Annotated in this window: 42 protein-coding genes, 1 tRNA gene and 1 pseudogene; 22 read left to right on the top strand and 22 right to left on the bottom strand. The window is 58.0% G+C overall.

Features of this window, described 5'->3' with window-relative positions; genetic code table 11:
- The first annotated feature begins 159 nt into the window (after positions 1-159).
- The gene (locus tag GSQ91_RS09885) at positions 160-1,428 is read left to right on the top strand and encodes a serine hydrolase (RefSeq protein WP_158821391.1); all 1,269 of its coding nucleotides are present in this window, start codon (positions 160-162) and stop codon (positions 1,426-1,428) included.
- Positions 1,429-1,488: 60 nt separating this feature from the next.
- On the opposite strand, the gene GSQ91_RS09880 is transcribed toward GSQ91_RS09885, so the two are convergent.
- Positions 1,489-2,421 (bottom strand): LysR family transcriptional regulator, encoded by a 933-nt coding sequence (locus GSQ91_RS09880; protein ID WP_158821390.1) that lies wholly within the window; start codon positions 2,419-2,421, stop codon positions 1,489-1,491.
- Positions 2,422-2,539: 118 nt separating this feature from the next.
- Here GSQ91_RS09880 and GSQ91_RS09875 point away from each other — a divergent pair, with 118 nt between their 5' ends.
- Positions 2,540-2,917: a DoxX family protein gene (locus tag GSQ91_RS09875; protein ID WP_158821389.1), complete on the top strand. Its 378-nt coding sequence runs from the start codon at positions 2,540-2,542 to the stop codon at positions 2,915-2,917.
- Between the two features lie 57 nt (positions 2,918-2,974).
- Here the strand turns inward: GSQ91_RS09875 and arsB are convergent, their stop codons facing one another.
- Both arsB and GSQ91_RS09865 read right to left on the bottom strand, forming a co-directional pair.
- Entirely contained in the window at positions 2,975-4,057 is a 1,083-nt protein-coding gene (gene arsB, locus GSQ91_RS09870; protein ID WP_158821388.1) for an ACR3 family arsenite efflux transporter, read from the bottom strand.
- Complete coding sequence (locus GSQ91_RS09865; protein ID WP_158821387.1) at positions 4,057-4,467, bottom strand: metalloregulator ArsR/SmtB family transcription factor; 411 nt, start codon at positions 4,465-4,467, stop codon at positions 4,057-4,059. Before GSQ91_RS09865 ends, arsB begins: the two co-directional genes overlap by 1 nt.
- 77 nt (positions 4,468-4,544) lie before the next feature.
- On the opposite strand from GSQ91_RS09865, the gene arsM reads away from it, so the two are divergent.
- The 3 genes from arsM (at position 4,545) to GSQ91_RS09850 (ending at position 6,827) form a co-directional block, all read left to right on the top strand.
- Positions 4,545-5,426 (top strand): arsenite methyltransferase, encoded by an 882-nt coding sequence (arsM, locus tag GSQ91_RS09860; RefSeq protein WP_158821386.1) that lies wholly within the window; start codon positions 4,545-4,547, stop codon positions 5,424-5,426.
- A gap of 10 nt (positions 5,427-5,436) precedes the next feature.
- Positions 5,437-5,835, top strand: a complete 399-nt coding sequence (locus GSQ91_RS09855; protein WP_158821385.1) for an arsenate reductase ArsC — start codon at positions 5,437-5,439, stop codon at positions 5,833-5,835.
- A 143-nt stretch (positions 5,836-5,978) separates the two neighbouring features.
- Positions 5,979-6,827: an NAD(P)H-binding protein gene (locus GSQ91_RS09850; RefSeq protein WP_158821384.1), complete on the top strand. Its 849-nt coding sequence runs from the start codon at positions 5,979-5,981 to the stop codon at positions 6,825-6,827.
- Between the two features lie 72 nt (positions 6,828-6,899).
- On the opposite strand, the gene GSQ91_RS09845 is transcribed toward GSQ91_RS09850, so the two are convergent.
- A complete protein-coding gene (locus GSQ91_RS09845; RefSeq protein WP_158821383.1) occupies positions 6,900-7,049 on the bottom strand; it encodes a hypothetical protein in 150 nt (49 codons plus the stop codon).
- A 96-nt stretch (positions 7,050-7,145) separates the two neighbouring features.
- Between GSQ91_RS09845 and GSQ91_RS09840 the strand changes: the two genes are divergently transcribed.
- Positions 7,146-9,965 carry a carbohydrate-binding protein gene (locus tag GSQ91_RS09840; RefSeq protein ID WP_158821382.1) on the top strand — a complete coding sequence of 940 codons (2,820 nt, stop codon included), beginning with the start codon at positions 7,146-7,148 and terminating at the stop codon, positions 9,963-9,965.
- Between the two features lie 56 nt (positions 9,966-10,021).
- Here the strand turns inward: GSQ91_RS09840 and GSQ91_RS09835 are convergent, their stop codons facing one another.
- Together GSQ91_RS09835 and GSQ91_RS09830 are read right to left on the bottom strand one after the other, a co-directional pair.
- Complete coding sequence (locus tag GSQ91_RS09835; RefSeq protein WP_174240672.1) at positions 10,022-10,720, bottom strand: ABC transporter ATP-binding protein; 699 nt, start codon at positions 10,718-10,720, stop codon at positions 10,022-10,024.
- Between the two features lie 51 nt (positions 10,721-10,771).
- Positions 10,772-11,380 carry a TetR/AcrR family transcriptional regulator gene (locus tag GSQ91_RS09830; RefSeq protein ID WP_158821381.1) on the bottom strand — a complete coding sequence of 203 codons (609 nt, stop codon included), beginning with the start codon at positions 11,378-11,380 and terminating at the stop codon, positions 10,772-10,774.
- 79 nt (positions 11,381-11,459) lie between these two features.
- On the opposite strand from GSQ91_RS09830, the gene GSQ91_RS09825 reads away from it, so the two are divergent.
- A complete protein-coding gene (locus tag GSQ91_RS09825; RefSeq protein WP_158821380.1) occupies positions 11,460-12,707 on the top strand; it encodes an FAD-dependent monooxygenase in 1,248 nt (415 codons plus the stop codon).
- 54 nt (positions 12,708-12,761) lie between these two features.
- Here GSQ91_RS09825 and GSQ91_RS09820 read toward each other — a convergent pair whose 3' ends face one another.
- The gene (locus tag GSQ91_RS09820; RefSeq protein ID WP_158821379.1) at positions 12,762-14,009 is read right to left on the bottom strand and encodes an ABC transporter permease; all 1,248 of its coding nucleotides are present in this window, start codon (positions 14,007-14,009) and stop codon (positions 12,762-12,764) included.
- Positions 14,010-14,060: 51 nt separating this feature from the next.
- Here GSQ91_RS09820 and GSQ91_RS09815 point away from each other — a divergent pair, with 51 nt between their 5' ends.
- A complete protein-coding gene (locus tag GSQ91_RS09815; protein ID WP_158821378.1) occupies positions 14,061-14,564 on the top strand; it encodes a hypothetical protein in 504 nt (167 codons plus the stop codon).
- Between the two features lie 12 nt (positions 14,565-14,576).
- Here GSQ91_RS09815 and GSQ91_RS09810 read toward each other — a convergent pair whose 3' ends face one another.
- On the bottom strand, positions 14,577-15,584 hold the full coding sequence (locus GSQ91_RS09810) for an NAD(P)-dependent alcohol dehydrogenase (protein ID WP_158821377.1): 1,008 nt from the start codon (positions 15,582-15,584) through the stop codon (positions 14,577-14,579).
- A 340-nt stretch (positions 15,585-15,924) separates the two neighbouring features.
- Between GSQ91_RS09810 and GSQ91_RS09805 the strand changes: the two genes are divergently transcribed.
- Positions 15,925-17,073, top strand: coding sequence for a VWA domain-containing protein (locus GSQ91_RS09805; protein WP_174240671.1), 1,149 nt, complete (start codon positions 15,925-15,927; stop codon positions 17,071-17,073).
- Between the two features lie 157 nt (positions 17,074-17,230).
- Here GSQ91_RS09805 and GSQ91_RS09800 read toward each other — a convergent pair whose 3' ends face one another.
- The 3 genes from GSQ91_RS09800 to GSQ91_RS09790 are packed head-to-tail and all read right to left on the bottom strand — an operon-like array spanning position 17,231 to position 19,434.
- On the bottom strand, positions 17,231-17,734 hold the full coding sequence (locus GSQ91_RS09800) for a DUF4149 domain-containing protein (protein WP_158821376.1): 504 nt from the start codon (positions 17,732-17,734) through the stop codon (positions 17,231-17,233).
- 2 nt (positions 17,735-17,736) lie between these two features.
- Positions 17,737-19,113, bottom strand: coding sequence for a carboxypeptidase regulatory-like domain-containing protein (locus GSQ91_RS09795; protein ID WP_158821375.1), 1,377 nt, complete (start codon positions 19,111-19,113; stop codon positions 17,737-17,739).
- Between the two features lie 48 nt (positions 19,114-19,161).
- Entirely contained in the window at positions 19,162-19,434 is a 273-nt protein-coding gene (locus GSQ91_RS09790) for a hypothetical protein (protein WP_158821374.1), read from the bottom strand.
- A 148-nt stretch (positions 19,435-19,582) separates the two neighbouring features.
- Between GSQ91_RS09790 and GSQ91_RS09785 the strand changes: the two genes are divergently transcribed.
- The 9 genes and pseudogenes from GSQ91_RS09785 to GSQ91_RS09750 all read left to right on the top strand — a co-directional run bounded on the left by GSQ91_RS09785 (position 19,583) and on the right by GSQ91_RS09750 (position 27,324).
- Positions 19,583-20,815 (top strand): hypothetical protein, encoded by a 1,233-nt coding sequence (locus tag GSQ91_RS09785; protein ID WP_158821373.1) that lies wholly within the window; start codon positions 19,583-19,585, stop codon positions 20,813-20,815.
- Positions 20,816-21,127: 312 nt separating this feature from the next.
- Positions 21,128-21,292, top strand: a pseudogene (locus tag GSQ91_RS26230) (PspC domain-containing protein); the annotation flags it as partial.
- A gap of 5 nt (positions 21,293-21,297) precedes the next feature.
- Positions 21,298-21,441 carry a hypothetical protein gene (locus tag GSQ91_RS25865; protein WP_254064479.1) on the top strand — a complete coding sequence of 48 codons (144 nt, stop codon included), beginning with the start codon at positions 21,298-21,300 and terminating at the stop codon, positions 21,439-21,441.
- 27 nt (positions 21,442-21,468) lie between these two features.
- The gene (gene lysA / locus GSQ91_RS09775; RefSeq protein WP_158821395.1) at positions 21,469-22,743 is read left to right on the top strand and encodes a diaminopimelate decarboxylase; all 1,275 of its coding nucleotides are present in this window, start codon (positions 21,469-21,471) and stop codon (positions 22,741-22,743) included.
- Positions 22,743-23,405 (top strand): leucine-rich repeat domain-containing protein, encoded by a 663-nt coding sequence (locus tag GSQ91_RS09770; protein WP_158821372.1) that lies wholly within the window; start codon positions 22,743-22,745, stop codon positions 23,403-23,405. Before lysA ends, GSQ91_RS09770 begins: the two co-directional genes overlap by 1 nt.
- A 244-nt stretch (positions 23,406-23,649) precedes the next feature.
- Entirely contained in the window at positions 23,650-24,390 is a 741-nt protein-coding gene (locus GSQ91_RS09765; protein WP_158821371.1) for a YebC/PmpR family DNA-binding transcriptional regulator, read from the top strand.
- 73 nt (positions 24,391-24,463) lie between these two features.
- Positions 24,464-25,195, top strand: coding sequence for an acyloxyacyl hydrolase (locus GSQ91_RS09760; RefSeq protein WP_158821370.1), 732 nt, complete (start codon positions 24,464-24,466; stop codon positions 25,193-25,195).
- A 94-nt stretch (positions 25,196-25,289) separates the two neighbouring features.
- Positions 25,290-26,234, top strand: coding sequence for a glutamate formimidoyltransferase (gene ftcD, locus GSQ91_RS09755; protein ID WP_158821369.1), 945 nt, complete (start codon positions 25,290-25,292; stop codon positions 26,232-26,234).
- A gap of 97 nt (positions 26,235-26,331) precedes the next feature.
- Complete coding sequence (locus GSQ91_RS09750) at positions 26,332-27,324, top strand: hypothetical protein (protein WP_254064477.1); 993 nt, start codon at positions 26,332-26,334, stop codon at positions 27,322-27,324.
- A 130-nt stretch (positions 27,325-27,454) separates the two neighbouring features.
- Here GSQ91_RS09750 and GSQ91_RS09745 read toward each other — a convergent pair whose 3' ends face one another.
- Both GSQ91_RS09745 and GSQ91_RS09740 read right to left on the bottom strand, forming a co-directional pair.
- Positions 27,455-27,697: an anti-sigma factor gene (locus GSQ91_RS09745; protein ID WP_158821368.1), complete on the bottom strand. Its 243-nt coding sequence runs from the start codon at positions 27,695-27,697 to the stop codon at positions 27,455-27,457.
- Entirely contained in the window at positions 27,694-28,365 is a 672-nt protein-coding gene (locus GSQ91_RS09740) for a sigma-70 family RNA polymerase sigma factor (RefSeq protein ID WP_254064476.1), read from the bottom strand. Before GSQ91_RS09740 ends, GSQ91_RS09745 begins: the two co-directional genes overlap by 4 nt.
- A 237-nt stretch (positions 28,366-28,602) precedes the next feature.
- Here GSQ91_RS09740 and GSQ91_RS09735 point away from each other — a divergent pair, with 237 nt between their 5' ends.
- Positions 28,603-30,999 (top strand): transglycosylase SLT domain-containing protein, encoded by a 2,397-nt coding sequence (locus tag GSQ91_RS09735; protein ID WP_158821367.1) that lies wholly within the window; start codon positions 28,603-28,605, stop codon positions 30,997-30,999.
- 59 nt (positions 31,000-31,058) lie between these two features.
- Here GSQ91_RS09735 and GSQ91_RS09730 read toward each other — a convergent pair whose 3' ends face one another.
- Together GSQ91_RS09730 and GSQ91_RS09725 are read right to left on the bottom strand one after the other, a co-directional pair.
- Positions 31,059-32,315 carry an ABC transporter permease gene (locus tag GSQ91_RS09730; RefSeq protein ID WP_158821366.1) on the bottom strand — a complete coding sequence of 419 codons (1,257 nt, stop codon included), beginning with the start codon at positions 32,313-32,315 and terminating at the stop codon, positions 31,059-31,061.
- 4 nt (positions 32,316-32,319) lie between these two features.
- Positions 32,320-33,573: an ABC transporter permease gene (locus tag GSQ91_RS09725; protein WP_158821365.1), complete on the bottom strand. Its 1,254-nt coding sequence runs from the start codon at positions 33,571-33,573 to the stop codon at positions 32,320-32,322.
- Positions 33,574-33,694: 121 nt separating this feature from the next.
- On the opposite strand from GSQ91_RS09725, the gene GSQ91_RS09720 reads away from it, so the two are divergent.
- Positions 33,695-33,783, top strand: a tRNA-Leu gene (locus GSQ91_RS09720).
- Positions 33,784-33,971: 188 nt separating this feature from the next.
- Here the strand turns inward: GSQ91_RS09720 and GSQ91_RS09715 are convergent.
- Together GSQ91_RS09715 and GSQ91_RS09710 are read right to left on the bottom strand one after the other, a co-directional pair.
- Positions 33,972-34,772: a HugZ family protein gene (locus GSQ91_RS09715; protein ID WP_158821364.1), complete on the bottom strand. Its 801-nt coding sequence runs from the start codon at positions 34,770-34,772 to the stop codon at positions 33,972-33,974.
- A gap of 162 nt (positions 34,773-34,934) precedes the next feature.
- Positions 34,935-35,921 carry a cytochrome D1 domain-containing protein gene (locus tag GSQ91_RS09710; protein ID WP_158821363.1) on the bottom strand — a complete coding sequence of 329 codons (987 nt, stop codon included), beginning with the start codon at positions 35,919-35,921 and terminating at the stop codon, positions 34,935-34,937.
- A 179-nt stretch (positions 35,922-36,100) separates the two neighbouring features.
- On the opposite strand from GSQ91_RS09710, the gene GSQ91_RS09705 reads away from it, so the two are divergent.
- Entirely contained in the window at positions 36,101-38,002 is a 1,902-nt protein-coding gene (locus tag GSQ91_RS09705; RefSeq protein WP_158821362.1) for a PDZ domain-containing protein, read from the top strand.
- A gap of 838 nt (positions 38,003-38,840) precedes the next feature.
- The gene (locus tag GSQ91_RS09700; RefSeq protein WP_158821361.1) at positions 38,841-40,160 is read left to right on the top strand and encodes a chitinase; all 1,320 of its coding nucleotides are present in this window, start codon (positions 38,841-38,843) and stop codon (positions 40,158-40,160) included.
- Positions 40,161-40,180: 20 nt separating this feature from the next.
- Here GSQ91_RS09700 and GSQ91_RS09695 read toward each other — a convergent pair whose 3' ends face one another.
- The 5 genes from GSQ91_RS09695 to GSQ91_RS09675 form a co-directional block, all read right to left on the bottom strand.
- A complete protein-coding gene (locus GSQ91_RS09695; protein WP_158821360.1) occupies positions 40,181-41,212 on the bottom strand; it encodes a radical SAM protein in 1,032 nt (343 codons plus the stop codon).
- Positions 41,196-43,109 carry a methyltransferase domain-containing protein gene (locus tag GSQ91_RS09690; RefSeq protein ID WP_254064475.1) on the bottom strand — a complete coding sequence of 638 codons (1,914 nt, stop codon included), beginning with the start codon at positions 43,107-43,109 and terminating at the stop codon, positions 41,196-41,198. Before GSQ91_RS09690 ends, GSQ91_RS09695 begins: the two co-directional genes overlap by 17 nt.
- Entirely contained in the window at positions 43,106-44,575 is a 1,470-nt protein-coding gene (locus GSQ91_RS09685; RefSeq protein ID WP_158821359.1) for a B12-binding domain-containing radical SAM protein, read from the bottom strand. The genes GSQ91_RS09690 and GSQ91_RS09685 overlap by 4 nt, the downstream gene beginning before the upstream one ends.
- A complete protein-coding gene (locus tag GSQ91_RS09680; RefSeq protein WP_158821358.1) occupies positions 44,572-45,396 on the bottom strand; it encodes a class I SAM-dependent methyltransferase in 825 nt (274 codons plus the stop codon). The genes GSQ91_RS09685 and GSQ91_RS09680 overlap by 4 nt, the downstream gene beginning before the upstream one ends.
- Positions 45,393-46,017, bottom strand: a 625-nt coding sequence (locus GSQ91_RS09675) for a radical SAM protein (RefSeq protein ID WP_158821357.1), incomplete at its 5' end; no start/stop codon positions are given. The genes GSQ91_RS09680 and GSQ91_RS09675, both read right to left, overlap by 4 nt.

Genomic DNA, 46,017 nt, shown 5'->3' with positions numbered 1-46,017 from the left:
ACCCAGCGCGATTCCCGATAGCACGGGACTGAGAGGGATGCGACGCATGGGCATGGGGAATTGTAGCGTGGCTTGGCCATCAGGTGACGCTTGGCCGGAGTGCCCGAAAAGGCATTGCAGGCACTTGATGTGAGCCGAAAACTCGTAACATGATCCACGATGGCAAAAGACATGCGAGACATGCGCGTTCAGGGGAAGCCGGTGCGTGGTGGATCTTCACGCGCCAGGAAGATCGTGTTGTCCATTCTTTCTGTGGCCGTGTTGGGGATGGCCTTCTTGCTCGTCGGCAACCGCTTGCTCGTGCTCGTCACCGGCGGCAACCTCGGCGAGCTCCTTCGTGGAGAGAAATACGACAAGGCACTGCCTCCAGTCGCGGTTGGTGATCTCCAAGCCGTGCTCGACAAGGACATTGCGGGAGCGCTCAAGAACGGTGAGCTTGCCTCCTCGACCGGTGCGGGCGTCTCCGTCGCAGTGGTAGAACATGGAGTTTCCCGCGTCTTCAGTTACGGAACGGCAAAGCCAGATTCCATCTACGAGATTGGCTCCATCACCAAGACCTTTACCGGCCTCGTGCTGTCGCAGATGGTCGAGCAGGGTACGGTTCGCTTCGACGATCCGGTTCGCGAATTGCTGCCTTCGGGCTTAGTCCCTAAGCCTGAAGGAGGCGAAATTACTCTCCTCAGTCTAGCCACGCAGCACTCCGGCCTTCCGCGCCTGCCAGACAACTTCCACCCCGCTGATCCAACGAATCCCTATGCCGACTACCGACCTGCCGATCTCTACGCCTTCGTAGCCAAACACACCGTTGCCATGCCCGCTCAGACGGAGTATCTCTACAGCAATCTTGGCTTCGGCCTGCTTGGCCAGGCGCTGTCGAATCGCGTTGGCGTGCCGTATCCCACCCTGCTCGAACAAGAAGTTACTGGTCCCCTGGGGATGAGAGACACGGTCATATCGTTATCTCCCGAGCAACAGGCCCGATTCATTACGGGACACAAGAGCGACCATCAACCGGCTCATGCCTGGGACTGGGATGCTCTGGCGGGATGCGGAGCGATTCGGTCTACAGCATCAGACATGCTGGTGTACCTGCAAGCGAATCTGCATCCGGAGAATTTGAATCTGGCTACCGGCTCGTCCGCTGCCACTACCCTTCCGGCTGCTCTCATCCAATCTCACCAGCTGCGTGCCGACGGGGAAGGCGGAAGGATCGCTCTCGCCTGGCGCTATCAACCCGCAACGGGTGACTATTTACACCCTGGCGGAACCGGTGGATACAGTGCTTATGCCCTCTTCAATCCGAAGGGCGACTTTGCCGTCGTCGTCCTGTCAAACACAGCCGAGTCCTCTCCAACCTTCGCCGACCGTCTGAGACAACACATCAGGCAGAGATTAACCGGAGAACGGGCGACCTCGCTTGCCAACTGATAGAGTGACCATCCTGGCTCTATTTGATGGTGCGTGTTGCGCCGTCGGGCAGAAGTTTTTTCAACGTCCCGAAGCGGCCCCTTTGAGTTTGTAGGCATCGTTACAGTGTTTTCCCAAGAACTCCAACAAGACTCTCACCTTCGGTGAAGCGGCGAGCCGTGAAGGATGCAGGGCGTATAACTCAATCGGATCCGGCTCCCATTCCGGCAGTAGCCGCACCAGCCTCCGCTCTTTCAAATCAGGCCCGACTTCGGCTTGACCGAGCATCGCAATGCCCAAACCCTTCAGGGCTAGTTGGTGATGCACGGAGGGATCGGGTACGGCCACTCGTGCGACCACTTGAATCTCACGAACCTCACGTTCACGATGGAGACGCCACATGGCGTGGTCTCCTGATTCGCCCAGCGGGCCACAGCTGGACACAATGCAGGGATACTGCTGCAGATCGGAAGGGGATTGCGGCCGCCGATGTCGTTTGAGCAGTGCAGGACTTGCGTATAAGCCCAATCTCACCCGCATAAGAGGCTTGACCAGCCAGGCAGAATCTTCCAGCGGTCCAACCCGCACGACCAGATCGAAGCCCTCGTCGCTCTGCCGCTCTTTCGCGTGCAGCAGGTCGATGTGGACGCGTAGCTCCGGGTACAAGAGCAAGAACTCGTTCATCAACGGTTCAAGCACGAAGCGCGCGAACGCGACGGGTGCACCGATGCGCAGTTTTCCTTTGGGAGTGGCCATCATTGCGCCGATCGCAATATCTGCCTGTTCGGCCTCTTCGATCACTTTTTCGCAGTGGGTGAGATAAAGCCTGCCGGCTTCGGTAAGCCGGACGCTGCGCGTTGTGCGCTGGATCAGTTGAACATCCAGTCGCTTTTCCAGCCGGCTAATGGCGCGGCTGACAGATGACTTGGGAAGCTTGAGACGCTCGGCGGCCAACGTGAAACTCCTCGACTGAGCCACCAGGGCAAAGGTTTGAAGCTCGTTGAGATTCGTCATTGCTACCTCCCCGATCGTTCCACTGATGGAACAGTGTATTGCAAGCAGGTCGATTGTTGCATCGATACTCCTTCTCGTCTAGTCGAACCCAGCTGAAGTACGAGAGAGAGAAGAGGGAATGTATTTGATCGCTGGAGCAACAGGAGAGACCATTGGTTTGGTTGTAAGCGTGATTGGTGTGGCCCCGCAGTTTGTGGGCGGCATCCTGAACCTCACGAAGCACTCTGTAGCGGACAAGAATATCGATCACATAGGTTATCGTCGCGATCTTCAAACGCCTTTCGGCATCTGGGTGATTTTGATCGGGACGCTGACGCTGATCCCATCGACTGCGTTTTTGGGAGTGATTTTAGAAACAGCATGGATGGGAGGAGCCATTGCAGCTCACGTTCGAGTAAGGGATAACTATGTTCTTCAGTTGATCATTCCAATTTTGGTTTGGATTGGGTTTGGACTTCGCTATCAGGCTGAGATGCATCGTCTATTTGGTTTTTGATAGACAACGCGCTTGTAGTGAGTAATCGATCACTGGCGAGAAGATAACTTGTCGTTACTAATCAGCTCGCTGATACATTCGCCGTCTCATCCAGAACGCGACGTTCACCAGACCGATGAGTGCCGGGACTTCGATCAACGGTCCTACCACCCCGACAAACGCCTCCCCAGAGTTCAGGCCGAATACAGCGACCGCAACCGCAATTGCCAGCTCAAAGTTATTCCCGGCGGCAGTGAATGAGAGCGCGGCAGATTGTGCGTAGTCGGCCCCCAACCGTTTCCCCATCCAAAAACTAACCAGGAACATGAAGAGGAAGTAGATGACCAGCGGCACGGCGATCTTCACCACATCCAGCGGCAGACGCACGATCAAGCCGCCCTTCAGAGAAAACATCACAAGGATTGTGAACAGTAGCGCGATGAGAGTCAGCGGACTAATGCGCGGCACAAAGCTTATTCGATACCATTCCTCACCCTTGGCCCTGATGAGTGCATACCGGGTCAGAAAGCCCGCCACGAATGGCACTCCCAGATAGAGGCCTACACTCTTTGCAATCTGCTCGATCCCTATCTGCACAACGCTCCCCTGAAGCCCGAACCACTTGGGCAGCACGGTGAGGAATGCCCACGCATAGACGCTGTAGAAGAGCACCTGAAAGACGCTGTTGATGGCGACCAGGCCGGCGACGTAGTCTGTATCACCCTCCGCGAGCTCATTCCAGACCAGCACCATCGCAATGCATCGGGCGATGCCGATCAAGATCAATCCGCGCATATAGGACGGTTCTCCGCGCAGGAAGATCACGGCGAGAGCGAACATCAACGCCGGGCCGATAATCCAGTTCTGCACCAGCGACAGCCCCAGCACGCGTTTATTGCGGAAGACCTCGCCCAGCTTTTCATAGCGGACTTTTGCCAGCGGCGGGAACATCATCACGATGAGACCGATGGCTATGGGGATGTTCGTCGTGCCGGTCTGAAATCTATTCACGAAGGCAGCCGAGCCGGGAACAAAGTGCCCGATGCTCACGCCTGTCGCCATCGCAAGGAATATCCAGAGGGTGAGGAAACGGTCCAGGAAAGAGAGCTTCTTTCGTTGCGCCGGAGAGCATACACGGCCCTGTGTTGCTGTCGCGGTCATTAGCAAGCCCCGCAGCTTTGCGCAGAGACCGCAGCCGGCAACGGAGCACCATCCAGGTCGTACTTCGATGGCGCGCAGCAAGCCTTTGCGAGACGCGCCCGGTCCGTCTGCATTGCCTTGTCTTCGTTCAACCAGTCAAGCGTCTGCCGGAGAATCTGCGTTGCCCCGATGTGCGGCGGCATGACAATGCGGTAGTGCATCCACTTACCCTCGCGCCGTGCTGAAACGATGCCGGCATTTCGCAGATAGGCCAGATGCCGGGAGATCTTCGGCTGTGGGGCACCCAGAATCTCTACGAAGTAGCAGACGCAGACTTCCTGCTCGCCCATAAGGTTGAGTAGCCGGAGGCGGGTGTTATCCCCTAGTGCCTGAAAAAACTGCTGAATATCGAACTGAGCTTTGCGAGCCATGCTTTATGTATACGCCTTGACGAATATGTTTGCAATGAATATATTCACGTTGACGAATATGTCACCGAGGTGAGCACATGGCAGAAGAGATTCTTGATTCCGTTCGGTCGAAGTACGGCGCGGTCGCACAAAGTACGCTATCGAGCAACGATGACGGCGTAAAAGCTGTTGCGGAAGCCTTCGGCTATTCCGCAGAAGAACTAATATCTATTCCCGCAGAGGCAAACATGGGTTTGTCATGCGGCAATCCCACTGCCACTGCACACATAAAGCCTGGTGAGGTAGTTGTAGACCTCGGCTCAGGCGGCGGCCTCGATGTCTTTCTCGCTGCAAAGATGGTGGGACCGAAAGGCCGGGCAATCGGCATTGACATGACCCCTGCCATGATCGAACGGGCACGAGCGAACGCGGCCTCTGGTGGATACACCAACGTGGACTTTCATCAGTCCACCATCGATCGCATCCCACTACCGGATGCTTCGGTCGATTGCGTCATCTCGAATTGTGTCCTCAACCTTGCGCCGGATAAGCCTGCCGTCTTCCGGGAGATTGCCCGCGTGCTTAAGCCGGGCGGTCGCCTTGCCGTGAGTGACATCGCACTCAAGGGAGAGCTGCCGGAAGCCGTCGCTCGCAGTATGGCGGCCTATGTGGGGTGTATCGCGGGTGCTATCAGGATGGATGACTACCGCGCCGGGCTGCTCGCTGCCGGATTTGAGCACGTTGAAATCGTGGACAGCGGTGCAGACCTCAACGCTTACTCAAAGGTGGAGAATCAGTCCGGCTGCTGCTCCCCTGCAATGGTGGAGGGTTCGTGCTGCTCTCCTGCGCTAGATACAGATTCAACCTCGCTGCACGCGGAACTATCAGACCTTCTGAGCAAGTACGACGTGAACGCAGCGGCTGCGAGTGTAAAGGTATATGCCATCAAGCCAAAGGACAGCACCAACACCGCAGCATAGAGGAGGCATCATGCTCAGAGTAGTCTTCGCGTGCGTTCACAATGCAGGGCGCTCTCAGATGGCAGCGGCGTTCTTCAACAAGCTCGCAGATCCGAACAAGGCGCATGCCTTATCCGCAGGCACAGAACCGGGCGAGCGTGTCCATCCTGAAGTACAGGCGGTGATGCAGGAGATAGGCATTGACCTCAGCCACGCTAAACCCCAGAAGCTTACCGAGGAGTTAGCCAGGGAAGCCCAGCTTCTCATCACAATGGGATGCGGTGACAAGTGCCCCTATATCCCCGGCCTGCGCCGCGATGACTGGTCTCTGCGGGACCCGAAGGGACTGTCCGCAGAGGAAGTTCGGGAGATACGTGATGAGGTCAAGAGCCGCGTGCAAAACCTTCTCAGGCAAGAAGGGATCGATTAGTCCTCATTAGCGCGCTTGTGTCGACCGATCCCTCCGGATTGTTTCACTGTTGGAACAGTATGTTGCGAGCAGTTCGATTGTTGCATCAGCCCTCCTTCTCACCTAATCGAAGACAGCAGAAGTACGAGAGGGAGGAAAAGAAAATGTATTTAATCGTTGGAGCAACGGGAAATGTTGGAAGTGAAGTCGTAGGGCAGCTGCTGGCGGCGCAAAAGCAAGTGCGTGTCTTCACGCGGGATGCTTCGAAGGTCTCTCACCTGAAGGGTCCTATCGAGGTCGCAGTGGGCGACTTGATGCAGGCCGATACTTTCGCAAGAGCGGTCGCTGGAGTTGAGGGAGTCTTCCTGATGAATGGCCCCCTCGAAGGCGAAGCCTTTCGTCGCCTGATCGCTCAGGCAAAGGCATCCGGGAATCCGCGGGTTGTCTTTCTCTCGACCCTGTTTGCGGCGTATCCGGACTCACTCGTCGGCGAGCTGCACAAGGACAAGGAAGACGTTATCCGCGCATCAGGTCTCCCCCATAGCTTCGTGCGTGCTGGAAACTTTATGACGAACACGTTTCAGTGGCTTGAGACCATCAAGAGCGAAGGTGTGGTCTATAACGCCACGGGAGACGCAAAGACGGCACCCGTGGCACCTCAGGACATCGCCGCTGTGGCCGTTCAGGCGTTGACCAAACCCGATACCCCAGAGGGCTTCGAGGTTCTGGAGGTTACTGGAGGCGAACTGCTCACTGTGCCTGAACAGGCAGGCATTGTTTCGCGCGTGACGGGTCGGCCGATCCGGGTTGTGGAGATCAATAGCGAGCAGGCAGAACAGGGCCTCTTGAAAGCAGGATTACCTTCGTTTATGGCGAAAGCCGTAGCTGGCTGCTACGAGGAGATTCGTAACGGCAAGGTGGCATTCGTGCGTGATGCGGTCCAAAACGCAAAGGGGTCTTTGCCTGTGACCTATGCGGACTGGGTCGAATCGCAACGGACACAGCTCGCTTAATCCGCGTCATATTCTGGCCATGCGGGGCATCGTCATGGCCAGAATGTGGCGCCGTGTTCTCAGCAGGCAGTCTTACGTGGGCATGACTCCTGTGGTGGAGAGTGCCAGATCGCCGATTCGTTCATTGAACTGTGAACGGCAACCAGAACTCTGCCGCTCGCCAGTGAAGTCCTTTGAGAATCGAGAGAGAATCGCAGCGGAGAGTTTCGGAGGTGGTTTCATGGCACTTCTGGGGATTGACGATCATCCACTGGAACGTGCAGAATCTTTTCGACTCTCAGTCCGGCCCAAGTCTGCGGCCCAAAAGGTGCATCTCCCATGAAATTCAGGTTCCTCCGTACCCCTCTTGCGGATACACTGCGCGATTCTAAGACAAACGTTTGTCTTGTTGTCGCTATCCTGTTCATTCCATTTGTCCTTAGCGTCTGTTCTCAGGGAGTCGTCGCTCAAACCGTCGCAGTTGTTCAGACCAACCCCGATCAATCCGCACTCCTCACCCCGCAAACGCCGCTCACCTTTACCCACGGCACAGCCAGTGAGACCGCCATCAACGTTGACGACACTATTCACTACCAGCAGCTTGAGGGGGTGGGTGCCAGCTTCAATGACTCTGACGCTTATCTTGTGTGGAACAAGCTCACCCCAGCCCAGCGCACGGCGTTGATGAAGGATCTCTTCAGCCCGGACGGAATTCATCTCAGCTATCTTAGGCAGTCGATGGGGGGTAACGATCTCTCACTGAGCAGCTATACGTACGACGATATGCCCTCCGGCGAGACCGATCCGCAGATGAAGCGGTTCTCGATCGCGCACGACCAGGCCTACATTATTCCCACTATCAAGTCTGCCTTCGCAGCGAACCCTGACATTAAGGTCCAGGCTCTGCCCTGGTCGCCTCCAGCCTGGATGAAGACAACAGGAACGCTCGATGGCGGTTCCTTGAACACCGAGAACTTTCCCGCGCTGGCGCTGTACTTCTCCAAATTCATCCAGGCGTACGAGGCGCAAGGGATTCCGATCAACTATGTTTCGGTGCAGAACGAGCCTTTGAATGAAACCAGCGGATATCCGTCGATGTTCATGAATCCGCATGACGAAGGCCAGTTCATCGCGCAATATCTTGGCCCGCAGCTCCGAAACCTGCACCTTCGCAACCAAGGCTGGAACTTCGCCCGACAGGCGCACGATCCCACAGACGCCACACCCGGCATCTTCGGCTACGAGCACAACTGGGATAACCCGAAGTACCCCGAGACCCTCGCCGAGGATCCCACGGTCCGTCAGTATCTCGCGGGCGTTTCGTTCCACTGCTATGCCGGTAACGTCGCCGACGCGCAGAATGCGTTGCATGACCTGGCTGGTGATGTTCCCATCTACTTCACCGAATGCACTGGTGGAACCTACGCGCCCTATTTTGGGCAGAACCTTGCGAATGACACCGAAGGCCAGGTCATTGATGTCCTGCGCAACTGGGGCAAGACGGTCGTCTTCTGGAACCTTGCGCTGGACCAAAACAGCGGACCCACCGATCAGAATGGATGTAACGATTGCCGGGGCGTCGTCACCATCGATGACTCCACTACGCCCGCCGTCGTTTCCAGGAACGTGGAATATTACGTTCTCGGTCATCTCTCCAAGTATGTTCAGGCGGGTGCCTATCGGATTGACTCCAACACTTTCGGCAGTGGCAATGTTGAAGATGTTGCGTTCAAAAATCCTGACGGTTCTATCGCTGTGCTCGTCTTCAATGGAGCGCAAACACCCAGCCAGTTCTCGTTGAACTGGAAGGGCGAGACCGTCAGCTACACGCTTCCCGCTCAAGCCGTCGCGACCTTTTCCTGGCAGGGCTACAAGGGTAATACCTTCGACGTCACCGCAGGTCCCGGCTCCCAGACTGTCGCGCCGGGTGGCCACAGCTTCTACAGCATCGACGTCAACCACTACGGCAACGATCATGGCAATGTTGAGCTGAAGGTCGAGGGCCTACCCGGCGGAGCGTTCGGCGAGCCTGTGCCCATTCCTTTTACAAACCAGTACCTGCTTCCAGTGTTTACCGAAGCGAGCGCCACGAGCGGCTCCTATCCGATCACCTTTCTCGGACGCCAAGGCAATGCCACCGCTTCGTCAACCGTCAACTTCACCGTTGGAGGCGAGGAGACGCCTTTCCCTGCGGGCCCTGCTGCGATCCCGGGCCTCATCCAGGCGGAGAACTTCGACAAGGGCGGCAACTACGTCGGCTACTTCAATCTCGACACTACCGACCAGGGCAGCGCTCCCGGCTACCGGCCGGGGACAACCGTCGGCATTGAGAACACGGGTGATGTAGGCGGCGGCTACGATGTCGGCTATACGGGCGAAGGCGAGTACCTGCGCTACACGGTCAATGTTGCGACTCCGGGTATTTATAACTTGCAGTCCCGTGTTGCATCCCTTGGACAAGGTGGTTACTTCCACGTCTCGTTCGACGATGAGAACAAGACAGGGACCCTGTTTGTTCCGGTGACGAATGGGTTTCAAACCTTCACCACGCAGGTCTCTCCCGCCTTTCAACTCGCCGCTGGCCGTCATGTGATGCAGGTCACGCTCGACAGCAACGGGCCAACGGGTGGCATGGGCAACTTCAACTGGTTCGCTGTACAGGCCCCGACCCCCAGCAGTTCCTTTACCGGAAGCCCGCAGTCCATTCCTGGCTTGATACAAGTTGAGAACTTCGATACCGGTGGCAAGGGCGTCGCGTACTGGAATGGAGCTACCGCAAACGGCGGTGGAGCGAACTACCGTCCCGGTGAGACGGTCTACATCGAGAACTCATCTGACACCGGCGGCGGCTACGACGTGGGTAACCCTCAGCCGGGCGATTGGCTCAACTACACCGTCGACATCGCCTCGGCACGCACTTATACCCTTCAGGTGCGCGTGGCCAATGGAGTCGGTGGCGGGGTCTTCCATCTCAATGTCGACGGCCAGCAGGTCACGCAGCATATCTCAGTTCCCGAGACAGGCGGATACCAGACCTGGCAGACCCTTACGATCCCCGACGTACCTCTTCCCGAAGGGATCCACACCGTGCAACTTGTCATGGACAGCGGGGGCTTCTACAACGCGGTGGGTAACTTCAACTGGTTTTCACTCAACTGAAGAAACCGCATCCGAGGAACCTGCGATGGCCCCCACGGCGGTTGCCGTGGGGGCCATCAGGCTGGTATCAGCCGGCCTTCGCGGAGCCGCAGCACGCGGTCGCAGCGGGCGGCGAAGTCGAGGTTGTGGGTGACGAGAACGCTGGCCAGAGAGTGCTCGCGGTGCAGCCCGAGCAGTAGATCGAAGACTCGCTGGGCGGTAGTGTTGTCGAGATCGCCTGTGGGCTCGTCGGCCAGCAGCAGCTTGGGCTGCGTAATCAGCGCGCGAGCAATAGATACACGCTGTTGCTCGCCGCCCGAGAGCTCTCCCGAGCGGTGATGGCCCCGGTCGCCCAGGCCTACGCGGTCGAGCCAGAGAGCGGCCTGTGTGAGCGCCTGCTTGCGAGGCACACCGCGAGCCAGCAGCGGCATGGCGACGTTCTCCAGAGCGGTGAACTCCGGCAGCAGGTAGTGAAACTGCCAGACGTAGCCGATGTCGCGGTTGCGGAACTCGGCGGCCTGTTTGGCTGTGAGGAGCGTGACATCGAGATCGCCGCATAGAACCTGGCCTGAGGTGGGCTTGTCGAGGGCGGCGAGGAGGTGCAACAGCGAGCTTTTGCCCGCGCCGCTCTCGCCGACGACGGCCACCATCTCTCCGGCAGCGACTTCCAGGGAGAGGTCGCGGAAAAGTTGCAGGCCCTGCGCGCCCGATGCGAGCGGGGCGTAGGTTTTTTCGAGCGCGAGCGCGCGGAGGACGGGGGTGGTCACAATAGCCATTCTAAGGGAGCTGCATAGCGGGAGGGTTTGAAATGCGATTGAGGTAGGACCTCACTGATGATTGCGATGACTCACACGGGACACCTTCTTCGTGGCTACAAGAGGGAGAAAGATCGTGTCGAGTATCTCGTCTATGAAAGCTCTTGGAACTGGTTTATGCGTCATGAACCCTTCGTGACGCAAAAGGTCAAGTGGTAGTGAAGAGATTCGCTTCGTTAGCTTGCCGGGGTCGAGCTCTCCCCGCCGGACACCGCGCTGAAGTATCTCATAGACTATTCGGCTACCTCCGAGCTTATTTCTCAGGTCAGCCAGGCTGGAGTTTGTCTCTACAAAGTAGTCGCGCATACTGAACAACACCTTGACGATGGCAATCATGCCCCTGTCCGAGAGCTTCTGCAAAAGCATCGCGAGTTCATCGCGTACGTTTCCCAGGTCAGGGACAGCGATGGGGTTTTTGAGGATGTAAGAGCCGATAGCGGCAACGGCGAGATCGGCACGGGTTGGCCACCGGCGAGACAACACGGGCCGGCTGGTGCCAGCTCGTTTCGCGACTGCCTCCATCGTGAAGTCGGCATAGCCGTGGTCGAGCAACTCGGCCCAGGCGGCTCCAAGGATTGCGTCGTCAAGCGTGTTTCCACGTCGTCTTACAGCTTTTTTCACGGCCCTCCGCGGTGTCCCTAATAAGATGCAGATATGGATCTTATGGACTATTATTGCATTCAATCTATAAGATACGCGAATGTATCTTATGGGTGAGGTCAACGATATGCCGATGAACAAGAAGGTACTTATCTCAGGGGCGAGTATTGCCGGTCCGACGCTGGCTTATTGGCTCTACCGCTACGGTTTCGATGTCACCGTGGTGGAACGCGCCGATGCCGTACGCAGTGGTGGCTATCCTATCGATGTGCGTGGCACAGCGATCGATGTGGTCGAGCGCATGGGGCTACTTACACAGCTGCAGGCGGCTCATATCGATACGCGCAAGCTCACCTTTGTCGACGCCGACGGTGCGCCGATCGCCGTCCTCAGTCCGGAAGCTCTGAGCGGCGGTGTTTCCGGCCGCGACATCGAGTTGCCGCGTGGCGCATTGACCTCGCTGCTGTATAAGCAGACGCAGAACGGGGCGATCCATTATCGATTCAGCGATTCCATAGACGCTTTGGAGGACGATGGCGCAGGAGTGGGCGTTTGCTTCAAGAGTGGTGAACATGCGCGGTTCGACATCGTTGTGGGCGCGGACGGCCTGCATTCGAACACTCGCGCCCTGGTGTTTGGGCCGGAGGAGCCGTTCAACCGATATCTTGGCCGTTGCTTCAACCTCTTCTCTGTGTCTAAGCCCAGTTCCGTCAGCCTTTCGCATGAGGGCATCATCTATGCCGAACCGGGCCGCGCTGCGGGGATATACGCTGTTGGGGACAGCGACACGCTGTTTGCCTTCCTGATCTTCGCCGCCGACGAGGCGCCGTTTCTCTCTCACCCGGACATCGAAGAACAGCGGTTGCGGACGTCCGAGATATTTGCCGGAAGCGGCTGGAAGGTTCCCCGTCTCGTCGAAGCGATGCAGAAAGCTGACGATCTTTTCTTTGACACCGTCAGCCAGATCCACATGCCGCGCTGGTCCTCGGGCCGCGTAGTGCTGGTCGGCGATGCCGCCTATGCACCCTCGTTTCTGTCGGGACAAGGTACCAGCCTCGCGCTGGTCGGGGCCTATGTATTGGCTGGGGAACTGGCGACTCACTCGAACCCGGCTGAAGCCTTTGCGGCCTATGAACGAATCGTCCGGCCCTTTGTAGAAGCGAACCAGGCTCTGGCATCCTCAGGCGGATCGATGCTTCTGCCTCGATCACAGGAGGAGTTGGACCGTCGCAACCAGGCCCTGGCTGCCGCAGCATCCTCCGCAGATAACGGCGATCACGCCGCCAAAAACAGGCATGTCCATAATTCGCTCAAGCTTCCGAACTATGACCACGTATTTAAACGGTAGGGGTGGGTTGGGAAAAGAGCGAGGTGTATTGAACGATTTGCGAGGTTGCGCTTTCTACTCGTAGCGCAGCGCTTCCGCGGGAAGGATTCGGGCGGCGGAGGAGGAGGGGTAGAGCGTTGCCAGCAGGCTCATGCTGAGCGATACCGCTGCGACGATGAGGGCATCGATGAGGCGCGGGGCGAAGGGCAGGTGGTCGATCGAGTAGACGCTGGCATCCAGTTGGATGAAGCGGTAGTGCGAACCCGCAAGGCTGGCGGCAAAGCCCAGAACCAGGCCGAGCACTGTTCCCAGTGAGGAGATCAACAGGCCCTGGAACAGGAAGATGCGCCGCACCTGGTCGGCGCTTACGCCGAAGCTCATCATTACGGCGATGTCGCGGGTCTTCTCCATCACCATCATGGTGAGGGCTATGAGGATATTGAGTGCGGCGACGACGACGATCAAGGCCAGCACGATGAAGGTGACGACCTGCTCCAGCTTGAGAGCGCGGAAGAGTTCGCGGTTCTGCTCCATCCAGTTGGTGGCTTGGAAGCCCGGGCCTGCAGCCTGTTCGAGCGCGTGGCCGACCTGCTGGGCGCGGTAGAGGTCGTCGATGCGGAAGCTCATGACGCTGATGAGATCTGGCTCGGAGAAGAGGCGCTGCGAGTCCGCCAGTCGCATGAAGGCATAGCTGGAATCGTATTGATAGAAGCCCGAGGCGAAGATTCCTACGACCCGGAATCGCTGGTAGCGGGGAAGAAGGCCCAGAGGGGTTAGTTCGCCCTGCGGACTGGTGACGAGCAGGGTGTCGCCCACGATTGCGCCCAGCGTCAGCGCCAACTCGTTGCCGATGACGATAGGGGGCGCTTCGTTGCCCGCCTGGTTCGACTCCTGAGTTGGAGTAAGCTCGGCAGCCGAGCCTTGCGTGATGGATTGCAGCAGATCGCCAACCTTGAGTTCATCGGCGGGAACGATGCCCTTGATGAGAGCTCCGCCGGAGTGGGAGCCACGTGAGATGAGTACCTGGCCGAAGAGTCCGGGGGCCACAGCCTGTACGTGGGGCGTCTGGGCCAATTCATCCATCAGAGGCCGCCAGTTGTGGATACCATCGCCGGCGGCGCGCATCAGCATGACGTGCGCCGTGGAGCCGACGAGCCGCTCCTGCAGGTCGCGGCGCATGCCGTTGGTGATGGCCAGCGCGACGATCAGGGAAGCCACACCGGCGGCGACGCCGATGATGGAGATGACCGTGATGAAGCCCACGACAGCCTGTCGGCGGCGGGCACGGAGGTAGCGGGCGGCGATGAATAGTTCGAAACGCACTCAGAAGCTATCCTATCTCCGATAAGCGATCTGGATTTGTGCGTGTGATTTATGAGCGTTGAACAGGGACGAGAGGTTGATGCGATCGTGGGCTTTCTCCAGCGCATTGGCCTAGGTGTGGCCAGGGAAGAGGTTGGGCCCGACAGCTTTTTGCCCGGCCTCGCCGTTCGCGCTGGCGTGCTGCTGATCGACGAGGCTCGGCTGAAGTATCCAGGAGATCTGCTGCATGAGGCGGGGCATCTGGCGGTGATGACCTCTGCGGAGCGCGAGGCTTGCAATGGCGATGCCGGTCCGGATGGAGGCGCGGAGATGGCGGCGATTGCGTGGTCGTATGCCGCAGCGTTGGAGATCGGCCTCGATCCGCAGGTGGTGTTTCATGCGGGCGGATATAAATCGGGAGGAGCGGCGATTGTTGAGAACTTCGCGCAGGGCCGGTATATCGGCGTTCCCTTGCTGCAGTGGTTTGGGTTGACGACGGATTTGACGAGGCGTGGAGAGATGCGTGGGGAAGAGACCGTCTGTTATCCGAAGATGATGAGGTGGATTAGGGAGTAGAAGAGCGCAGCCTTAGTTGGCCAGCACGGCGCGGTAACGGACCTGGTTCTTTTTCAGGCGGGCGATGGCTTCGTTGGCCTTCTTCATCGGGAAGCTCTCGGTGATTGCCTTGATTTTGTGCCGGGCGGCGATGTCCAGCATCTCGGTCAGATCGCGCGGGCTTCCTGTGGAACTGCCGGCGATGGCTTTGTCTGCGCCGATCAGGCTGGATCCCGCAATTTGGATGGGTGACGGGGATGCACCGAGGAGGGCCAGTGTTCCTTTGGGCCGTAGCGCTCCGATAAAAGTCTGGAAGTCCTGGTCGGCGGATATCGTCGAAAGAATCAGATCGAAGCTGCCGGCGAGCTTCTTGACCGCACTCATGTCACGTGTGTTGACGAAGTGATGAGCGCCCAGTTCGAGAGCTTCTGCTTCTTTGTCGATCGAGGTGGAGAAGGCCGTAACCTCGCAGCCGAAGGCACGCGCAAACTGCAGGCCCAGATGGCCAAGGCCTCCGATACCGATCACTCCGACGCGCGAGGAGGGGCGAGCCAGGTAGTTGCGCAGCGGGCTGTACACGGTGACGCCGCCGCAGAGCAGGGGAGCGACGTTCTCGCTCTCCAGGATGTCAGGAACGGGGACGGCAAAGCGCGAGTTCACGCGGATGGCGTCGGCGTAGCCGCCGTTGCGGCCGACACAGGTGGGCTGAGACTTAGCGCAGAGCTGTTCGTCGCCCTGGCGGCACCACTCGCAGATGCCGCAGGAATCCGCCTGCCAGCCGATACCGACGCGCTCGCCATGCTTGCGGTCGAGAACGGCAGAGCCGACACCGGTAATGGTCCCGACGATCTCGTGCCCAGGGATGAACGGGTACTTGCTGATGCCCCAGTCGTTATCGATGAGATGGACGTCGGAGTAGCAGACTCCGCAGTGGGAGATCTTGACTTCGACTTCATGGGGAGCGAGTTCTGAGACCTTGTATCTGAACGACAGCAGTTCTGCACCGGCTGCATGAGCAGCCAAACCTTTGATCTCAGTCATGGGGCCTACGTTCCTTGTCCCGCGTCGTTCGTGCTGACGCCGCGTTCCCTCAAGAGCTTACATCACCGGTTTTTTCTTTTTCCAAACACCCAGGGTGAACGGGCGTATGAGATAATAATTGGGCGCCTCTGGTCGGGACGACCCCCCACCGGTCGCATCTCTTGATAGGAGGCGCCATTTGAAAGCAATGGGTCCGCTGGCACCCCCCAGCGGCCCATTGTGTTTAACGCTGCCTTCCGCCTTTGAAAAGACCATTGGGACAACAGCCCTGTGTGCGTCTAAACTCTGTTTTATACATTTAAGTAGTTTCAGAGAAACAAACCCGGCAGGACAGGTATTCATGATGCGAAAGCAACTCATTGTTGGCTTGGCGATGATGGCTGTGGTGCTGTCTGCACGTGGACAGTCGACAAACCCTGCTCCGCAAACTCCGGTACCCCCAGTTCCTCAGACCGACGATAGTGGCCCGGTGCCAGATAACGGCTCTATCGTATTGCCGAAGAAAAAAGAAGAAGTTGCTCCTCCGCCGGCGCCTGCCGAAGAGAAGGTCAAAAACCCCGACAGCGAGGTCTTCTCGATGCGGGTGGACGTGCCCATCGTGAATCTCGATGTGAGCGTGCTGCTGGACAAGACGAACGCGTTTGTCCCAAACCTGAAGGCGGGCAACTTTCTGGTGGTGGAGGATGGCGTTGAGCAGGAGGTGCAGACCGTTCGGATGACCAAGACGCCGATCACCGCGGTCATGCTGCTGGAATTTGCGGCGAACTCCTATGCGTTCATTCAGGATATGCAGAACGCCTCAGCGAGCTTCTTCCGCACGCTGCAGCCGGACGACTACGTCGCGGTCGAGACCTATGACATGCGCACGCACATCCTGACAGATTTCACGAACAACAAGGATACGATTCGCGAGGCGCTGCAGAGCCTGACGATTCCGGGCTTCCGTGAGACGAACGAGTTCGACGCGCTGTACGAGACGCTCGACCGGTTGAGCCGCGTGGAGGGCCGCAAGTACATCATTCTCATCTCCAATGGCCGCGATACGATGTCGCGCATTACGCTCGACCAGATGATGGCGAAGATCAAAGCGACGCCGAACGTGACGATCTTTACGATCAGTACCGGTGGCCTGGCGCGGGAGTTGTCCGACGCTCGCGGGCAGATGGGCGGGATAAGCCGCATGAACTATCTGCAGGCCGACAACCAGATGCATACCTTCGCGCAGATGACCGGTGGCCTGAGTTATCAACCGCTGTTCCAGGGGGCGCTGCCGGATATCTTCTCGGATATCAATGAGTCGATTCGCAGCCAGTATGTGCTGACCTATAAGCCGACGAACACCAATAACGACGGTTCGTATCGCAAGGTGAAGGTCTATCTTGTCGACAACGAGGGCAGGCCCCTGAAGATGCAGGACGAAAAAGGCAGGCCGCTGAAGTACTCGATCATCGCGCGGGATGGATATCGGGCGAAACTGCCGGTGGAGTAGGTGGTTTTTCGCCGTCATCCTGAGTCGTAGGCGAAGGCCCCCGCATTTGGTGGTGGCACAGATGCACCAGTGGCAGCACAAATGCGGGGGCCTTCAGCTTCGCTTCAGGATGACGGCGAAAACGAGCAACGGCCAACGCAGATTTATCGGACGCAATTTAGTCGGCGAAGCGGTCGAAGTCTTCGCGACCGTGGATGGGGGCGAGGACGAGCAGTAGGAGGCCTTCGATGAGGATTGTGCCTTCCAGCTTGACGGAAAGCCCATGGAGCCGCTCGAAGTGCTGCCGTGCAGGAGAGTCGGCGGGGGCTGTAGCGACGTCTCCACCGAGGGAGAGGCGGTCGTTCTCCATGCGCGGGATGACGGAGAACTGGGAGTAGAGGGTTAGGCTGAGCATGGCGATGACCAGCGCCAGTTCGCCGGCTCGAGCTGGATGGCTGTCACGTTGCGACGCCAGCAGCGTCAAGGTCACCAGTAGATAGATCAGGCCCGCGATCAAACCGATATGGTGCAGCTCCGCCAGCGCGCCGCGGACGACGGCACCGGCCTGGTGGGCGTCTGGCAATGCCGTAAACGCCACCTTGGCGACGAAACCGAAGAAGATCAGGCCGCCGATCCAGGTTGCAAGGGCGATCAGGCGAATAGCGCGAAGCAGAGTGGTCATAGCTAGATTGAGGTCCCGGTCGAGGCAGCCTGTGTGCGATTGAGCGCGCGGCGCAGAATCAGTTCCATCGCAGCCTTGTATTCCTGGTACTCGCTCTCTGAGATGCGGTTTTGAAGATGCTCGGTTTCCAGCGTGAAGAGCTCTTCTTTGAGCACATTCATCACCGTCTTTTCCCAGGTCAGGACGTTCTCTCTGGGGTCCGGGGACAGGGCGGTTTGAAGCTGGTCTTCGCTCAGAACCCGTGTGATCGACTCCGGTCCCTGGGCAACCGCGGTGTTTGAGTTTCCTGAGGGCTTGCGCAGCAGAACGCCAGCGGCGGCGGCCAGAAGCACCGCGATGCCGCCAAGGATCCACCACTTGTACTTGGCCCACGGATCGCGGGTCCCTTCGGGATCGAGCGGGTTCTGCAGACCGCGGCCCGGCATCTTGTTTTCGGTCTCGGGTATGGCCTGGCCGGAGTCGGCGCCCTGGGTCTGGGGTTGACCCTGGGCCTGCTGCGAGCCACCCTGATCGGGAGCGGCCTGATCGCGCGGAAGCTGTCCGCTGCCGGAGATCGTAAAGCCCATGGGCTGCTCCGGCGAAACATTACGCGCGACGAAGGTCTGCGCGTTCACTTCGTCCGTGACCGAGCTGTAGGGGGTGTTTGGGGCCTGGGTAAAAGTCATGCTCTTCGGCAGCATGATCGCGACCGCGTCGGTGGTCGAGGAAGGATGCGGCGCAAAGCTGAACTTGCCGGAGTACGGAAGCCGGTAGGTGATCTGGAATTGCGTCTCACCGGGACGAATGGGGAAGAGGAACGTGTAGTGGTTCTTCTCTGTAAGGGGCACGGGCGCTGCCTGTACAGGCATGCCCCCAGGCGCGAGCGCAGCCGAGCCTTCGACGATGGCGCCGTCCGGCAGCCAGAAGTCGAACGGACGGTCGGAAAACTGGGTCATCGGTGGGGTCGAATCGTTCTTGATGAAGAAGTGTTCGACGACATGCAGGCCATTGCCGCTGCCGTCGGTTTGGATGCGCATGACGTCGGCTTCGCTGGACACGCCCTTTACCTTGACGGCGGCGTTGTAGACGTCGATATCGACGGACTGCGTTCCCGGAGGCGCGGGCCGGAAATAGTTGGCCTTGTCGTGCGTGACGCGGACGAGGTGGATGCCTTCGTCGGGGACCTCGAGCGTGAAGTGGCCATGCGCGTCGGTCTTGGTGCGCGTGGACTCCTGCATGCCCTGCTGCAGGCGGATGAGCACAACGTCGTCGCCGGCGGAGGGCCGGTTATTGGTGCGGTTCGTGACGACGCCGGTGATGGAGTCGGCTGCGAAGGCGGCGACAGGCAGGGTGAGTGCGAGGACGGTCAGGCTGCGGAGAAGAGTTCTGATTGCGGGCACATCACAAGGATACTTCAGGGAGAGCCAGCAAACAGGAAACAGAAGTGCTCAGCCGCCCAGGGAATCCATTTCGGCCAGCACGGATGCGGCTTCGGCTTCCAGGGAGGTGCGCTGCTTCGCGTAGTCATCTTCCGGATATTTGCCTGCGCGGTATTCGAAATTTAGGTCGCGGAGGTTGTCGTAGATGACGTCCTTGCGCTCGCGCAGATAGTCGAGACGGGTCTTTTCGACGACAGCCGCGAGTTTCGGCTGGGGCCAGAAGATGTAGGCGAAGCAACCGATGAGTAGGAGCAGGGGCGCGAGGATGATCTGAAGGGTCATGGCAACGGTCTCGATTCAGCGCAAACGTTAGCGCAAGAACGGACCGGCGGCAGGAATGCCGGCGGCGGCTTTCGCGCGTCGAAAGGTATAGTGTATCTGCGGTTGCCCTTTGCCCGAAACCGGGCCAGGCGGCAGGAGGTTTCTACAGGTGAATCGAAGTCGGCGCGTCGTGCTGGCGGCAGTGGTGGCGGTCATTGCTGCGGTCATTGTTCTGTGGGGTGCTGCCGGGAGCTGCAGGGCGCAAACTGCGGGGCATACTGACCCTCTGAACCTCGATCCCATTGTGCGGCAGGGATATGAGCGCTTTTATAACCTGGATTACGACGCTGCGCTGCGCTTCTTCAATCAGGTGACGCAACAGCACCCGCAGGAGCCGATGGCGTGGAACTACGTGCTGATGGCGACGGTCTTCCGCGAACTCTACCATCAGGACCTGCTCGACACTACGTATTACGCGCACGACAGCTTTCTTTCCACCAAGCGCACGGTGGATGTCCCGCAGGCGACGCGAGACCAGATCAACTCGCTGACCGAGAAGGTCATCGGTATGTGCGATGCCCGGATAAATAGCAATCCGAACGACAAGAATGCTTTCTTTGCCAGAGGTTATGCGCGTGGCATGCACTCGGCGTTCATCACGCTGGTAGACCACTCGTTTGCTGCTGCTGCCAGGCAGGGTTACCAGGCGCGCAACGACAGCGAAGCCGCGGTGAAGATCGATCCTCAGTATGCAGACGCGAAGATGGCGATCGGTATCCAGCAGTTTGCGGTCGCGAGTCTGCCGCGCTTTGTCCGGCTCATGGTGGGGATTATGGGCGTGGGGGGATCGAAGGAGAAGGGGCTCGACATGCTGCGCGAGTCTGCCGCGCATGGTGTGATCACGGGTATCGAGTCGCGCACGACGTTGTCGCTGTTCCTGCGGCATGACGGGCGCTATGCGGAAGCGTTGCAGGTGCAGCGCGGGCTCGCCGACCAGTATCCGCACGACTATCTTTTTCAGTTGGAAGTCGCAAATCTGCTGAAGGACTCCGGGCAGGGGAATCAGGCCATTGAGGCCTACAAGCATGTGCTGGATCTGGCGCAGAAGCCAGGTTACTTCGTCGATCCGCGATTGCAGATGGCGTGGTTTGGACTGGCCGATACACAACGGGGGTACAACGACATTCACAGCTCGGCTGCGAGTTATATGCAGGCCGCCATGCAGCCCAACTGCAGCGACTGGCTGCGCAAGCGTGCGCAGTTGAATGCGGGCGAGATGTTCGACCTCTTGAACGATCGCACCCAGGCGGTGCGCATGTACCAGATGGCTGCTGCGACGGGTGGGGATCAGTCGCAGGCCGAGGCCGCGAAGAAGTATCTGAAGACGCCTTATACGCGGTAGTTTCGGGACCGGATAAAAAGTGCTTTTGCCTTTGTATTTGCTTTTCTAGTTGTCATTCCGAGCAGAGCGAGCGAACCTGCTTCCTCCCGCTTTTCGTTTATGCTGTCGCAAATTCTATGCGCCAGCGCAAACCATGCTCTTTCGGTTCTTGCCAACACTTTTCTGGGTGAGGCAGACAAAGAACGGGAGAAAGCAGGTTCCTCACTGCGCTCGGAATGACAACTAGAAAAGCAGAACAGAGTTGTAGGTGCACGTATGGAACCGACAGGCTCAGATACACGTATGTCTGAGTGTGAGTCTTAGGAGGTTCCAATGATTTGTGAGTCGTGCAGCAAGCAGATGAATGAAGGTATTAAGTTTTGCAGCGGCTGTGGCCGCCCTTTTGTAGGCGAGGCCTCTGTGCCGGTGCAGGGAAAACTGGTCCGGCCGCGTTATGGGCGGGTAATTGCCGGGGTGTGCGCAGGGTTCGCGCAGCAGTATGGGTGGGACCCGATTCTGGTGCGGCTGGTGCTTTGCTTCGTCGTCCTGGCAGGGTGTGGATCCTGGCGTACCTGATTGCGTGGATCGTTATGCCGAATGAGCCGCATGCGTATGTGGTGCAGGCGGGGACTCAGGCTGCGGCTTGAAGCAGTTAGGATGAGAGGGTGGAACCCATCGCCTCGCTTTCTTTGTCTCCCCGTCCTTTTGTCTACGCCGGGTCGCGCCTGGAGTGTTCAGGTGTCGACCTGAGCGGACTGGCTGCCCAGTTCGGCACACCGCTCTATGTCTACTCGGGCGACGCTATTGAAGCGCGCGCCTGGATGTTGCAGCGCGAGTTCGCCGGCGTTCCTCACACGATCTGCTATGCGGTGAAGGCGAACTCTTCGCTGGCGATCATGCGCCTGCTCGGCGAACTGGGTTGCGGCTTCGATATCGTGTCCGGCGGAGAGCTGGAGCGGGTTCGACGTGCCAGGCCGGATGCCCTGGCACGAGTTGTGTTCTCGGGCGTCGGCAAGCAGGCCTGGGAGATGGATGCCGCGCTGAACGCGGGCATTCTGCTGTTCAACGTCGAGAGTGAGGCCGAGCTGGAGCTTCTGGCCGCGCGTGCTCAGGCTTTGGGTAAAACGGCTCGGATTGCGTTGCGCGTGAACCCCGATGTCTTTGCGGAGACGCATCCGTACATCTCTACCGGCCTGCGTGAGCACAAGTTCGGTATTGCGATTGAGCGGGCTCGCGAGGTCTACCAGCGGGCTGTAACGATGCAGGGAATTGAGCCTGCGGGCGTGAGCGTGCACATCGGCTCGCAGATTCGCAGTGTCGAGCCCTTTGCCGAGGCGTTGCGGCGGGTGCGTTCGCTCGTCGAAGAGCTACGTGGCGATGGCATGAATATTCGCTATGTCGATGCGGGCGGTGGATTCGGCATTGAGTACGGCAACGCCGACTTCGATCCGGCGGCGAGTGTGGCGGAGTATGCGAAGGCCATTCGCGAGGTGCTCGAGGGATTGAATGCGCATCTGCTGCTGGAGCCGGGGCGGTTTCTGGTGGCGCAGGCGGGAGCGCTGCTGACACGCGTGCTCTACACCAAACAGAATGGCAGCAAGCACTTCGTGATTACCGATGCCGCGATGAACGATCTTATTCGTCCGGCGCTGTATCAGGCACACCATGAGATCGTGCCGGTGGTGAAGGAGACGCGCGCAGCACAGGTGGCGGATATCGTTGGGCCAGTATGTGAGAGCGGCGATTTCTTTGCCCGCGACCGCGAGACACAGGAGCTTCGCCAGGGCGAGTTGGTTGTGCTGCTGGATGCGGGGGCTTATGGGATGTCGCTGGCCTCGCAGTACAACACGCGCGTTCGACCGGCCGAGGTTTTGGTGGAACGCGGTGAGGCGCGGCTCGTTCGGCGCCGCGAGACGTTGGACGACCTGCTGGCGGCAGAGATTGTCTGATGCCCAAATCGTCCGATGTTGTGCTCAATCTGTGGAAGAAGCATCTTGGCAGTGTTCCGGATTCTGTTTGGGAGAGAACAGAGCTGGAGTCCTTGATTCTGGCGGATAACAAACTGGCGGAGATATCCGAGCGGATCGGTGATTTGAGCAGGCTGCGTATGCTCGATCTCGGCCACAACGATCTCACGCAACTGCCGGAAAGCCTGGGCAAGATTGTTGGCCTGAGCGATTTCCTCTATCTCCACGACAATCGGCTGACATCGCTGCCATCTTCTTTGGCGGGGCTGAAGGCGCTGCGATATTTGAATGTCAGTGAAAACGCTTTGGCGATCTTCCCCGAATCCATCTGTGGCTTGACGGGCCTGATCGAGCTTCGAGCGACAGACAATCAGATTTCTGCGCTTCCGGATGGCCTTGCGAATCTCTCTCGTTTACGCGAACTCCACCTTCGAAATAACCAGCTAACGACTCTACCGGCCTCGATTGGCAGGCTCACGGAGCTGCGCCAATTGGATCTTCGAGGGAACCCGTTGACCTCTTTGCCTGAGATTATCGCCGAACTGCCAAAGTTGGAGAAGCTGGATTTGCGTTGGGTGAGTTCTTTGGATTCGCTCTCCTGGGTTGAGGACCTGGAATCGCGGGGATGTGTGGTCTATCGGTGATCGGTAAGCGGCTTCGGCCATCTGTGCGATAATCGCCCAAGATGGCGTAGCAACTCCAAAATGCTGCACTCTCCTGAAGTTTCCAACATCCTGCCCCACTTAGCGACGGCGACTGGAGAGGGTTTCCAGGCGAAGAATATGCCCTCTGCGTGCTACAATTTCCAACGACGAAGGTGCACGAAAGGCTATGATTTACGGCCTGTTTCGATGCAGCGGCGATTTCAAGGCAGCAGAGGTTTGAAGCATGTCCGGCCACTCAAAATGGGCGACAATCAAGCATAAAAAGGGCGCGCTGGATGCTAAGCGCGGCAAGATCTTCACGCGTCTGATCAAGGAAATTACCATCGCGGCCAAGGGCGGCGGTGGCGATCCGGACGGCAATCCGCGGTTGCGAGGCGCTATTGCCGCAGCCAAGGCTGAGAACATGCCGGCCGACAACATCAAGCGCGCCATCCAGAAGGGTACCGGCGAGCTCGAAGGCGCGGCCTATGAAGAGATCACCTACGAGGGCTATGGCCCTGGCGGCGTTGCAGTCATCGTTGAAGTGTTGACCGACAATCGCAATCGCGCTGCGAGCGAAATCCGCCACGCGTTCTCGAAGAATGGTGGCAACCTTGGCGAAACCGGCTCGGTTGGTTACATGTTCTCGAAGAAGGGTGTCATCGTGGTTGCGAAGTCGGCGGCGGACGAGGACAAGATCACCGAGATCGTCCTTGAAGCGGGCGCCGACGACCTGAGCGATGAGGGCGAGAACTGGGAGATCATCACCTCGCCCAAGGACTACGAGGCGGTGGTTGACGCTCTCAAGGCCGCCAAGATCACGCCGGAACACGCTGAGGTGACGATGATCGCTTCGACGTATACCAAGCTCGAAGGAGCTCCCGCTGCCGCGATGTTGCGACTGCTGGACGTGATCGAAGATCTCGACGACACGCAGAATGTCTACTCGAACTTTGACATGGACGAAGCGACAGTCTCGGCTTAAGCATGCGAACCTAATTTAGGAAGACGCGAAAGCCGCCATCCGATGGCGGCTTTCGATTGTGGGGGAAGAGTTGATGAAGTTTGAGCAGATGATAGGTCGAGTGGTGTGCGCGGTGGCATTGGCAATGGGCGTGTCCGCCGGGGCGCAGGACCATATAGCCATCTCGCCCGTTGCGGATGTAGCTTCGAGCACTCCATGGGAGTACGGCGCGCTGCTGCAGGGCGGCGTTGGATTGCAGGAGCGAACGGATTTCAGTTTCCTGATGATTGGTGGGCATCTGGGAAAGGTGATTACTCCGGAGATTGGCAAGGGGCTATTCAAGGGCAATCTGGAGTACGCGGTCGAGGTCTTTCCATTCTGGCAGTCGTACACGCCCAAGTTTCAGCGCATCAACTGCCCGTCTGGTGCGACGGTCGCAACGCAGTGCAGCAATCCTTACACCGTCGGCGGGACCTATACGGGTGCCAGCATTACGCCGATCCAGTTGCGCTGGAATTTTACGCATGGAAAGCGCTTCATGCCGTGGGTGCAGGCGGCAGGCGGAGTGGTTTGGACGAATCATAAGTATCCGGCGGTAGGGGATCTGAATGTGGGGGATCCGACGCAGACAGGACCTGGGGCTAACACCAGCGTGTGGAACTTTACGCCACAGGGAGGCGTGGGTGCGCATTACTTTGTTAAGCCGCGCCGCTCGATCGACTTCAGCGCCAATGCGGTACATATCTCAAGCGCCAGCCTGGGTGATAAGAATCCCGGCGTCAATGTAAGCCTGCAGATGTCGGTCGGCTACACCTGGTGGAAGTAATAGGTGACGGGCAGGAAGAGGCAGGTTCCCCATTCGATTGGGCTCAGGGGAATGAGAGACGACAGATAAGCAACGACGAAGAGGCGATGGGCTAGTGGCAGACGAGAAGCACGGCAACGGCGAAACATCGGGGACTCAGATCATCGAGTGCGTTCCAAACTTTTCGGAGGGGCTGGACGCTGCGAAGCTGGAGACTATCATCCGGGCGATGCGTGTGGATGGCGTCCATCTGCTGGACTGGTCACGGGATGCCGACCACAACCGTTCCGTGGTGACGATTGCCGGTTCTCCAGAGGCTGTTGTGGAGGCGGCGGTGCGTGGCGCAGGCAAAGCGGCGCAACTGATCGACCTGACGCAGCAGACCGGGGTGCACCCGCGTATTGGGGCGGCGGACGTGATCCCGTTTGTTCCAGTGAGCGGCGTCTCGCTGGTGCAGTGCGTCATGCTGGCACGGCAGGCGGGGATGGCGATCTGGCGGCGCTTCGGCGTGCCGGTGTACTTCTACGAGGCTGCCGCGGCCAGGCCTGACCGTGTGAACCTTGAGGACGTACGGCGCGGCCAGTTCGAGGGGTTGCTGCGCGACTCGGTCAAGGACACGACGAGGCGGCCAGACATCGGGGGGCCGGAGTTGCACGCAACCGCGGGAGCCAGCGCTGTGGGAGCCCGTAAGTTCTTGATTGCCTATAACATCTACCTGCAACAGGCGGATGTGAGCCTGGCGCGGGCGATTGCCCGGGAGATTCGCGCGTCGAGCGGCGGATTGCTCGGTGTGAAGGCGATGGGAGTGATGGCCAATGGCCGCGCTCAGGTGAGCATGAATATCACCGATTTCCATCGGACACCGATGACCCGGGTTCATGCGGCGGTGGACGAGTTGGCGAAGCGGCATGGCGCCGAGATCGGGGAAGGCGAGGTTATTGGGTTAATACCTGAAGAAGCCTATGAGCCAAACGCCGAATGGGTGCGTCAAACAATTGACTTCGATCCTGAGCGAAAGGTGCTCGAGCGGCGGTTGAAGCAGCCGCTGGATTGGCCATAGAGCGGTATTACACCTGGAAATTTCGCTTGCGGCAGGGATTGATTCAAGAAAGAATGAAACGAGTGCGCGAAATCGCGCGCTTTCTGGAGAGCGCAAAGTGACGATCTTGAAAAACTGGAAGTACGGAACGGCAGTTGCCGCAATGGCGGTTATGGCAATAGGACCGATAACGGTCCAGGCCGCACAACTCGGTGGGGATGCGCGGTCTTCGATCCCGAAGGATGTACAGCAGATTATTGTGGTCGATTACAGGGCCATGCAGAACTCGCCGGCGGCGATGCAGTTGAAGGACCGCGTTCTGCCTCCCGAGTTGAAGCGGCTGGAGACGGCTCTGAAGACCTCGGGTCTGAAGGTCGACCAGGATGCCGAGACGCTGGCGTTTGCGGCTTTCAATGCGCCGGGTGGGAGCAATGGTGCAACGGCTGCAAGCGGCGGTGGCACGCGGATCATCGGCGTAGCTCAGGGGCAGTTCCAGACCCAGGCGATCATGGCCAACTTCGCCAAGCAGAAGACCAAACCGATCATGTGGCGCAATAACAGCATCTACCCCATGGGTTCGGCCGGTATGAGCGTTGCCTTCCTGAACCAGACGACTATGGTTTTTGGCGACCGCGATGCCGTGAAAGCAGCCCTGGACGCCCGCGATGGTATTACGGCTAACTTCCTGCAGAACAGCGACATGATGAACGAGATGGCGATTGTGGACAATCGCGCCGTCTGGAGCCTGTTGGACCAGAAGGGCACGCAGACCATGATGAAGAGCGTGCTGGGTGAGGCCTCGCAGCTGGCTGACTACGATACGGTCAAGAACCGTATGAAGAGCGCCCGCTACACGATGGATTTTTCCAATGGTGTTCGTTTCAACATGTCTGTGGTGATGTCGGACACGATCACGGCAGCAACCGCGGCGACCCTGATGAAGGGTATCTCCCTGATGAAGAAGACCTCGGGTTCGCCGATTGAGAAGTCTGCGATGGACGAGACGACGATCGATTCGAGCGGCGGTACGCTGACGGTGGACTTTTCTTCGTCGGATGGCCAGTTCGCCAGCCTCTTGACCTCGCCCCTGTTCCAGTCGGTGGTCAAGTAGTCGTAATCTTTCTGAAGCACAAAAGAGGCGGCCTTCGGGCCGCCTCTTTGTTTAGAAGGGTTTGCGAGCATTATGCTGCTTGCAGAAAAAGATGCAAGATCATTAGAATCTAGACTTTGGTGGTGAAATTCTACTTGCTGACCGACGCTTTACAGCGATTCATGACGGCTGTGCGCAGCCGTTCGGAGAGTTCTTCAGGGAACTCATAGGGCTGGTGACCTCGATAGATATCGATGGTCTTGCGGGTCGTGTCGACGACGACTTCGCAGTGATGGCACGAGCCGAGATGCTCTTTGACCTCGATAAGCAGTTCGGGGTCGATCTGCCCGTCGAAGTAATCGGTTAGTTTGGCTAGAAAATCCGTGCAATTCACTTAGAGCCTTCTTTCGTCTTCCGAAAGTAACGACTGAGACGCTCACGAAGTTGCAGCCGCGCGCGTAATAGTCGGGACTTGACAGCCGGGACACTCAATCCGAGTGCCTCCGCTGTCTCCTCGGTCGACAAGTTTTCGATGTCGCGAAGTGTGAAAACGGTGCGAAATCCTGGGGGTAGACCTGCGATTGTTTTGCGCAGGATCTCCGCGAGCTCCGATTGGGAGTAATTTTGCTCTGGATTGGGGCGCCATTCGGCGAAATCCCGGGGGATTGAGCCCTCGTCGGTCTGGACATCCTGGTCCATGGAGACCGTTTTGGAGGTTTTCCGCTTCCGGAGGCGCATCAGGCTCTCATTGACCGCGATCCGCACCAGCCATGTGGAAAACTTGGAGTTTCCCTGGAACTGGTCGAGCTTCTGGAAGGCTTTGAAGAAGACGTCCTGGGTAATGTCCTCAGCGTCTTCGCGATTCTGGGTGATGTGCTGGGCTGTGCGGAAGATCTGTCGTTCGTACTGGCGCACCAACTGCTCAAAGGCGCTAGTGTCCCCTGCCTTGGCCCGTTCGACGAGTTCAAGGTCCGGATGGGGAGGCTCTGCCTGCAACGTCGCAACAATTTCTGGCGGCAGGTCGGTGAGGTCTTCCGTAGTGGATTGGGTTTCAACTGCCATAGTGCGCTGTCTGTAAGTGTACAGGAGGCGAGGGCGATAGTGCTTTCCCCTGGTTTTGAGGTGAAAAAGACGCGGCGTGGGTTTTATCGAAAAACCACCGAGCGCGATTTTTGCAGGATCACAATTGAGCTGAAACCACTCGAGTTACCTCACATGGTTCGCGCGGCTTCGAGACGCAGAGGCACGATAGGCTTTTGCGCCTTAAAGTCTAAAGAGACGAAGGATGAGGCAAGCAGTATGAAGTGGGGCATTAAATTTGTGACGCTAGGACTGCTGGCCGCGCTGGCAAACATGGGCGTTGCCCAGGCGCAAACGTCTACCAAGAAGAAGACTACGGCTAAGGCCGGAGCGCATACAGCCAGCAATCGATCGGGGACCTCTTCGCACGCTTCACAGACTGGCAAGGGCAAGAGTCATAAGGGATCGACGAGTAGCTCTACAAGAAAGAATGCGCGGGGAGGTGCGACGAGGACCCGCGGTGAGGTGGTATCGAAGGGGCGCCACACACGAGCGAGGGTAGAGGTCGCGCCGACGGCGGAGAGCCGGCGGCTTACGCTGGCCTTTACCGCATCCGCGCAACTTCGGCCCATGGCACAGCAGTTGATCGCGACACGCAGCGCCGCGGCTTATAACGGCGTGCTGGCGTATGCGTCGTCGCATTCTGGAGAGGCTGCTGCCGCAGCGGAGCTGTCTGCAGGCCATGCGTATATGTTGGACCATCGCTATGCGGAGGCGGAGAATGCCTTCCGGCAGGCCGGCCAGCACGGACAGTCGCTGGATGACTATGCCGACTATCTGGGGGCGCAGGCAGCGGTGCAGGGCAATCGCTCGAGTGACGCTTATGCGCTGCTGGATCATTTTGCCGAGCGGCATCCGGGGAGTTTGTTCGTGCCCAGTGCGCCGGTATTGCTGGCGAATGCGTACCTTGGAGCTGGCGATCCAGCGAGCGCACTGCGGGTTCTGCTGCCACTCCAGTCAGGACAGGCCGGAGACCACGTAGACTTTCGCTTGACGCTGGCGAAGGCTTATCAGTCCAGCGGCAATATGCAACAGGCAGCAGTGTTCTATCGTGGGCTCTATGTCGGTTATCCACTGAGCAACGAGGCAGCCGAAGCGAAGACTCAGCTGGCTGCGATGAATGTGCCGCTGACTGTGGCAGAGCGCAAGCAGCATGCCGATGCACTGTTCAATGCGAAGCACTATGACACGGCGGAGCAGGAGTATCGCGCCCTGCAAAGGAACGATAGTGAACTTTCCGCCGCCGATCGCGATGCGTTGGAGATCTATGCGGCTGTCTGCGATCTGCGGCTGAAGAGACTGAGCAGCGGAGATGTGCAGCATCTTCCGGTGACGGGAGACGATAGCGCCGCGCTGAAGATGTATCTGCAGTCGGAGCTTGCCCGCAATGAGGGCAGGCCAGACGAACACGATGAGCTTGTGCAGCAGATGCTGACGCGGTATCCGCAGAGTCGCTGGCTGGAAGAGGCGCTGTATTCGGGCGGCAATATGTATCTGATCAAACGCGACCATGTACATGCGATTGCAGACTACACGCTTCTGGTTCAGCACTTTCCGCGCAGCACGTATGCTCCCAATGCGCATTGGCATGCAGCATGGCTGAACTACCGCCTGCGGCACTATGCCGATGCCGCGCGGCTGATGGATGAGCAGATTGCGAACTATCCCGCAGGCACGGAGATTCCCGGAGCGCTCTACTGGCGCGGGCGCATGTATGAGGATGTCGAAGGTAACTTCGGGCAGGCGATCAACTACTACAAGACGCTGAATACGTCGTATGTGAACAGTTACTATGCGATGCTCGGACGGCAGCGGATCGCTGTGCTGGGGAACCGTGCGACGCCGGAACCCGCGGCGACGCTGGCCTCTGTACGTACTATCGACGATCCCGAACTGACAGACTCGCTGCCGGAGAACGATCCGCATCTGATCAAGGCTCGCCTGCTGGCGAATGCTGCGCTGAATGAGTACATCAGGCCGGAGATCCAGCTCAGCGAGACCTCTGCGCAGTGGGGAGCTCTGGCGGAGGCGGAGATCTATCAGAGCTTCGGAGAGAACGCGCGTGCCCTTCAAGCGATGAAGGGCAGCCACCTTCCATTCTTCTCTCTGCCTGTTTCGGCGGTCCCGATGGTGTACTGGCAACTGGTCTTCCCACGGCCGTACTGGCAGGAGCTTTCGAGCAACGCGCAGATCAACGGGCTTGATCCTTATCTTGTGGCGTCGTTGATTCGCCAGGAGTCAGAGTTCAACCCTGGCGCGGTGAGCAAGGCCAATGCGTATGGTCTGATGCAACTGCTTCCTTCGGTTGGAAAATCGCTGGCGAAGAAGAATGGCGACCGGCATTTTTCGACGTCCGACTTGTTGAATCCTTCTACGAATCTCCAGCTTGGAACGATCGATCTCAAGCTGTCGATCAACCGCTACGGCGGTCAGATTGAGTATGCGCTGGCTGCGTACAACGCGGGGGACCAGCCGGTTCGGCAGTGGATTGCAACCAACGACTATAAAGACGTTCCGGAGTGGGTGGAGTCGATTCCGTATACCGAGACACGTGAGTATGTGCAGGGTATTCTGCGCAATCGCGAGCTGTATCGGGCGGTCTATATGGGGAAGTGACCGGCGAAGCCTACGGATGATGTCGACGAAGAATCGAAGCCAAAAAGCTTGCAGCGTATCTATTCGTGCCGCAGTGCGACCACGGGATCCATACGTGCGGCTCGCATCGCCGGCAGGAGGCCGGAGATGACCCCAACAACCGCGAGGATCGCAAACGACACGATCATTGTGCTGCTTGAGGCGTGCAGGATGATGTCGCCTTCGTGATTGGCGGTCTTGTACATATCGGAGTAGAGCGGCATCGGCGGAACGAGATGCGTCGCGATGATCGCAATCACCATACCGGCAATGCCTGCAAGAATGGTCAATACGAAGCTTTCGAGCAGAAACTGCCCGAGGATATCGCGCCGCCGAGCGCCGAGCGCTTTCATCAAGCCGATTTCACGGGTGCGCTCTGTCACTGACACCAGCATGATATTCATCACTCCGATGCCGCCCACAGCCAGCGTCATAGCGCCGATGATGCCCAGCAGGACCTGCAGGGCGATCGAAAACTGCATGATGCTCTTCGAGTCTTCGATGGTGTCCCATGCGTTGATGGCTTTTTCGTCACGCGGGTCAAAATGATGCCGCTGCGCAAGCACAGTGCGGACAGCCTGTATGGCCTGCAGATGAAGCTCGGGAGAAGACGGCTGAAAGACGATGGAATCCGGGTCGCGCTGCTGACGGAGCTCCCGCATGTTCTGGAAGGGCACGAAGATGTTCTCGTTATCGGGACCGTTGTTGGAGGAGTCCTGAATTTTATTACGAAGAACGCCAATGACGGTGAAGGGTTGGCCTTCTACCTGTACGACTTCGCCGACGGGCGGATATCCGTTAAAGAGTTTCTCGGCGGCATGCGATCCAAAGATGATGACCTGGCGATGCTCGGAGAAATCAGCGGCCTCGAAGAAACGTCCTTGTTCGACGTCGAGCCTGCGGGTGCGTCCATAGGGCAGATCTATAGCTTTGGACTGAATATTGACGGCCTTGGGTCCGTATTTGACGAGGAAGGCGTCGTCCGTTTCGCGTGAGACGGCGCTTAGAAAGGGTAGGGAATCGCGGATGGCTTCGGCGTCCCCATCGAGCAGTTTAACCTTCTGACCGGAGCGTTCACCGCCGGCCTGCATGGAGGTTTGCCCTCCCCAGATCATGATGACGTTGTTACCGATGCCAAGAAAGCCCTGCATCACAGCTGCGTCCAGACTGCGTCCATAACTGAGCAGCAACACGACAGTGACCAGACCCCATACGATGCCGAGCATGGTAAGGCCTGAGCGTGTGCGGTTGCGCCGCAGCGACTCAAGTGATTGCGAGATGGCTTCCCGGAGGTTCATTTGGCTAATCCGTTTTCAGGCATTCGATAGGCGTGAGGCCCGAGGCGCGAAGCGCGGGGTAGGTTCCGGCAGAAAGTGTGATGGCTGCCAGCGTCAAAAGTGAGGCGACTACGGCTGTTGTCGAAATTACCGGATGAGGTACGAAATCAGGCAGGGGCACGAGTCGCAGGAGCAGGCAGAGGCCGACACCGCTGGCGAGACCGAGTGCACCACTGACGAGCGTGATGATGGCCGACTCGGTGAGGAACTGGCGACGGATATCGGTAGCAGTCGCACCAAGCGCCTTGCGGACGCCTATTTCCCGCGTACGCTCCGATACGGCCACCAGCATGATGTTCATGACGCCGATGCCTCCCAGTGCCAGTGTCAGCAAGGCGACAGCGCCGAAGAAGAGAGTCATCACATGGAAGATACGGTCGAGGAACTTTGCGCCGTCGAGCGTGTCCCACACCCACAGTGCGTCGAGGTCGAGCGGGTCGAAGTGATGCCGGTCGCCGAGTATCTGCCGTACCTGACGAAGTGCGGCTTCGTGCAGTTCCGGTGAGACCGGCTGCACGACGATGTTATTTACGGTGCCCGGAAAAGCCCCCTTGAAGTCCGGAGGGAAGTCGCGCTCCATCGCGGAAAAGGGAACGAAGAGCTGCGAATTGTCGGGGCCGGAGCCGTAGCTGCCGTTCTGCTTCTTGTTGGAGAGCACGCCAATGACGATGTAGGGGTAGCCGGCGATCATCAGCGTCTGGCCGATAACGGGCTTACCTGGGTAGAGCTGCCGGTTCGATTCCGAACCTAGTAGCACAACGCGCGCCCCGTTAGCCTCGTCATCAGCTGTGAAAAGCCGGCCTTGCTCGACGCTCAATGAACGAAAGCGTTGATACTCAGGCCAGACGCCTCGAACGGCGCGACTGGAGGCGTTCCATTGGCTAACCTCGCTGACGGTGCGTTGGAGTTCAGGGGAGACGGTCTTGATGAGTGGGGCAAGCTGTTGGATAGCAATGGCATCACCAACATTGAGGGTTACGTCTCGGCCTGCGGCGTATCCGCCGGAGGGCATCGCAGTCTTGCCGGCAAAGCAGATGGCAATGTCGGTGCCGATGCTCTTCATGTGTTCTTTCTGATCGATACTGAAACCGATGCCGAGACCGACGAGCAGAATTACTGAGGTAATACCCCAGATGATGCCGAACATGGTGAGGAAGCTGCGGAGCTTGCTCTCCCAGAGTGCTGCCAGCGTCTGCTTCAGAATCTCGTGAAAGGGCATAGGAGTACTTCCCCGGTCTTTGGGTTGAGCAAGATACGCACAGTGTGGATGGAATGTTCCATCGTAGGTTATGGCCCGCTGCGATACGATAAGAGCGCGGGCCGTTAAATCGAGCCTCGAAGCCCGGATGGTGAAATCGGCAGACACAGCGGACTTAAAATCCGCAGACCTTAACCGGTCGTGGGGGTTCAAGTCCCCCTCCGGGCACCAAATAAAGTAATCAAAATCAATGGATTACAAAGGCAAGAGTCTCTCAGGCTTGAGAGACTTGCCGTGGCCGTAGTGTTCGAAGTGTCTCTCAAGCCTGAGAGACTGGCAAACGTGAACGTCGTCTCGGCGGGATGTCTCTCAGTCCATCCCACCGAGGGCTAAGTTGAAGTGGAGATGTCTTTCAAAGGTTATGACGGCTTGGATTCGGCCGCGCGAACCATCTCCACCAGTACCTTGCGAGTCTCGTCAGCGCTCTGAACTTCACGAAGGAAGTTGATACGTGTTCCTTTCATTCCTTCCGCTGTTTTCAGTCGAAGGTGAAACCCAAGGCGGTCGACTGCTGTCATCGCGGCTTCACTCGATTCGAGGTTCGAATGGACCCTGGCCAGCAGAATCATCGCAGGGACGTGGTCCTCATTCATGTGGCTCAGAATCCCTGGAGCCGTCTCCGCAAGAGGATCTACCTTCGCCGTTCGATAGTCGTCTGCGGTCACCCACCCCATTACGCCGAAGCCTCCGACGTAATAGATGTCGAGGGGATCCATGCGATAAAAGGCGAAGTCTTTGAAGTCGACCCAGGAGCGGCTGTTCTCATACCTCGAAAGATAGCGCTCGCGAGCCTCGGCTTTCTCTTCCTCCGGTACGGGGAGGACATCGCCGACCAGAGTCGCTCGAGCAGTGCCGAGGGGATCGCCATCGCCCGCTTGACCCACAAACAAACTGGCACGCGGATCCGCCTGAAGATTCTGGGTATGCATCGCCATGTTGCTTATCAGAAAGATCGGTCGCCCTCTTTCATCGACGGCGTAAGGCATCAGAGACCCGAATGGATATCCTGGCTGTTTCCGAGATATCGTCGACAGTGTCGCGAGGATGCCAAGAGAGGTTAGAGTGCGGACTCGCTCGGCGTAGGTGGGCTCTGGAAGCTGAGGTGCGCCCGGATCAGTGTATGCGTGTCGGCGAGTTACCGCCGACTCTGCTTTAGACATAAGTGTTCGACTCCTACCTCTAGGGTACGTCGATCTTGTGGTGTCAGGGCTTTGGCTAATTGCTAGAGCTTAGACCGAGGCAAGCCCTCGGCCTTTACCGCGGGTTGGGAACCTCATTGGGAGTCGCTCGGGGCTACGTTATCAGGCTGGTTGGCGTTTCCTTCAGGGGACCCAAATCATGCCATCCGCCAGCGGCCCCGTCGCGATCAGGTCCGTCTTCCACGTCGTGAGATCGATCGCAGCGACCTTCCCGCTGGTATTGCACGAGACGTAAGCGACCTTCTGGTCGGGACGAATCACGACCTCCTGCGGAGCCAGGGGAACCTCCACGGTGTTCTTCACCGTCATCGTTGCCAGATCGACCACCGCAACCTTGCCAGCCGCCGGAATCGCCACCAGCAGCCACTTGCCATCGGCGGTCGGCTTCGCTCCATACCCCATCCCCGGCAGTTCGATCCATTTCGCCACCTTGCGTGTCGACGTATCGATGACCGCCATGCGCGGTTGCTTCGGGTCTGAAGTAAAAACCCACTTGTCGTCGTTCGAAATCGCAATCCGCTGCACCTCCGCAGCCACTGGGATTATCGCGAGCGTCTTGCGTTCACGCATGTCCAGCACCGAAACACTGCCTGGCCCTACATTCGCGGTATATCCGGTTTTTCCGTCATGCGACAGGATCAGCATGTGGGATTGTTCGGCCCCGGTGGGAATTGTCCCCACGATGCGATGCGTCTTCGGATCGATGACGGTTACTGTCTTGTCCAACTCGGTCGTGACATACAGCATGCCACTCGCCTCATCGAGCAAAGGCATGTGCGGACGCACGCCATGACCGAAATCCACATGATCGATGATCTTGTGCGAGGGCACATCAAGAATCAGCATCTCGTGTCCATCGATTCCCGGTTTTCCCACCCCGGCGCTGCCGTAAATCGGCAGGAAAGCCGTCTTGCCGTCAGCCGACACGGCGATCTCATGCCCATGCACCCCAGGCGTGTGCTCCTCGATGGTGGCTACCTGTTTGCCTGTCTGCGGATCAATTATGCTGACCGTCGCGTCTCCCTGGTTCACCACCAGCAAAGACTGTGCCCGCGCGCCCGTCAGGCACACGACCAAACTCACGCCCACCAGAATGCAGTGTTTTCTCATGGCCAGAAGCATAGAACAGTTAGGGAACCTCTGAACAGGGCCGTGATTTTCTGCAGATTGCTGCACGTTTGAAAAGTCCTCGAATCGGATGAGGATCTACTAAGGAGCCGCATAGAATGGTGCATGAGATACCAAACGGCTAAGAACCACCAAAGTGTTAAGAGAGGGTCCGCTCATCCATGAAGGAAATCCAACTGCGATTCCAGCTTCTGTCGATTGTGTTTGCCTCGAGCCTGCTTACTGCTAACGCGCAGCATACGCCGATCCAGATTCACGCAGATCTTACGGATGCGCCGCGCAAAATCTATCACGCCGATGTTGATATTCCTGTGCATCGCGGCCCGCTCGACCTGATTACGCCGGAGTGGATTCCCGGTGCACATGGCCCTGATGGCCCGATTCACGACATCACGGGGATTCGCTTTGAAGCGGATGGCAAGACTATTCCCTGGCACCGTGATCCGGTGAACACGTACGAATATCACCTTGAGATTCCCTTAGGTGTTTCCATGCTGCACGCGCATTTGGATTGCATCTTTAACCGGGCGAGCCGCACGACGGCAACGCTGGAGTGGGAAGACCTGATGCTTTACCCCGCGCACATACCGGTGCGTGAGATCGCGATCCAGCCTACGGTCACCGTTCCTGCGCATTGGGGCATCGGCACCTCATTGAAGCCGCTGACTCCTTATGATCCGCAGCATCCCGCAGGCGGCACGTTACAGTATGCAGCTACGACCGTCGAGATGCTTGAGGATTCGCCCGTTATGACGGGACTCTACTTTCATGAGTATGCCCTCGCGCCCAGCGTGTCGCCACAGCACTATATGGATGTGATCGGACCTACAGCCGCTTCCATCGAGGCTCGTCCTGAGACGGTTGAGCAGATGTCGCGCCTGGTGCATGAGGCGTTTGCGATGTACGGGCCACCCCATTACACCAGTTATCACTTCCTCATCCTGTTGCAGGGCGATGGTGGCGGTGGTGGCCTGGAACACCACGAGTCCTCCGACAACACCATGCAGAAAGATTTCTTTACTGGCTATAAGCCGTCGGTCGGTATGGCTGGACTGCTGCCGCATGAGTTTACGCATTCCTGGAACGGTAAGTATCGCCGTCCCGATGGCCTTTCGACGCCGGATTATGCGACACCTATGCAGGACAACCTGCTGTGGGTGTACGAGGGCCTGACCAACTATCTAGGCGACGTTATGGGTGAGCGCATTGGCATGGTGAGCGCCGAGCAGTACCGGCAGGACCTGGCCCTGACCGCGGCAGAGCAAGATGCCACGAGTGGCCGCGCATGGCGCAGTATCGAGGACACTACCTTCGATTCAGCCATGCCTCGCAACGGTGGCGGCAGGGGCGGCGCCTGGAGTAGCTGGAAGCGTGGAACGGATTACTACCCCGAAGGTTCGCTCTTCTGGCTGGATGTGGACACGACCATTCGCAAGCTCACACAGGACAAAAAGAATCTGCGCGACTTTCTACAGATCTTTTTGCAGAAAGGCGGAAACGGCGTTGCCCGCGTGGAGCCCTACAGCCTCACCGAGGTAGAAGCGGATCTGAACCAGGTCGTTAAGAATGACTGGGCCGGGTTCATCAAGACGCGCCTGTATGACGTGCAACCGCATGTGAACACGGAAGGCATCGAGCAGGGTGGATATCGGCTTGAGTACACCTCGGAGCTCACGCCCGAGATGGAGCGGTCGCTGAAGGGAAACCTGTCACTTGCGACGTGGTTCTCGATCGGTTTGAGTGAGGACAAGGAGGGAACAATCCGCGATGTGCGCGTCGGCAGTGTCGCGGATAAAGCAGGTTTCGCGCCCGGGCAAAAGATCACGGCAGTCAACGGGCGAGTCTTCACGATTGAGGTCTTGACCGATGCCCTGAAGGCCGCCAAGGGCACAGACACGCCGATCCAGTTGATGGTGCAGGATGAAGACACGATCGCTCCAATGAGCCTCACCTACAACGAGGGCCTGCGCTATCCTCGTCTTTCACGCATCGACAATACGCCGGACATGCTGGCGGAGATTTTGGCTCCGACGACACCCCCCGCAACTGATTCAAGCCACTGAGAACGTACTCTTTGGTGCGTTTTTTTTTCATGATTGTCTTTCTCTACATCCATGAAGGAGCCGGGGAGGGAACGGTATTACTGCCGCTCCCTCCCCTAAGAACTGGGCCTGACGTTTTTGGTCATCCGGCTCATGCTGGAGGGTTGCCGCCGCCGGCGACTGACCATATGTGATTCGCCGGCGTGCCGATGTTCGTATGCCTTTCTTGCCAGAGAGCGACACCGGTCAGCCTTTAATCACTCATATAGAGAGGGCAGCTCCATAAATAAATGAACCGGGATAAAGGCAAACGTTAGTTTTTATAAACGTATTGACATGCTGATGTTCGACTGCTATCGTTTCCGGCAATCCGAGGAATCTGCAACATGCGGATCTAAAATCCCAAGAGCTTGTAATTCCAGGGTTTCATTGATTACTTCTTGTATGAACTTCTCGGTTTCGCTCAGTGTTACTGTCTCTTACTTATGAATGAACAAAAAGTATGTAGCCTCGCTTAGGCACCCCCAAGGCGGCCCTAAGCGAGGAATACCAAGATCTAAGGCAGATCAGGATTGCGAGCGCCAGGCGCGAAACAGGCTTCAGAATTCAATCTCTCCTGGAGATCGCCGAAATAAATACAGGTGTTATAGACAGCAACGCAGAGCCTGCGCTGCGGCCCGAAACCGCAACGTGCATTGAGTCTCGGTGTAGACATTACCGAGCGGTACTGCGCCTTCTATTGCTTGAAACGATCGGTGTACAGGGTGCGTTGAGTTTCGTCAGACATAGACACCAAGAACTAGTTAGCTGTTATCGCAACAGGTAGCCGAAATTCAGTTCACCTCAATCAGGAGAAAGCATGAAGAGGATTTCTATTTTTACCGTGGGTATCTGTGGTCTTTCTTTCCTTCTATCGGGTGTGCGCTGTGCTTCCGCACAAAGCGTGCCGGCATGCGACGCTCCCTGGACTGCAGGCATGAGCGTGACCGTTGGCGAGGTGGTTTCATACGATGATCAAAATTATCAAGCGATACAGGCCGAGGCATCTGCTATCTCAAACTGGGAGCCTCCGAACGTACCAGCGCTTTGGTCGTTGATAGGTGCGTGCAGCTCGAATACGACACCGCCACCTCCACCTCCTCCTCCCCCACCACCACCTCCGCCCCCTCCCCCAGGAAGCGGCAATGGGCGCGTCCTTATTGGCTATTGGCATGACTTCAGCAATGGTTCTATCAACCTTCCCTTAGCTCAGGTCTCTTCCAATTTCGATGTGATTGATGTTGCTTTTGCCGGCACGACCACCGACACGAGTACCATCTCGTTTGATGTGGACACTGTCGATATTGAAAGCGAGGCGCAATTTATTGCGGACGTTGCCACACTGCAGGGTAACGGTAAAAAGGTCATACTCTCCATTGGCGGCGCGAACGGCAATGTTGCACTGAACACGGCTCAAGACGTGACCAATTTCGTGAACTCCGTCTCGGGTTTAATACAGCAATACGGGTTCAACGGAGTGGATATCGACATTGAGAACAATTCATTTGCCTTAGTCTCAGGGGATAACGACTATACCAACCCGAAAACACCGAACACCGTAAATATGATTAATGCTCTACACCAGTTAGCGAGCAAATTCCCCGGATTTATGTTGTCCTTCGCCCCTCAGGTTACGGACATGCAAGAAGCGAACATCGCCTACGCCTCTGTCTATGGCGATCAATTGCCTCTGGTATGGGGATGCAGGGATATCCTGTCGTTCCTCCAGGTACAGGACTACAACACCGGCGGAACGAACGCTCTGGATGGCAAGACCTACACGGAAGGCACTCCTGATTTCCAGGTTGCGATGACCGAGATGTTGCTGTACGGCTTCACCCTGGCCAATGGGCAAAACTTTCCAGGCCTTCCTCCGGGACAGATAGCCTTCGGTGTGCCCGCCAGCACGAGCGCTGGCGCAGGATATACAGCGCCCAGCGCGGTAGAGCAGGCCTTGAATTACCTCATAACCGGTGTGCCTTTCGGCGGTCAATATGTATTGCAGAATCCCGCAGGATATCCGGGGCTACGCGGCCTGATGACCTGGTCGATTAATTGGGATGACGTCAATGGATTTGCCTTGTCAAATACGATTGCACCGTACTTGCACAACCTCCCAGCGATCTCTGCTCCGCAATAAGGCAACGACAAACCGGGGCTTCATCGGTAATTGAGCGAGCAGACGCAGCGCTGGCAGGTAGGGTTCGAGGAAACATCCAACTGGCTACGGAAGGCTTGGGCGAGCTGGCTGTTGAGGGCCTGTTCCAGAGTCGCATTGGTGGTGGATGCAAAGGGTGGATGGAAGAAACATGGGCGGAGGGTTCCATCCACTTCCATGACGGTTGAGACCCACGGAGCATTGCAACGTGGTGACTGAGGCACTGTGCCTTCGAGGTGCTCGCGGAAACGGGTGGCGATGCGGCGAAGCTTCGTTTCGTTCTCTGCGATGAAACGTGTACGGAGGTCTGACTGATGGGCCTCGATGAGGAGTTCTATCTCATTTTCGAGAGCAGTGAGCTCCGATGCGGTGAGGGCGATTTCGTTCTGGCGTGCGGTGGGCCATGGTTGCAGCTCGCGGTTGAAGGAGGAGGAGGAGACGTCGGCTGGAAGAAACGAGATGCTGTTCAGCCCGAGGCTGTGGGCGGCGGCGACGGTAGCTCGAAGGTGAGTGTGATTCTGCTTCTGGATGGTCGTACGGCAGTTGATGGGGATGTCGGGATTGAGTGCGCGTAGGGTCTCGACTCCTCGAGCGATGGTCTCGAAGGCGCGCGGTATACGTCGGATGGCGTTATGGATCTCGGGCGGGCCATCGATGGAGAGGATGACCTCGTTGATGCCTTCGGCGATGAGGGCAGCTTTACTACGCAGTAAAAGACCGGTTGATAGGAGGGTAATGCGAATTCCGAGAGTACGGAAGAATTCGATAATTGCAGGCAGGTCGCGGTTAAGGAGCGGCTCTCCGCCGGTGAGAACAACCCATTGAACACCCAGGGATATGAGTGAATCACGGTGGTGCTCGAGTGAGGCTGCGCGGAGTTCGCTGCTATCCTCACGCTGCCAGATATCACACATGACGCAGCGGCAGTTGCACTGTGTATGGATGTTGAGCAGGAGAATGGGAAGCTTGGTGATCGGTGCAGGCGGGTGAATGGATAGAGGCGGCTGGATGCTGATGCTATAGAGCTGTGCCATAACGCACCTCCTTGTTGCCGAGATGGAGATTATCCTTGCCGAGGAACCGTTCTGCGGATTCGAAGAGGTCTGGCAGTGGAGCGCGGATCCAACGAGGGTGACCTCCGACTTCAAGGCGGTGCAGGCCTGTGCGGGTCTGTGAAGGTAGACGCTTGTAGAGAGCTTGGGAAGCTAACTGAACTTGCCCCTCGATCAGAACAAGCTCGACCCCGTCATAGGTTAAGTTCGCAAGGGTATCGGCGGGGGAAGTGTTGGTGTCGCGTACGGCGATGACGGTGAGGGGGCGGCCGGCCAGGATGCGACCTTGGTTATCGCTGAGCCTAAGAATAGCGGCAGCGTTGGTCGTGACTAGTTTGTAGAGACTCCTGGAGTCTAAGTTGTGGTTTGCACGGAGGAAGGCGATCTCGTCGAGGAGGTTGCCCGCGGCTGTGAGCGGGGAATCGCTGCCGAGGGCCGCACGCTCGATGGAGGCCAAGAGTTGGGGGGCGACAGTCTGGCCGAAGAGGAACTGGTTCGATGTAGGGCAGAGGATGATGGAGGCGCCGCGGCAATTGACGAGGGCGATATCTTCCTTGGTGAGGGCGAGGCCATGGACCAGCACCGTTCGGGGGCTGAGAAGTCGTTTGTTGTCCAGAGACTGCAACTCGTTGCGGCTTCGAGTGTCGGTTCCTTCTGAAGCGTGGAGAATAAACGGGCGGCTTTCTGGGCCGGCGATAAAATCCTCTACGATATCCGGTGCGAAGCTGAGAGAGTGTGCCCAGTCGAAATCTTCGACGATTCGTACGGGAAAGTCAGGCGCGAGAATGGCGGGGTAAAGCGGGTTGTGGTGACAGACGGTGGTGACTCCGCTGAGAAGATTGTGGATGGCTCCGAACCAGAGACGCGTATTAAGGGGAATTTGACGGTGCAATCGAATGAGTTCGGCATGCGTCCGATGGATCTCTTCAGCCCACTCTGGCGAGTTGACGAATGGGGGTAGCTCAGGGGGGCGGCCTAGGTTGGGAAAGAGTGCGAACTCTAGATGGTCATGGGCATTAATGAGGCCGGGTAGAACAACATAGCCGGAGAGATCAAGGATGTCGCCGGTGGTTGAGAGATCGGTTTTGCTCCAGTGGTCTGGAGTATCGGCCCAGACGGTGTTCACAATAGAGAGGGCCTGTGGTTCCATTTTTGATGGACGCACAGATCTTTCAGATCGGCCGAGAGAGTCCATCCCCTCGACTTTCACAAACTTCATGAGATAGATGGCGGGGGCAGAATCCAGGGCGTGGTACTCCGTCAACTTGTTCGTTTGCTCGAAGAGATGGCGTTCGGGTTCGGCGAAGGCGGGTTCGTTGAGCGTGAGGAGTTGGAAGCCGCGACGGCGAAATGCAGCGATTATCTCGGCCATGGAGAGCGGTTTGGCGGGAAGCTCAATGCGTTTGCCGTCAAGATGAAAACAACGAACCCAATTGCGCTGTGTGGCCGTTACCGGGTGCATATCGGAGAGGAGGATGTGTCCGCCAAAGCGGAGGATGCGAACGCACTCGTCCGCGAAGGTATCCAGATCTGCGAGGTAACTTAAGACGAAAGAGGCGAGGATAAGGTCAATGGACGCGTCGGCGACGGGTAGCGCAGTGGAGTCGCTGAGGTGCAGGGCAGTGGTTGGAGCCAGCGCGGCACGTGCCCTCTCCAGCATGGCGTTGGATACGTCCGTGCCGGTGAGGGAACCAGGGGCGAGGCGCTCGATGTGCTTCAGCCAGCGTCCGGTGCCGCAGCCTATGTCGAGGACATCAAGGCCTTTGATCGGCGGCATGATCGGGGGGAGGGTGCGCTGTTCGAGCCGAAGCAAGGGATTGGGTTGAGTGTCGTAGACCTCAGCCCAATCATTGAAGAGCGCACGTGCATCGGCGCTCACAAACTCTCCCGCTTGGGTTTGCGTAGAGCGATGAACTGGTTCGCGAGGTGGAGTTCGAACGGAAAGTGATAGAGGTGCAGCGTGTACCGCCACGCGCTCAACATCTGAAGCAGGATGCGACTCCAACGTGGTGCCCGGATGTCCTGGACCGTGGGCCAGCGGGATGCAACGACGGTTTCGAAGTTGTCAATGAGGAGCTTGGTCTTCCGCTTAAGCCAAGGTGCATTGGTATCGATGCGAAGGGTGAAGTTCATCCACTCTTCGGTGGCCCAGCCGGCGGGGGTATCAGGGAAAGGGACTTCGATGTTGCCATACATGCCATCGCCGGCGAGATGTGGCTGGGGAGTGGGCGTGTAGTGTTGGATGATGATCTCGGAGTCTGGATTGATGCGCTTGATCTTGCGGATGAAGCGCAAGGTTTCGCGGGTATCGCGGTCGGGATCATTGGGATTGCCGATAACGAAAGAGAACTCCGGAATGATGCCGAACTGGCGAGTGCGACGCGCGATCTCGAGAGTCTGAGCCGTGGTGATGCCTTTCTGCATCTCCTCAAGCACCCAGTCCGAGCCTGACTCCGCGCCGAAGAAGATCATCGCGCAGCCGGCGCGTTTGATCGAAGCCCATGTCTCGTCTGAATAGCGAGACATGATGTCGACGCGGGCTTCACACCACCAACGAAGTTTAAGATGAGCCATGCCGTCGCAGAGTTCGCGTGCCTTATCTTCGCGAAGGAAGAAGTTCATGTCGTAGAACTGGACGGAGTCTGCACCGTAGTTCTCTACGAGATGGGTGAGTATGGCAACGGTGCGCTCGGGGGACTCGAACTTTTCCTTGTTGCCATAGGCTGCGTGAACTCCACAGAAGCTGCAGTTGAAGGGGCAGCCGATGCTGGCGTGATGTACGGCCGTTCGCTTTCCGAAGAAGGACGGTCGGAGGTATTTTTCAACGGGGAGGCGGTGGAAGGGGGACCAGGGGAACTCGTCCGGCCCCTTCATGGGACGCTCACCGTTGTCTCGGCGCAGGCCGAAGAGATCTTTGTAGAGGAGACCCTTAATGGTGTCGAGTTCGCGGTTGCCGCGGAGGGCATCGAGGAGTTCCAGAAGGGTGTCTTCGCCCTGGCCGCGGACCACGTAGTCGACATACCGGGCGTTGAGGGCGGCATCGGGATAGATGGAAGGGAAATAGCCGCCCCAGCAGATGGGGACCTCGGGCCGGAGTTTGCGGATCTCGCGAGAGGTCTCCATGGCCGCAACCATCTGGGGGCCGGGCATCGCGGAGACTCCGAGGAGTTCAATGTTGTGGATTGAAATGAGGTCGAGAATGCGTTGGGTCGCATTGTCTTCCACGTTACCGTCTACGATCTCGTACTCGACTTTGCCTTCGAGTGCGGCGGCGAGGGCAAGGACTGCAAGAGGAAGCCTGCTATTACGTGGCCTTGTAGCGCGGGGATGGTAGAGGATGATCATACCGAGACCTTCTCGAAGCACAACAGGACGTGGTCACCTGTGCTGCGCAGGAGCGGCACACGGGCGAGAAGAGATTCAAGACGGCAAAGAATTCGAAAGGCAGCCGGATGGTTACGAGCCCACGGTTCGAGGTAAGAAGGAGGTATCGCGACGCCGATTCCAGTGGTGGAGCAGAGCCGGAAGTGCGAGCCGAAGCTACGGCGGATCTGATGGAGGCTTGGATAGTGAACATCGAGCGTGACGCCGTCGATAGTGGCCTGTGTGTGACCGCTCAGCCTGCGAAGCGCTTTTCTCTTCTGGCCGAGGGCAAGGTGGTAGAAGATCTCCGTCAGACAGACACGGGTTGAGAAGCAGAGCAGGAGGCGGTCACCGTTCTTGACGAACTGAGAGAGCGATGCGGCGACAGGGGCGAGGTCCTCAATGCAGTTGAGGCCGGAGAAGTTGGAGAAGACGCCATCGAAGCGACGGACGGGGGCAAGTTCGTTGATACGCTCCGTGGGGAGATGGCAGAATACGACGGGCAACGGCGTGGTTTGAGCTTCGAACCGTTGCTCGGCGTGCGTGATCATCTCTTGCGAAGCATCGCAGGCCATGACAGAGATGCCGTGCTGGGCCAGGAAAAGGGCGTCCTCGCCAGTGCCGCAGTTAAGTTCCAGGATGTTGTCGTCATGGTTAAAGGTTTTGAGCAGAACCTTCCAGACAGCATTACGCTGAGCGCGGCCGATGAGGGTGTCGGTGAACTTTTGGTCATAGATGGGCGCGAGACGGTCGAAGGCGGCTCCGGCTGCGTGAACAGTGGTCGAGAGAGGAGAAGATATCAAGCCTCCACCTCGTACTGTGTGGCCAGAAGGCCCTGGCGTGAGGCTGCAATGCTCTGTGCGAGATCGTTGATGATGGCTAAATCTTGCTCTCCGCGGTCTGTGAGTTTGGCGAGCTGTACTTCGGCGCGGAGAAGCGTGTCTGCGTGGGCATAATAGGCACGGGAATGACGACCCTTGATTTTGATCTCGCGGTCTGAACTTTTACCCCATGGAGCGAGTTGCACCAGCTTGCTCTGGATCTGCTGGTAATAGGGTGTGCCTTTGATTGGATAGGAGACGGTCGTAAAAAAAATGTCAGGTTTCGACTTGCTGACATGCTGAATGGTCGCTTCGATGTCCGACATCTCCTCGCCTTCATAACCCCACATCAAGAACATGCCGCTCTGGATGTTACGTGCGTGGGTCTGCTCGATGGCGCGTTGGACCTGTTCTACCTTTACGCCGCGATCCATGGAGTCGAGCAGTCGCTGCGAACCTGATTCGGACCCGATCCAAATGCGGAAGCAGCCAAGCTCTGCAAGCAGATCCAGCATTTCTTCATTGAGCCGGTCGGCTCGCGATATGCACTCGAAGGGAATATGTAGATTGCGGCGCCGCATCTCGCCTGCATATTTGCGGTTT

The sequence above is a fragment of the Granulicella sp. S156 genome (assembly GCF_009766105.1).
GTDB lineage: Bacteria > Acidobacteriota > Terriglobia > Terriglobales > Acidobacteriaceae > Granulicella.
Note: the sequence above shows the minus strand (reverse complement) of the source record. Positions and strands in the feature narration are given on the sequence as shown.

What these genes read in the sequence shown, in the direction of transcription:
- GSQ91_RS09885 (WP_158821391.1), top strand. Translation starts at nt 160, where the DNA reads ATGGCAAAAGACATGCGAGACATGCGCGTTCAGGGGAAGCCGGTGCGT.
- GSQ91_RS09880 (WP_158821390.1), bottom strand. Translation starts at nt 2,421, where the DNA reads ATGACGAATCTCAACGAGCTTCAAACCTTTGCCCTGGTGGCTCAGTCG.
- GSQ91_RS09875 (WP_158821389.1), top strand. Translation starts at nt 2,540, where the DNA reads ATGTATTTGATCGCTGGAGCAACAGGAGAGACCATTGGTTTGGTTGTA.
- arsB (WP_158821388.1), bottom strand. Translation starts at nt 4,057, where the DNA reads ATGACCGCGACAGCAACACAGGGCCGTGTATGCTCTCCGGCGCAACGA.
- GSQ91_RS09865 (WP_158821387.1), bottom strand. Translation starts at nt 4,467, where the DNA reads ATGGCTCGCAAAGCTCAGTTCGATATTCAGCAGTTTTTTCAGGCACTA.
- arsM (WP_158821386.1), top strand. Translation starts at nt 4,545, where the DNA reads ATGGCAGAAGAGATTCTTGATTCCGTTCGGTCGAAGTACGGCGCGGTC.
- GSQ91_RS09855 (WP_158821385.1), top strand. Translation starts at nt 5,437, where the DNA reads ATGCTCAGAGTAGTCTTCGCGTGCGTTCACAATGCAGGGCGCTCTCAG.
- GSQ91_RS09850 (WP_158821384.1), top strand. Translation starts at nt 5,979, where the DNA reads ATGTATTTAATCGTTGGAGCAACGGGAAATGTTGGAAGTGAAGTCGTA.
- GSQ91_RS09845 (WP_158821383.1), bottom strand. Translation starts at nt 7,049, where the DNA reads ATGAAACCACCTCCGAAACTCTCCGCTGCGATTCTCTCTCGATTCTCA.
- GSQ91_RS09840 (WP_158821382.1), top strand. Translation starts at nt 7,146, where the DNA reads ATGAAATTCAGGTTCCTCCGTACCCCTCTTGCGGATACACTGCGCGAT.
- GSQ91_RS09835 (WP_174240672.1), bottom strand. Translation starts at nt 10,720, where the DNA reads ATGGCTATTGTGACCACCCCCGTCCTCCGCGCGCTCGCGCTCGAAAAA.
- GSQ91_RS09825 (WP_158821380.1), top strand. Translation starts at nt 11,460, where the DNA reads ATGTATCTTATGGGTGAGGTCAACGATATGCCGATGAACAAGAAGGTA.
- GSQ91_RS09815 (WP_158821378.1), top strand. Translation starts at nt 14,061, where the DNA reads ATGAGCGTTGAACAGGGACGAGAGGTTGATGCGATCGTGGGCTTTCTC.
- GSQ91_RS09810 (WP_158821377.1), bottom strand. Translation starts at nt 15,584, where the DNA reads ATGACTGAGATCAAAGGTTTGGCTGCTCATGCAGCCGGTGCAGAACTG.
- GSQ91_RS09805 (WP_174240671.1), top strand. Translation starts at nt 15,925, where the DNA reads ATGATGCGAAAGCAACTCATTGTTGGCTTGGCGATGATGGCTGTGGTG.
- GSQ91_RS09800 (WP_158821376.1), bottom strand. Translation starts at nt 17,734, where the DNA reads ATGACCACTCTGCTTCGCGCTATTCGCCTGATCGCCCTTGCAACCTGG.
- GSQ91_RS09790 (WP_158821374.1), bottom strand. Translation starts at nt 19,434, where the DNA reads ATGACCCTTCAGATCATCCTCGCGCCCCTGCTCCTACTCATCGGTTGC.
- GSQ91_RS09770 (WP_158821372.1), top strand. Translation starts at nt 22,743, where the DNA reads ATGCCCAAATCGTCCGATGTTGTGCTCAATCTGTGGAAGAAGCATCTT.
- GSQ91_RS09765 (WP_158821371.1), top strand. Translation starts at nt 23,650, where the DNA reads ATGTCCGGCCACTCAAAATGGGCGACAATCAAGCATAAAAAGGGCGCG.
- GSQ91_RS09760 (WP_158821370.1), top strand. Translation starts at nt 24,464, where the DNA reads ATGAAGTTTGAGCAGATGATAGGTCGAGTGGTGTGCGCGGTGGCATTG.
- GSQ91_RS09740 (WP_254064476.1), bottom strand. Translation starts at nt 28,365, where the DNA reads ATGGCAGTTGAAACCCAATCCACTACGGAAGACCTCACCGACCTGCCG.
- GSQ91_RS09735 (WP_158821367.1), top strand. Translation starts at nt 28,603, where the DNA reads ATGAAGTGGGGCATTAAATTTGTGACGCTAGGACTGCTGGCCGCGCTG.
- GSQ91_RS09730 (WP_158821366.1), bottom strand. Translation starts at nt 32,315, where the DNA reads ATGAACCTCCGGGAAGCCATCTCGCAATCACTTGAGTCGCTGCGGCGC.
- GSQ91_RS09725 (WP_158821365.1), bottom strand. Translation starts at nt 33,573, where the DNA reads ATGCCCTTTCACGAGATTCTGAAGCAGACGCTGGCAGCACTCTGGGAG.
- GSQ91_RS09715 (WP_158821364.1), bottom strand. Translation starts at nt 34,772, where the DNA reads ATGTCTAAAGCAGAGTCGGCGGTAACTCGCCGACACGCATACACTGAT.
- GSQ91_RS09710 (WP_158821363.1), bottom strand. Translation starts at nt 35,921, where the DNA reads ATGAGAAAACACTGCATTCTGGTGGGCGTGAGTTTGGTCGTGTGCCTG.
- GSQ91_RS09705 (WP_158821362.1), top strand. Translation starts at nt 36,101, where the DNA reads ATGAAGGAAATCCAACTGCGATTCCAGCTTCTGTCGATTGTGTTTGCC.
- GSQ91_RS09700 (WP_158821361.1), top strand. Translation starts at nt 38,841, where the DNA reads ATGAAGAGGATTTCTATTTTTACCGTGGGTATCTGTGGTCTTTCTTTC.
- GSQ91_RS09695 (WP_158821360.1), bottom strand. Translation starts at nt 41,212, where the DNA reads ATGGCACAGCTCTATAGCATCAGCATCCAGCCGCCTCTATCCATTCAC.
- GSQ91_RS09685 (WP_158821359.1), bottom strand. Translation starts at nt 44,575, where the DNA reads ATGATCATCCTCTACCATCCCCGCGCTACAAGGCCACGTAATAGCAGG.